The organism is Rhizobium sp. SG_E_25_P2, from assembly GCF_029892285.1.
Taxonomy (GTDB): Bacteria; Pseudomonadota; Alphaproteobacteria; order Rhizobiales; family Rhizobiaceae; genus Rhizobium_E.
The window spans coordinates 57,672-108,164 of the sequence record NZ_JARXVM010000021.1; the positions used below are offsets into that span (position 1 = coordinate 57,672).

At 61.5% G+C, this 50,493-nt stretch carries 44 protein-coding genes (1 of these 44 cut by a window edge); 27 read left to right on the forward strand and 17 right to left on the reverse strand.

The window, feature by feature from the left end; genetic code table 11:
* Positions 1–296 carry the final stretch of an aminotransferase class I/II-fold pyridoxal phosphate-dependent enzyme gene (locus M2360_RS23210; RefSeq protein ID WP_280777764.1) on the forward strand. It extends 1,081 nt beyond the left edge of the window, so 296 of the gene's 1,377 nt are visible here — the last part of the coding sequence; its start codon lies off the left edge, out of view; the stop codon is at positions 294–296.
* Between the two features lie 293 nt (positions 297–589).
* Positions 590–1,342, forward strand: a complete 753-nt coding sequence (locus M2360_RS23215) for an autoinducer binding domain-containing protein (RefSeq protein ID WP_280777765.1) — start codon at positions 590–592, stop codon at positions 1,340–1,342.
* Between the two features lie 54 nt (positions 1,343–1,396).
* Here the strand turns inward: M2360_RS23215 and M2360_RS23220 are convergent, their stop codons facing one another.
* The 7 genes from M2360_RS23220 to M2360_RS23250 form a co-directional block, all read right to left on the reverse strand.
* The gene (locus M2360_RS23220) at positions 1,397–2,542 is read right to left on the reverse strand and encodes an iron-containing alcohol dehydrogenase (protein WP_280777766.1); all 1,146 of its coding nucleotides are present in this window, start codon (positions 2,540–2,542) and stop codon (positions 1,397–1,399) included.
* Position 2,543: 1 nt separating this feature from the next.
* Positions 2,544–3,926, reverse strand: a complete 1,383-nt coding sequence (locus tag M2360_RS23225) for an aldehyde dehydrogenase family protein (protein ID WP_280777767.1) — start codon at positions 3,924–3,926, stop codon at positions 2,544–2,546.
* Positions 3,927–3,942: 16 nt separating this feature from the next.
* Entirely contained in the window at positions 3,943–4,359 is a 417-nt protein-coding gene (locus M2360_RS23230; RefSeq protein WP_280777768.1) for a type II toxin-antitoxin system VapC family toxin, read from the reverse strand.
* Positions 4,331–4,759, reverse strand: a complete 429-nt coding sequence (locus M2360_RS23235; RefSeq protein ID WP_280777769.1) for a helix-turn-helix transcriptional regulator — start codon at positions 4,757–4,759, stop codon at positions 4,331–4,333. The genes M2360_RS23230 and M2360_RS23235 overlap by 29 nt, the downstream gene beginning before the upstream one ends.
* Before the next feature lie 60 nt (positions 4,760–4,819).
* Positions 4,820–6,187, reverse strand: coding sequence for a glutamine synthetase family protein (locus tag M2360_RS23240; protein ID WP_280777770.1), 1,368 nt, complete (start codon positions 6,185–6,187; stop codon positions 4,820–4,822).
* A gap of 113 nt (positions 6,188–6,300) precedes the next feature.
* Complete coding sequence (locus M2360_RS23245) at positions 6,301–7,851, reverse strand: amino acid permease (protein ID WP_280777771.1); 1,551 nt, start codon at positions 7,849–7,851, stop codon at positions 6,301–6,303.
* Positions 7,852–7,940: 89 nt separating this feature from the next.
* Positions 7,941–8,696, reverse strand: coding sequence for an N-formylglutamate amidohydrolase (locus tag M2360_RS23250; protein ID WP_280777772.1), 756 nt, complete (start codon positions 8,694–8,696; stop codon positions 7,941–7,943).
* Positions 8,697–8,862: 166 nt separating this feature from the next.
* Here M2360_RS23250 and M2360_RS23255 point away from each other — a divergent pair, with 166 nt between their 5' ends.
* From M2360_RS23255 to M2360_RS23275, 5 genes are all read left to right on the forward strand, one after another.
* A complete protein-coding gene (locus M2360_RS23255; protein ID WP_280777773.1) occupies positions 8,863–9,744 on the forward strand; it encodes a MurR/RpiR family transcriptional regulator in 882 nt (293 codons plus the stop codon).
* 180 nt (positions 9,745–9,924) lie between these two features.
* A complete protein-coding gene (locus M2360_RS23260) occupies positions 9,925–10,980 on the forward strand; it encodes an ABC transporter substrate-binding protein (RefSeq protein WP_280777807.1) in 1,056 nt (351 codons plus the stop codon).
* A gap of 156 nt (positions 10,981–11,136) precedes the next feature.
* The gene (locus tag M2360_RS23265) at positions 11,137–12,018 is read left to right on the forward strand and encodes an ABC transporter permease subunit (protein WP_280777774.1); all 882 of its coding nucleotides are present in this window, start codon (positions 11,137–11,139) and stop codon (positions 12,016–12,018) included.
* Positions 12,015–12,797 (forward strand): ABC transporter permease, encoded by a 783-nt coding sequence (locus tag M2360_RS23270; protein ID WP_280777775.1) that lies wholly within the window; start codon positions 12,015–12,017, stop codon positions 12,795–12,797. The genes M2360_RS23265 and M2360_RS23270 overlap by 4 nt, the downstream gene beginning before the upstream one ends.
* A 12-nt stretch (positions 12,798–12,809) precedes the next feature.
* Positions 12,810–13,871 carry an ABC transporter ATP-binding protein gene (locus M2360_RS23275; RefSeq protein ID WP_280777776.1) on the forward strand — a complete coding sequence of 354 codons (1,062 nt, stop codon included), beginning with the start codon at positions 12,810–12,812 and terminating at the stop codon, positions 13,869–13,871.
* A 58-nt stretch (positions 13,872–13,929) separates the two neighbouring features.
* On the opposite strand, the gene M2360_RS23280 is transcribed toward M2360_RS23275, so the two are convergent.
* Complete coding sequence (locus M2360_RS23280) at positions 13,930–14,094, reverse strand: hypothetical protein (RefSeq protein ID WP_280777777.1); 165 nt, start codon at positions 14,092–14,094, stop codon at positions 13,930–13,932.
* Between the two features lie 58 nt (positions 14,095–14,152).
* On the reverse strand, positions 14,153–15,679 hold the full coding sequence (locus M2360_RS23285) for an MDR family MFS transporter (RefSeq protein ID WP_280777778.1): 1,527 nt from the start codon (positions 15,677–15,679) through the stop codon (positions 14,153–14,155).
* Positions 15,680–15,808: 129 nt separating this feature from the next.
* Between M2360_RS23285 and M2360_RS23290 the strand changes: the two genes are divergently transcribed.
* Positions 15,809–16,342, forward strand: coding sequence for a MarR family winged helix-turn-helix transcriptional regulator (locus M2360_RS23290; protein ID WP_280777779.1), 534 nt, complete (start codon positions 15,809–15,811; stop codon positions 16,340–16,342).
* Here the strand turns inward: M2360_RS23290 and M2360_RS23295 are convergent.
* Both M2360_RS23295 and epmA read right to left on the reverse strand, forming a co-directional pair.
* Complete coding sequence (locus M2360_RS23295; RefSeq protein WP_280777780.1) at positions 16,339–17,382, reverse strand: lysine-2,3-aminomutase-like protein; 1,044 nt, start codon at positions 17,380–17,382, stop codon at positions 16,339–16,341. The genes M2360_RS23290 and M2360_RS23295 overlap by 4 nt on opposite strands.
* A gap of 412 nt (positions 17,383–17,794) precedes the next feature.
* Entirely contained in the window at positions 17,795–18,850 is a 1,056-nt protein-coding gene (gene epmA / locus M2360_RS23300) for an EF-P lysine aminoacylase EpmA (protein ID WP_280777781.1), read from the reverse strand.
* A gap of 141 nt (positions 18,851–18,991) precedes the next feature.
* Between epmA and efp the strand changes: the two genes are divergently transcribed.
* The 4 genes from efp to M2360_RS23320 all read left to right on the forward strand — a co-directional run bounded on the left by efp (position 18,992) and on the right by M2360_RS23320 (position 21,705).
* On the forward strand, positions 18,992–19,561 hold the full coding sequence (gene efp, locus M2360_RS23305) for an elongation factor P (RefSeq protein ID WP_280777782.1): 570 nt from the start codon (positions 18,992–18,994) through the stop codon (positions 19,559–19,561).
* A gap of 142 nt (positions 19,562–19,703) precedes the next feature.
* Positions 19,704–20,375: a hypothetical protein gene (locus tag M2360_RS23310; RefSeq protein WP_280777783.1), complete on the forward strand. Its 672-nt coding sequence runs from the start codon at positions 19,704–19,706 to the stop codon at positions 20,373–20,375.
* 131 nt (positions 20,376–20,506) lie between these two features.
* Positions 20,507–21,229: a ParA family protein gene (locus M2360_RS23315; protein ID WP_280777784.1), complete on the forward strand. Its 723-nt coding sequence runs from the start codon at positions 20,507–20,509 to the stop codon at positions 21,227–21,229.
* Positions 21,226–21,705: a GNAT family N-acetyltransferase gene (locus M2360_RS23320; RefSeq protein ID WP_280777785.1), complete on the forward strand. Its 480-nt coding sequence runs from the start codon at positions 21,226–21,228 to the stop codon at positions 21,703–21,705. Before M2360_RS23315 ends, M2360_RS23320 begins: the two co-directional genes overlap by 4 nt.
* Positions 21,706–21,749: 44 nt before the next feature.
* Here the strand turns inward: M2360_RS23320 and M2360_RS23325 are convergent, their stop codons facing one another.
* Positions 21,750–23,486 carry a chemotaxis protein gene (locus M2360_RS23325; protein ID WP_280777786.1) on the reverse strand — a complete coding sequence of 579 codons (1,737 nt, stop codon included), beginning with the start codon at positions 23,484–23,486 and terminating at the stop codon, positions 21,750–21,752.
* A 365-nt stretch (positions 23,487–23,851) separates the two neighbouring features.
* Between M2360_RS23325 and M2360_RS23330 the strand changes: the two genes are divergently transcribed.
* The 12 genes from M2360_RS23330 (at position 23,852) to M2360_RS23385 (ending at position 39,183) form a co-directional block, all read left to right on the forward strand.
* Positions 23,852–24,154, forward strand: a complete 303-nt coding sequence (locus M2360_RS23330; protein WP_280777787.1) for an STAS domain-containing protein — start codon at positions 23,852–23,854, stop codon at positions 24,152–24,154.
* Positions 24,154–24,522: a response regulator gene (locus tag M2360_RS23335; RefSeq protein ID WP_280777788.1), complete on the forward strand. Its 369-nt coding sequence runs from the start codon at positions 24,154–24,156 to the stop codon at positions 24,520–24,522. Before M2360_RS23330 ends, M2360_RS23335 begins: the two co-directional genes overlap by 1 nt.
* Entirely contained in the window at positions 24,519–26,501 is a 1,983-nt protein-coding gene (locus M2360_RS23340; RefSeq protein ID WP_280777789.1) for a chemotaxis protein CheA, read from the forward strand. Before M2360_RS23335 ends, M2360_RS23340 begins: the two co-directional genes overlap by 4 nt.
* Positions 26,501–26,980: a chemotaxis protein CheW gene (locus tag M2360_RS23345; protein WP_280777790.1), complete on the forward strand. Its 480-nt coding sequence runs from the start codon at positions 26,501–26,503 to the stop codon at positions 26,978–26,980. The genes M2360_RS23340 and M2360_RS23345 overlap by 1 nt, the downstream gene beginning before the upstream one ends.
* Before the next feature lie 48 nt (positions 26,981–27,028).
* Positions 27,029–28,708: a methyl-accepting chemotaxis protein gene (locus M2360_RS23350; RefSeq protein WP_280777791.1), complete on the forward strand. Its 1,680-nt coding sequence runs from the start codon at positions 27,029–27,031 to the stop codon at positions 28,706–28,708.
* Positions 28,709–28,793: 85 nt separating this feature from the next.
* Positions 28,794–30,602, forward strand: coding sequence for a methyl-accepting chemotaxis protein (locus tag M2360_RS23355; protein WP_280777792.1), 1,809 nt, complete (start codon positions 28,794–28,796; stop codon positions 30,600–30,602).
* Between the two features lie 65 nt (positions 30,603–30,667).
* Positions 30,668–32,578 carry a methyl-accepting chemotaxis protein gene (locus M2360_RS23360; protein WP_280777793.1) on the forward strand — a complete coding sequence of 637 codons (1,911 nt, stop codon included), beginning with the start codon at positions 30,668–30,670 and terminating at the stop codon, positions 32,576–32,578.
* A 62-nt stretch (positions 32,579–32,640) separates the two neighbouring features.
* Positions 32,641–34,548: a methyl-accepting chemotaxis protein gene (locus tag M2360_RS23365; RefSeq protein WP_280777794.1), complete on the forward strand. Its 1,908-nt coding sequence runs from the start codon at positions 32,641–32,643 to the stop codon at positions 34,546–34,548.
* Positions 34,549–34,686: 138 nt separating this feature from the next.
* On the forward strand, positions 34,687–36,714 hold the full coding sequence (locus M2360_RS23370) for a methyl-accepting chemotaxis protein (protein WP_280777795.1): 2,028 nt from the start codon (positions 34,687–34,689) through the stop codon (positions 36,712–36,714).
* A gap of 2 nt (positions 36,715–36,716) precedes the next feature.
* The gene (locus M2360_RS23375; RefSeq protein ID WP_280777796.1) at positions 36,717–37,202 is read left to right on the forward strand and encodes a chemotaxis protein CheW; all 486 of its coding nucleotides are present in this window, start codon (positions 36,717–36,719) and stop codon (positions 37,200–37,202) included.
* 29 nt (positions 37,203–37,231) lie between these two features.
* Positions 37,232–38,086, forward strand: coding sequence for a protein-glutamate O-methyltransferase CheR (locus M2360_RS23380; protein WP_280777797.1), 855 nt, complete (start codon positions 37,232–37,234; stop codon positions 38,084–38,086).
* Between the two features lie 2 nt (positions 38,087–38,088).
* Complete coding sequence (locus M2360_RS23385) at positions 38,089–39,183, forward strand: chemotaxis response regulator protein-glutamate methylesterase (protein WP_280777798.1); 1,095 nt, start codon at positions 38,089–38,091, stop codon at positions 39,181–39,183.
* 16 nt (positions 39,184–39,199) lie between these two features.
* On the opposite strand, the gene M2360_RS23390 is transcribed toward M2360_RS23385, so the two are convergent.
* Positions 39,200–40,495 carry an MFS transporter gene (locus tag M2360_RS23390; RefSeq protein WP_280777799.1) on the reverse strand — a complete coding sequence of 432 codons (1,296 nt, stop codon included), beginning with the start codon at positions 40,493–40,495 and terminating at the stop codon, positions 39,200–39,202.
* Positions 40,496–40,637: 142 nt separating this feature from the next.
* Positions 40,638–41,459, reverse strand: coding sequence for a calcium-binding protein (locus tag M2360_RS23395; RefSeq protein WP_280777800.1), 822 nt, complete (start codon positions 41,457–41,459; stop codon positions 40,638–40,640).
* 545 nt (positions 41,460–42,004) lie between these two features.
* Here M2360_RS23395 and rpoD point away from each other — a divergent pair.
* On the forward strand, positions 42,005–44,065 hold the full coding sequence (rpoD, locus tag M2360_RS23400) for an RNA polymerase sigma factor RpoD (protein WP_280777801.1): 2,061 nt from the start codon (positions 42,005–42,007) through the stop codon (positions 44,063–44,065).
* Position 44,066: 1 nt separating this feature from the next.
* Positions 44,067–44,297, forward strand: coding sequence for a methionyl-tRNA formyltransferase (locus M2360_RS23405; protein ID WP_280777802.1), 231 nt, complete (start codon positions 44,067–44,069; stop codon positions 44,295–44,297).
* A 45-nt stretch (positions 44,298–44,342) separates the two neighbouring features.
* On the opposite strand, the gene M2360_RS23410 is transcribed toward M2360_RS23405, so the two are convergent.
* The 3 genes from M2360_RS23410 to M2360_RS23420 all read right to left on the reverse strand — a co-directional run bounded on the left by M2360_RS23410 (position 44,343) and on the right by M2360_RS23420 (position 49,384).
* Positions 44,343–44,588: a DUF2798 domain-containing protein gene (locus tag M2360_RS23410; RefSeq protein WP_280777808.1), complete on the reverse strand. Its 246-nt coding sequence runs from the start codon at positions 44,586–44,588 to the stop codon at positions 44,343–44,345.
* A 166-nt stretch (positions 44,589–44,754) separates the two neighbouring features.
* Entirely contained in the window at positions 44,755–47,631 is a 2,877-nt protein-coding gene (locus M2360_RS23415; protein WP_280777803.1) for a PAS domain-containing protein, read from the reverse strand.
* Between the two features lie 238 nt (positions 47,632–47,869).
* A complete protein-coding gene (locus M2360_RS23420) occupies positions 47,870–49,384 on the reverse strand; it encodes an acetyl-CoA hydrolase/transferase family protein (protein WP_280777804.1) in 1,515 nt (504 codons plus the stop codon).
* Positions 49,385–49,759: 375 nt separating this feature from the next.
* Here M2360_RS23420 and M2360_RS23425 point away from each other — a divergent pair, with 375 nt between their 5' ends.
* Positions 49,760–50,149 (forward strand): hypothetical protein, encoded by a 390-nt coding sequence (locus tag M2360_RS23425; RefSeq protein ID WP_280777805.1) that lies wholly within the window; start codon positions 49,760–49,762, stop codon positions 50,147–50,149.
* The last annotated feature ends 344 nt before the right edge of the window (positions 50,150–50,493 follow it).

Here is a 50,493-nt window from a genome sequence, read left to right on the forward strand (position 1 = left end):
TGATCGGCGACGTGCTGCTCGCCCGGCTGATGACACGTTACGCGGTGGAGATGGGCGGCATCGTCAATCTCGTCGAACATCCGGCCGTCGCGAAAAACGCCTGCCGCTGGCGCCTGCAGGTGATGGCCGACCACACCGAGGAACAGATCGACGCGATGATCGAGATCGCCGTCAAGGCCCGCGACATGGCCGAGGCGCATGTCGAATGGCTCTCCGCCAACGACAATGACGAAGGCGAACGCCGTCTGGTGGCCGCCAACGATGCGAGCGCCGCGACCGCAGCGGCGGCCGAATAACGTCCGCCCCAAGGCGAGAGGAGCACCGCCCGCTCCTCTCGCACACGGGCGCAAGCGGCGCCCCAGCGGCGCCATGCGCTTTGCCGCAACAAATCCTGTTCTGCCAGCCTGACTCGCGTTTCGCGCAGGCGCCGGCTTTGGTGCGCGTTTGTTTCCCTTTCGCCGGAACTCCTTGCCTCACGTAACGTTAAGTGGCTCACGGCGCTCTCATGAATTAACAAACGCATCTACTGTAATTTTACCCCTAAATTTTACTGGACTCCGATAGCGCCGCAAATGAATACTAGCGCCCAATGAACCAACGCGACAATAATAATAGGCCCCTGGACGTGCAAAAGACCGAGGACGCGGCACATACGATTTTTGAGATTTACAGCAGAACAGATTATTCGACTTGTGTTGAAGTATTTTTGGAATTTATCTCGGCTTTCGGCATCAAGAATTTCACAATTTTGGAAACCGATCTCGGTTGCCGTCAACGCGATGTGATGCTGGCCCATTCCTGGGACGACCGCTGGCGGAGCTTCTGTCTCCAATCGAGGCATTTGCATCACGACCCCCTGCTAGCGATGATTGAGCGCGACCACGGCGCTTTCACCTTGAGCGAAAGGATGGATGCGCCCAGGGTCTGCGCCGACACCACCCAGATCCTGCAACGATTTTCAGCCTTCGGCTGGAAGGACGCGCTGTGCGTGCCCATCCATCGGGGCGGACTGCGCTACGGCGTGGCGAGCCTGATTTCGGCGCGACGGATTTCCGCTGAAGACAAGGCGCAATTGACGGCGGCCGCCTTCGCCTTTCACCAGCGCCTGCGCTGTCTGGCGCCGAAAGAGGGCTTCAGGACGCCGCCCGCCGGGCTTGGCGCGGACGAGATCGACTGTCTGCGGCTGCTCGCCACGGGCCTGTCCGATGTCAAGGCAGGCGAGATGCTGGGGCTCGGCGGCGGCGCTGTTCACGCCCATATCGAAAGCGCCAAGCAGAAGCTAGCCGCGCAGAACCGCGCCGAACTGGTGAGCCTTGCTCATTCCCTGGCGATCATCGCCTGAACGAAGAAGCCCGGCGCGATGGCCGGGCTCCCTGTTTGATCTCAGCTGACGTTATCAGATGCACTGCGCAAACAGCGTCTTGGCCGCATCCAGCGTCAATTCCACCGGATTGCCGCCGGCGGTCGGGTCGACGATGGCCATGGCGGCCATTTCATCGATGCGATCCGTGCCGACGCCGAGCGCCGACAACTTGTCCGGCACGCCAAGTTCCTCGCGCAGCTTCAGCACATAATCATAGAAGCCATTGAAACCGCCGGAAATTCCGAGATAAGCGGCGGCCGCAGTGATCTTGTCTTCGATCGCCGGGCGGTTGAAAGCGAGCACCGGCGGCATCACCACAGCGTTCGTCATGCCGTGATGAGTGTTGTAGATCGCGCCCACAGGATGGCTAAGCGAATGGATTGCGCCCAAACCCTTCTGGAAGGCGACAGCGCCCATGGCGGCGGCGCTCATCATATGCGTGCGCGCTTCAATATCGGTCCCGTCCTTGAAGGCGCGGGGCAGATATTCCTTCACCAGACGCAGACCTTCAAGCGCAATGCCCTGGCTCATCGGGTGGTAGAAGGGCGAGGAATAGGCTTCCAGGCAATGCGCGAACGCATCCATGCCGGTGCCGACGGTGATGACCTTGGGCATGCCCACGGTGAGTTCCGGATCGCAGATGGTCACGGCCGGCAGGAACTTCGGATGGAAGATGACCTTTTTGGTGTGCGTCGCCGAATTGGTGATGACTGAGGCGCGTCCGACTTCCGAGCCGGTGCCGGCGGTGGTCGGCACGGCGACGATCGGCGCAATGCCTTCGACCGAAGCGCGGGTCCACCAGTCGCCGATATCCTCGAAATCCCAGACCGGACGGCTCTGGCCGGCCATGAAGGCCACGCATTTGCCGAGATCGAGGCCCGAGCCGCCGCCGAAGGCGACGACGCCGTCATGGCCGCCATCTTTGAAGGCTTTGACGCCGGCTTCGAGATTGATGTCGTTCGGATTGGGATCGACATCGGCAAAGATCGCGCGACCGAGGCCGGCGGCTTCCAGAATATCAAGCGCGTTCTGGGTGATCGCCATCGGCGCCAGACCGCGGTCGGTGATCAGCAGCGGCTTCTTCATGCCGACCGCCTTGCAATGATCGGCGAGTTCCTTGATCCGGCCCGCGCCCATCTTGATGGCGGTCGGATAGCTCCAGTTTGCGGTGATCGACATATTAGAACGACTTTCTGAGGTGGTAGGATTTCGGACGGGTGAGGTTCTGGAAGCCAATGACGGAGAGCGAGCCGCCGCGGCCCGTTTCCTTCACGCCGGTCCAGCACAGAGCGGGATCGAGATAATCTGCGCGGTTCATGAACACGGTGCCGGTTTCCAGCTCATCGCCGATGCGGGCGGCGCGTTCGACATCTCCAGTCCAGACCGAGGCGGTGAGACCGTATTTGCAATCGTTCATCAGCGCGATGGCTTCTTCGTCGGACTTCACCTTCATGATGCCCACGGCCGGGCCGAAGGTCTCTTCATTCATGAAGGACATGGAGTGATCGACATCGACGAGGATCTGCGGTGCGATATAGGCGCCGCCGTCATCGGCCGGGAACAGTTTGGGATCGACCAGCGCCTTGGCGCCCTTGGCGACGGCTTCCTCGATCTGGGCGCGCACGGTCGCGGCGAAACGCTTATGCGCCATCGGCCCCAGCGTGGTGTCGGGATCAAGCGGATTGCCGAGCTTGTAGTTTGACACCCAGGCGACCGACTTTTCGACAAAGGCGTCGTAGAGGTTCTCGTTCACATAGATGCGCTCGATGCCGCAGCAGCACTGGCCGGAATTATAGGTCGCGCCATCCATCAGCGTATCGACGGCGGCGTCGAGATCGGCGTCCTCCATCACATAGCCGGGGTCCTTGCCGCCAAGCTCCAGGCCGATGCCGGTGAAGGTGCCGGCGGCGGCGCGTTCGATCGAGCGTCCGCCTTCGACCGAGCCGGTGAAGTTGATGAAATTGAACGAACCGGCCGCAATGAGCTTCGAGGTCGTGTCATGGTCGAGGAAGACATTCAGGAACACGTCTTCCGGCACGCCCGCTTCGTTGAAGGCGCGCACCATGCGCTCGCCGACCAGCAGCGTCTGGCTGGCATGCTTCAGCACCACGGTATTGCCCGCCATCAGCGCCGGCGCGACCGTGTTGATTGCGGTCATATAAGGATAGTTCCACGGCGCGATCACGAAGACCACGCCATGGGCCTCGCGCTTGATATAGCGCTCGAATTTGTCGCTCTTCTCGATGAGCAGCGGCGCCAGCGCATCATGGGCGATCGAGGCGACATAGTTGGAGCGCTCGTTGAAACCCTTGAACTCGCCGCCATAGCGCACCGGCCGGCCCATCTGCCAGGCCAGTTCCTGAACGACCTCGTCGGACATTTCGTTGAGACGGGCCACGCCCTTCATCACCAGCGACACGCGCTCTTCGAGCGGACGCTTGGCCCAGGACTTCTGCGCCTTGCGCGCGCGCGCCACGGCCTGAGCCGCATCGTCAAAACTCATGGCCGGACGCTCGGCATAGACCGAGCCGTCAACCGGCGATATGCATCGGATCATCGTCATCTTTCTTCACTCCAGTTCAACAGGCCAGCACTCTCACATGGCCCGCCGCGCCATAGGCCAATATGGCCTGGTCGCGGGTAATGATGGTCAAATCGTGTTCGCGCGCGGTGGCGATGAGGATGCGGTCGGCGGGGTCATTATGCAGCGGCTGCGGCAGGAATGACGATGCGACCAGAACCTCCGGCGTCACATCAAGCACACGGGTATTGCGGTCGTCTACAAAACTCCTGAACCACTCGATCGGGGTCTGTGTGAGATGAACGCGACCGCGCGACACCAACAAACCAATCTCCCACGCGCTGATGGCCGAAACGAAATAGTCGCAGCCATCCATAACAAGGACATCACGAACAGCCGGCGCGATCCTTTCCTCAGGGCGAGCCAGAAAAAGGAGCAGACAAGTGTCAAAGATGAATCGGGTATTCATGGCCATCTTCATACACCCGACCCCATTCGGGGTCTGCCGGCTGCGTCACATCAACGCCAGGCAAAACCGTGACCGTTCCCTGCATTTTGCTGCGAATACGGTCAAGGTAGCTGGCGGACGTCGATCCTGCTCCACGCTCTCCCACCGCATGATCATCCTCATGCTTGAATACCTCTTGTCCGCGCTCGCTCATACCATGCGCTTGACCTCGACGTCGCGCCGCGATTTCACTCAGCGGCACGCCAAGATAGTCCGCTATCTCATCCTGTTCGTCGGCGCTCATCTTCCGCTCTCCCCTGAGCATTCGCGACACCGCGCTCGGATCCAGCCCCATGGCGCGGCCAAGGCTCCGAATTGACTGCCCATTGGCCTCAAGCTGGCGATAGAACCACTCGCTGTCGATCATCGTGCGCCTCCATTGATTGTGATTTTAGCAAACCAATGCCAAAATCACAACATGGGCGATTTACGCACGCTCGAAGCCGCGCGCCACCTCCCAGTCCGTCACGCGACGATCATACTCCTCCTGCTCCCAGCGCGCCGCGCGGGTGTAATGATCCACCACGTCGTCGCCGAAGGCTTCCCGCAGCAGGGTCGAATTGGTGAACATGTCGGTGGCGTCGCGCAGCGTTTTTGGCACTTCGCGCACGCCGGCTGCGCCATAGGCGTCGCCGCTGAACGGATCTTCGAGCTCCATCTTCTTCTCGATCCCGTCGATGCCGGCCGCAAGCAGCGCCGCAAAGGCGATATAGGGATTGAGGTCAGAGCCGCCGACGCGGCATTCGATGCGGATGCCTTTGCCGCCGTCGCCGCACAGGCGGTAGCCGGCGGTGCGGTTGTCCTTGGACCATACCGCCTTGGTCGGCGCGAAGGTGCCAGCCACGAAGCGCTTGTAGGAATTGATATAGGGCGCGAGCGCCAGGGTGATCTCACCGGCATGCGCCAGCAGGCCCGCCACATAATGCTCCATCAGCTTGGACATGCCGTAGCGGCCATTGGGATCAAAGAACAGCGGCTTGCCGTCGAGCGACCACAGCGACTGATGCACATGCGAGGACGAACCGGCGGCGGTGTAATTCCACTTGGCGAGGAAAGTGATCGCCTTGCCGCGGCTCCAGGCGATTTCCTTGCAGCCATTTTTGATGATGGCGTGCCGGTCGGCCATGGTCAGCGCTTCGGCATAGCGGACATTGATTTCTTCCTGGCCGGCGGAGGCCTCGCCCTTGGAATTCTCGACCGGAATGCCCGCCCCCTGCAATCCGTTGCGGATCGCCCGCATCACGTCTTCTTCCTTGGTGGTCTGGAAGATGTGGTAGTCCTCATTATAGGCAGAGACGAGTTGCAGATCGCGATAGCCGCTCTGGCGGGCGTCGTCATAGGTCTGGTCGAACAGGAAGAATTCGAGTTCGGTGGCCATGAAGGCCTTCATGCCCATGGCTTCAAGACGCTTGACCTGTTTTTTGAGGATGGCGCGCGGCGAATGCGGCACTTCCTCGTGGGTGTGATGGTCGAGCATGTCGCACAGCACCATGGCTGTGCCTTCGAGCCAGGGAATACGACGCAGCGTCGAAAGATCCGGCTTCATCGTATAGTCGCCATAACCCTTTTCCCAGGACGTCGACTTGTAGCCGGAAACGGTCTCCATCTCCATGTCGGTGGCGAGCAGATAGTTGCAGCTATGGGTTTCCTCATAAGCGCTTTCGACGAAATACTGCGCCTGGAACCGCTTGCCCATCAAGCGGCCCTGCATATCGACCTGAACGGCCAGAACCGTGTCGATACGGCCCTCGGCCACGTCCTTCTTGAGGTCGTCGAATGAATAGGCGGTGCTCATGAGGAAATCCATTCTTGTTCTGTCCGGGCCGTCCGGCCCGTTGTTCCCGTTATTTATGGAAAGAGAAAGCCGCCTCCGGCCCACCATGACCGGAGGCGGCTCACATTCTTGGATCAGCCTTCGCCCACCGCCCGTTCGGCAGCAGCGATTTCCGCCTGACGCTTGGCGACTTCGTCACCGATCGGCGGGCCCTTGAAGCGGCGTTGCTCAAAGGCGAACCAGATCACCACGGCCAGCACGATGAAGCCGAGCGTGATTTCGCCGACCGCGTCGTTCGGCGGCTGGATGGCGACGAAAATGATGATCGCCATGCCGATGACGGTGAGAACCGAGATCAGCTTGAACAGTCCCGCGCCGAGATTCCACGGGCCGGGAGCCGGCCATTTCGGCGTACCGTAAGCGAAGAAGCCGAGCACGATCGGGATCGCGAAGGACAGGAACAGGAAGATCAGCGTCGCGTTGACGACGGTGACATACAATGAGGCCTCGCCGATCTTGATTTTGAGCGCCAGGAAGACGAAGGCAACCGCGAGCGCGGCGGCGGTCCAGATGGCGGTCACAGGCGAGCGCAGCTTCGGATGGACGCTCGCGAGCGACTTCGAACCAACAGGCATGCCGCCGTCGCGCGAGAAGGCGAAGATCATGCGCGACGCCGACGTCACCGTGGCCAGACCGCACAGGAACTGGGCGATGAAGATGGCGATATAGATGATCTTGGTGAGCCAGACCGGCATGATGGCGGACATGGTTCCGAAGAACACGCCCCAACCGGAAGCGGCGCCGGCATTCATGTCCGGAATGGCGATGACGAAGGCGGAAAGCATGATCCAGCCGGCAAGCGACGACCAGAAAACCGACATCACGATGGATTTCGGCACCGAATGCGCAGCCTTGTGCGTTTCTTCCGACGTATGGGCGGACGCGTCATAACCGGTGATCGTGTAGACCGGCAGCAACAGGCCGAGCATGAACACATAGAGCATGCTGTCGGATTGCGGCCAGACCGAGCCGCCCGTTTCGCCCGAATAGTTGGTGAAGGTCCACAGACGCGAGAAATCATGCGTCGGCGCGAGCACCAGGCACAGCACCGTGATGACCGCTGCCGTGATCATGATCAGCGTGCCCGAAAAATCGGTCAGCTTGGCGGTCAGGCCGATGCCGAAATGATTGATCAGCGCCTGAATGGCGGTAATCACCAGGACGATGACCATCTGCTCGTTTTCAGAGCCGGTCAGCCCGAGCTCAGGAAATGCGCCGGCCGCAAACAGGGCGGTGCCGATATTGATGGCGCCGAGCACGGTGATCAGGCCAAGCAGATTGAGCCAGGCGGTGAACCAGCCGGTGAAGCGGTTGCCGAGGATCGACGCCCAGTGATAGAGCCCGCCCGCCGTCGGATAGGCCGAAGCGATCTGCGCCATGCCGAGCGCGAACACCGCCGACACCAGGCAGCCAACCGGCCAGCCGATGCCGATGCCGGCGCCGCCGACGCCCGAGGTCGCTTGGGCAAGCGAATTGATGCCGCCCGAAAGAATGCAGATGATGGAAAAGGAGATGGCGAAATTGGAAAATCCGCTCATCCGTCGCTCGAGTTCCTGGGCGTAACCCATGGAATGCAGGATCTTAAGATCCTGTTGTTTATCTGTATCAGTATAACCGTCAGACATTGTCGTGTTCCCCAGTGACCCTTTTGGGCCGGTTGTTCATGCCTCATGCTTGAACCCGGGTCTTGGCGCCCGGTTGTTCAGGTCATTTCCTAACCGAGCGCGGCGAGGCTTTCGCCCAGCAAGCCCGACAGATAGCCGGCGGCGCGCGCCTGGCCGACTTCATCCCGCACAAGATCATTGCGGATCTCGATCATGACATTGACGAGCCCGTTTTCAAGACCATGCCGTTTCAGCGTATGGGTCACGCCGTCGGCGGGGCCATAGGGATCGTTGCGCCGGACCACGAAACGACCATCGGCCCGCGCCAGCATTTCATCGGCGAGCCGGGAATCCTCGTCATGCAACACGCCGATTTCGACATCGCGGGCGACGCCTTTGTAGACAGGCGTGAAGCTGTGCATCGTGACGATGACGGTGCGGCGACCGGCTTTGGCGCGGCTTTCGATTTCTCGGGCCAGCGCGCCCTCGAAGGGCCGGTAGATCTCGTCGATCCGCGCCTGACGCGCCTCATCCGACACATTGCGGTTACCCGGGATCTCATAGACCTCGCTGACCTCTGGCATCGCATCAGGCGCTTCCGGCGGACGATTGCAATCATAGGCGAGCCGGGAGAAATTCTGCTGGATCAGCGCCGCGTCCATGCTTTCTGAGATCAGCCTGGACACCGCAAGCGCGCCAGGATCCCAGGCGATATGCGCAACCAGCGCGGCCTCGTCGAGCCCGAGCGTGCCGAGCTTCTCCGGCAGACGTCGGGAAGCGTGCTCGCAAACGAGCAGGATGGCGCTCGATCCGCCCTGATTGATCACGGTGACGGGTTGCCCGTCCTGATCGGTCAAAAGATGCACGGCAATTTCGCCTCTGGTTCCCCGTTCTGAAAAGAATTCTTCAAAATTAATTTTCTGTCAATCCACATCATGAACAGGCTGATACAAAAAATCTGTTGACTCTGTTTCAGCTTTGCCCTTCATATTTTGCAAAACTCCAGCAAAGACTGGAAGGGGAACATCACTGGTGACAACCACCGCCGCCACGGTCTCGGACATTATCACCGCGGGCTATGACGCCATGACCCGCGCCGAAAAGCAGCTAGCGAATAGCCTGTTGGACAACTATCCCGTGTCGGGCCTGGGATCCATCACCACGGTGGCGGAAGCCGCGCGGGTATCGACGCCCACGGTCGTCCGCATGGTGCAGAAACTGGGCTTCAAGGGTTTCACCGAGTTCCAGTCGCGGCTGCATCAGGAGTTGGAAGAGACCATTTCCAACCCGATCACCAAGCATGAGCGGATGGCGCCCAACGCGCCGGGCGCGCATATCCTAAACCGTTTCGCCGAAGCCGTGATGGCCAATATGCGCCAGTCGCTCGGCGGCCTCGATCCGCAGGATTTCGACGCAGCGGCGCGACTGATCGGCGACAGGAAGCGCTCGGTCTATCTTGCGGGCGGCCGCATCACCGGCGCGATCGCGGAATATTTCTTTACCCATCTGCAGGTCATCCGCCCTGGCGTCGCCCGTATTTCGTCGAATGCGTCGAGCTGGCCGCACTACGTGCTGAATATGAGCCGCGGCGACGTGCTGATCCTGTTCGACATCAGGCGTTACGAAAGCCAGCTCGAGGCGCTGGCGCGCACCGCGGCCGACCACGGCGCCGAGATCGTGCTGTTCACCGATCAATGGGGCTCACCCATCGTCAAGCACGCCCGCCACAGCTTCCGCCTCAATATCGAGGCGCCGTCGGCATGGGATTCCTCGGTGGTCACGCTGTTCGTGGTCGAGGCGCTGATCGAGGCGATCCAGGGCTCGCATTGGGAAAAGACCCGGGAACGCATGGCGATGCTGGAAGGCCTCTTTGAGTCCACGCCGCTGTTTCGCAAGCCGACGGCCGGTAAATAGGAGGGGAAACTGAAATGAATATTACAGAGCAGCCGAAAGGCAGCTCCGAAGCGTAACGAAACTGTCACACAGTCGTCATCAAAGAAAACTAACAGGGCGAGCAACGCTGCCCCACCACAGAGGAGAAAGCCAGTGTCCAAGAAGCTCAACACATTCATCGCGGCAAGCTGCGCCGCGCTGATGGCCACCACCGCCATCGCTCGCGCCGAAGCCCCGGCGGAACTGATCGCCGCCGCAAAGGCCGAAGGCGAACTGACCGTCATCGCCCTTCCCCACGACTGGTGCGGCTATGGCGCCGTGATCGAAGGCTTCAAGGCCAAGTACGGCCTGAAGGTCAACGAGCTCAACCCCGACGCCGGCTCGGCCGACGAAGTGGAAGCCATCAAGGCGAACAAGGACAACAAGGGCCCGCAGGCTCCTGACGTCGTCGACGTCGGCCTTGCTTTCGGCCCGCAGATGAAGGCCGAAGGCCTGGTCCAGCCTTACAAGGTGTCGACCTGGGACGAAATCCCGGCGAACGTCAAGGACGCCGACGGCTACTGGTATGGCGATTATTACGGCGTCATGTCGATGATCGTGAACAAGGATCTCGTGTCCAACACGCCGAAGGACTGGGCCGACCTGAAGAAGGCGGAATATTCCGGTCAGGTCGCTCTCGCCGGCGATCCGCGCGCGTCCAACCAGGCCATTCTCGGCGTTCTCGCCGCTGGTCTCTCCACCGGCGCCAAGGCTGGCAAGGAAGCCGGCGAAGCCGGTCTCGGCTACTTCGCCGAGCTGAACAAGGCTGGCAGCTTCGTCCCCGTCATCGGCAAGGCCGGCACGCTGGCTCAGGGCTCGACCCCGATCGTCATCGCCTGGGACTACAACGCCCTGTCCTGGCGCGACACGCTGGCCGGCAACCCGCCGGTTGACGTCATCGTTCCGGAAACCGGCGTTCTCGCCGGCGTCTATGTCCAGGCCATCTCGGCTTACGCTCCGCATCCGAACGCTGCCAAGCTCTGGATGGAATATCTCTATTCGGACGAAGGTCAGCTCGGCTGGCTGAAGGGCTATTGCCACCCGGCTCGCTTCAACGCGATGTCGGCTGCCGGCAAGATCCCGAAGGATCTGCTCGACAAGCTGCCGCCGGCTGCGTCCTATGAAAAGGCCTACTTCCCGACGCTCGAGGAGGTCGACGCCAACAAGGCCGCCGTCACTGGCGGTTGGGACAAGGTCGTCGGCGCCAACGTTCAGTAAGCGCCTGATGTCATGAAATGCCGCCCCGGCGTCCGCGCCGGGGCGTTTTATGCTTGATAATTGCTAAATTTCATGCGGCGACGCTTTGCCGCTTTCAGCCAAAGCCGTTATTCTGCATTTTTGACAAACCATCCCTCGGGGCACGGGACTGATTTGATGGACACATCCAACGCCGGGGCGAAATCCGCTCCGATGAAATGGCCGACGCATTGGTTGGGGGTCGCGCCCTTTTTCCTGTTTGCGTTTTTGTTTCTCATTCTGCCAACGTTCAAGATCGTGTTCGGCGCGTTTCAGACGCCCGAAGGCGGCTTCACGCTCGACAACATCGCCGCGCTGTTTACGCCATCGATCCTTGCGGCCTACTGGATCTCGATCAAGATCAGCATGGCGTCGGCCCTGCTCGGCTGCCTGATCGGCTTTGGCATGGCGGCGGCGGTGACCGTGGGCGGCCTGCCGCGCGGCATCCGCGATCCGCTGCTGACCTTCTCCGGCGTAGCGTCGAATTTTGCCGGCGTGCCGCTGGCTTTCGCCTTTCTGGCGACGCTCGGTCCGGCCGGCATGATCACCCTCTATCTGAAGACCGAACTGGGCATCAATCTGCGCGCGCTTGGCTTCAATCTCCTGTCTTTCTGGGGCCTGACCGTCACCTATCTGTTCTTCCAGATCCCGCTGATGGTGCTGATCATCACGCCGGCGCTCGAAGGCCTCAAGAAGGAATGGCGCGAAGCCGCTTCCATTCTCGGCGCCACACCCGGCCAATATTGGCGCATGGTTGCCTTCCCGATCCTGCTGCCGTCTCTGCTCGGCACGTTTGCGCTGCTGTTCGCCAACGCCTTCGGCGCCGTGGCCACCGCGATCGCGTTGACCGGCTCGTCGCTCAGCATCGTGCCGATCCTGCTGTTTGCGCAGATCCGCGGCGACGTGCTTGGCAATCCGCATCTCGGCTACGCCATCGCCTTCGGCATGATCGTCATCACCGCGACCGCCAACACTCTTTACATCTGGCTGCGCGCCCGCAGCGAAAGGTGGCTTAAATGAAGAAGCTCTGGGCCTGGGGCGCGCTGGCGTTCGGCATCCTGTATTTCGCCCTGCCGTTGATCGGCATGACCAACTTTTCGCTCAAGATGCGCCGCGGCGTCTATTCCTTCGACGCCTATGCAAAGGTCCTCGCCGATCCAAGCTTCCAGGCGACCTTTTCCTATTCTGTGGCGCAGGCGCTGGCGACGATCGTGTTCGGCGTGCTGCTGGTGGTGCCCACCGCCTATGTCGTGCGGCTGAAGCTGCCGCATATCAGGCCTTATATCGAGTTCATCACGCTTCTGCCGCTGGTCATTCCGGCCATCGTCATCGTCTTCGGCTATATCCGGCTCTACAATACATCGAGCTGGCTGCCGCTGACCGGCACGACATTCGGCACCAATCTGCTGCTGATGTTCGGCTATGCGACGCTGGCGCTGCCCTATATGTATCGCGCCGTCGACACCGGCCTGCGCACGATCGACGTGGGAACGCTGACCGAAGCCGCCCAGAGCCTGGGCGCTGGCTGGGTGACCATTCTCGGCCGGATCATCCTGCCCAATGTGATGATCGCGGTGCTGTCGGGCGCCTTCCTGACCTTCGCCATCGTCATCGGCGAATTCACCATGGCCGCGCTGCTAAACCGTCCGGCTTTCGGTCCTTACATGCAGCTGCTGGGCGCCAACCGCGCCTATGAACCGGCCGCGCTCGCCGTGATCGCCTTCGGGATCACCTGGGCATGCCTCGGCGTCATCCAGCTGCTGTCCCGCTTCCAGAAAACGCCCTCCCGCCAGGTCTGAGGATTTTTGTACATGAGCTTTCTCACCCTCTCCAATATTCAGAAATCCTACGGCGCGCAGAACGTCGTCATCGACTTCAACATGGCGATCGAAAAGGGCGAATTCGTCTCCTTCCTCGGCCCGTCGGGCTGCGGCAAAACCACGACATTGCGCATGGTCGCGGGCTTTGAGACGCCTTCGTCCGGTGAGATCAGAATCGGCGGCGCGTTGCAGAACAATCTCAAGCCGAACCAGCGCAATATCGGCATGGTGTTCCAGGCCTATGCGCTGTTTCCCAATATGACGGCGGCTGAAAATGTCGGCTTCGGCCTCAAGGTGCGCGGCATCAATCGCGCCGACCGCGACAAGACGGTCGCCGACATGCTGAAGCTTGTCGGCCTCGATCATCTCTCCGACCGCTTTCCCTTCCAGCTGTCGGGCGGCCAGCAGCAGCGCGTGGCGCTCGCCCGCGCGCTCGCCATCAAGCCGCAGGTGCTGCTGCTCGATGAACCGCTGTCGGCGCTCGACGCCAAGATCCGCGTGTCGCTGCGCGAAGAAATTCGCGACATCCAGCGCAAGATGGGCATCACCACCATCTTCGTGACTCATGACCAGGAAGAGGCGCTGTCGATCTCCGACCGCATCGTCGTCATGCATCAGGGCAAGGCCGACCAGATTGGCACGCCGCATGAGATCTACAACCGCCCGACCACGCGCTTTGTCGCGAGCTTTGTCGGCACGCTGTCGATGATCGAGGCTGTGGTCGCCGATCCTGCCGCCGGCACGGTGACGGTCAATGGCGCCACCGTTGCGGTGTTGCAGCCGCTGACCGGCAAGAAGGCCGGCGACAAGGTCACGCTGGCCGTACGCCCCGAAGCGCTGTCGCTCGACCAGAGCCGCGGCCGCGATCTGTCAATGACCGGCGTGGTCGATGGCGTGCATTTCCTGGGGTCTGTGGTCCGCACCAGGCTCAAGGTCGATGGTTCAACACTGTCCTTCGACGCCTTCAACGACCCCTCACAGCCGCCGCCGGCGATCGGCGACACGGTCGCGGCCTTTTACGCGCCACGCGACCTGTTGGTGATCGGCGACTGAAGCCCGGTTACCGGAGATGAAAAAAGGCCGCTGGAGCGATCCGGCGGCCTTTTGCTTGTCAGGTCTTCTTGGTGAGCATCGACCAGAGGCCGATCGGCGAGAAGGCGCAGCCGGCGGGGCTGCCCGAGCGCGCTGTCAATGCAGCGAGCGCCCAAGCGTCAATGAGCGTTTTTTCGGCAATGCTCTTGTCTTCGGCGGCAGTGGTTGCGGCATTGTTGAGCATGGCGTCTCTCCTGATGATGTCACGAGAGACGCTGCAATGCGCATGCCAAACCGCTCTGTTAGCCCTTCGTGCCGCTTGGCAGCCGATTGTTCTTGAGCAGCAGCGCGGCGATGAAGCCGATGGCGATGGTCAGCGACATGGTCAGGAACACATGGTGGAAAGCGCCGGCATAGAGATCGGCCACCAGCAGGCGGCTGCTTTCCGGCAGCGAGGCGAGCGCCGACGGCGTCAATTCGGCGATGTTTCCGACGCCTGGAATGGTCGAGACATGCCGCTCCACCCCCGCCGAAAGAACCGCGCCATAGACGGAAATGGCGATGGAGGCGCCGGCCATGCGAGTCAGCGTCACCGCCCCCGTCGCCGCCCCGACATCGCGGGGATCTGCGGCGTTCTGCACGCCGATCACCGGCACCTGCTGGCCGAAGCCAACGCTCATGCCCTGCAGCAGCATCATGAAGCCGATCAGCGGAATGGGCGTGCCGGCATGCAGGAAGGAGAACAGGAAGAAGATGATCATGCTGCCGGCGGTGCTGATCAACGAGAAGATCTTGTAGCGCCCGGTCTTCGAGATCAGCCGCCCCGCTGTCAGTGATCCCAGTGCGATGCCGCCGGTCAGCGCGATGAACAACAGGCCGGCAAGCGAGGGCGAAAGCCCGGTCGTGGTCTGCAGGAACAGCGCCACATAATTCACCGAACCAATGCCGACGGCGCCGCTGGTCAGCGAGATGATCAGCAGAAAACTGACGGTGGGATTGCGGAACAGGCCCAGCGGCACGATGGGTTCCGGCGCGCGGCGCTCCACCATGATCCAGGCGATCAGCGACACTAGCCCGAACAGCACCACGGCCAGGCTTTCCTTGGCGACCAACGACCCGAAGATCTCGCTGGAGTCGGCCCAGAGCACCACGCTCGACACTGCCCCCGCCAACAACAGCGCGCCGGCATAGTCGATCTTCGGCCGACGCGTCGGCCTGCGATAGGGCAACAGGATCGCCATGCCGATCAGCACCGCGATGCCGACGGGCAGATTGACCAGAAAGATTGAGCGCCAGCCGAACAGATCCGACAGCGCGCCGCCGAGGGTCGGCCCGATCGCGCCAGACGCCATCAGCACCAGGCTGGAATAGCTCTGATAGCGGGCCCGCACGCGCGGCTCGAACAGATCGGCGTTGATCGAAAACAGCGACACCATGATGCCGCCGCCGCCCAGCCCCTGCAGCACGCGCGCGGCGATCAGCGTGTTCATCGACACCGCCAGGCCGCAGACCAGCGAGCCCAGAGTGAAGATGAAGATCGCCGTCATGATCACATATTTGCGCCCGAACAGATCGCCCAGCTTGCCGTAAACAGGCATGACCGCGCTGGTGGCGAGAAGATAGGCGGAGCCGACCCAGCCGAACCGCTCCAGCGCGCCGAACTCGCCGACGATCGTGGGCAGCGCCGTGGAGACGATCTGATTGTCCAGCGTCGCCATGAACATGCCCATCAAGAGAATGAGGAACACCAGCATGCGGCGCTTCGGATCGGGCACCAGCGACGTGAAGGCGGAAGAGGCTTGTTCGGCGGTTTCGACGCGGGCGTCCATAGCTGCACCAGTCCTGACAATGTTCAAGTGCGCAATTCATGTGCTTTTAGCATATATATGTCAACAGCACATATGTGACAAAGACACGAAATATCTTGGCGGCGCTGATTTTTCTGATAAACAGACACTATGAGCGATACCGAACCTAAATACTCCGACACCCGCAAAGACGACGCCATCCATCGCGTCGGCGAAGCCATGGCCAAGATGCGGCTGATGACCGGTCGCCGCTATATCGGCCGTGTCGCGCTGGCGCGCCTGGGCACGGGCATGGAGCTTTCGGATCTCGACGTGATGAGCCTGGTCAGCCGCCTGGGCGTGAGGCAGGACATCACCATCGGCGCCATCGCCGACAATATGCGCATCGATCATTCCCGCGCCAGCCGCATGGTGGCCGATCTCGTCAAGCGCGATCTCCTCCGCCGCGAAGCCTCCCAACAGGACGCCCGCCGCACCATCGTGACGCTGACCGACAATGGCCGCGCCATGATCGACAGCGTCCACGACACCAAGCGCGACGTGCTGACGACAGCTCTGGCCGGCTGGCCGGAGGAGGATATCGCCGCCTTCGCCGCGCTGTTCAACCGCTTTACGGAGCGGATGGAGGAACAGGCCAATGCGTTTGAGGCTGTGCAGGCGCGCAACAGCAAGGCAGACGATTAGGCTTCGTCCCGATAGACATGCGTCTCGCCATGCCGATCAAAGATCTCGTAGGCCCCCTCGCCCACGGCCATGACAGGGCTTTCCGTCAGCGACGCTTTCCCCGATCCGCCCGGCACGTCGAGGATATAGGCGGGCATGCACAGGCCCGAAACACGGCGGCGTAGCGCCTCGACCAGCGCCCTGCCCTCGTCGATCCCCAGCCGGAAATGGCTGGTGCCGGGCGCGAGATCGGGATGGTGGAGATAATAGGGCTTCACCCGCATCTCGACGAAGCCGCGCATCAGCGCTTCCAGCGCCTCGACGCTGTCATTGACGCCCCTCAGCAGCACCGACTGGCTGACCATCGTCACGCCGCCCGCGATCAGTGTATCGACGGCGGACCGGGCCCCGGGCGTGAATTCGTGAGCGTGATTGGCGTGCAGCGCCACATAGACGGTTTTTCCGGAAGCCTTGAGCGCGTCGATGAGCGCGCCGTCGATCCTGCCGGGGTCGACCACCGGCACCCGGCTGTGGAAGCGAATGATCTTCACATGATTGATCGCGCCCAGCCGCTGCATCAGCGAAGCCAGCCTCCGGGGCGACAGCACCAGCGGATCGCCGCCGGTGATGATTACTTCCCAGATTTCGGGATGGTGGGCGATATAATCGAGCGCTCCGTCGAGCGCTTCCCCCGCCAGCATGCCGTCTCCCGAGGGACCCACCATTTCGCGGCGAAAGCAGAAGCGGCAATAGACCGGACAGACATGCACGGCCTTCAACAGCACGCGATCGGGATAACGATGCACGATGCCGGCCACCGGTGCATGGGCGTGATCGCCGATCGGATCCTCGCGCTCGCCAGGCAGGATAGTCAGTTCCTCCGGGCGCGGCAGATATTGCCGGGCGATGGGGTCATGGACGTCTGCGGGGTTGATGAGACGAGCGACGTCGTCGGTGAGCGAGATGGCGTAGCGGGCGGCCACCCTTTCGGCGGATTCCAACGCGGTTTCGTCGATCAGGCCGGCGGAGACGAGGTCTTTGGGCGTGGTGAGCGCGGTCATGAGGGACGGCTCCGCGCGGGTAGAAGATTTTGAATGAAGGCGACGCTGGAGCCAGTATTACCCCCCTCTGTCCTGCCGGACATCTCCCCCTCAGGGGGGGAGATTGGCTGGCGGCGCCCGCTCGCTTCAATCTCAACGCCCAAGGTGGGGCGAAGGGCTAGCCTCCTTCGTTCTCCCCCCTTGAGGGGGAGATGTCCGGCAGGACAGAGGGGGGTGAGCCAGGGGCGCGGCGAGAGGACAGGGGGTGCACAGCCCCTCATCCCCCTGCCGGGACCTTCTCCCCGCGCGAGCGGAGAGAAGGAGGATGTGGCACGGACGGCGCTCCATTGCCCTTCTCCCCGCAGCTGCGGGGAGAAGGTGGCGGCAGCCGGATGAGGGGCGGAGCACAGCCTTGCCTTAAAAACATTCCCCATCACGCCCCCCACGCCACGGGTGCCCACATCACCTGATCAATGCGCCGGGCGCCGCTCGCCAGCATCGCCAACCGATCGAAACCGAGGGCTGCGCCGGACGCCTCCGGCATGATCGCGAGCGCGGCGAGAAAATCCTCGTCGAGCGGATAGGTCTCGCCATAGATCCGTTGCTTCTCCGCCATTTCCATCTCGAAGCGGCGGCGCTGCTCCACTGGGTCAGTCAGTTCGCCGAAAGCGTTGGCAAGTTCGACGCCGCAGGCGTAAAGCTCGAACCGGTCCGAGACGCGGCCGTCCTCAGGCGAGCGGCGGGCGAGCGCGGCTTCGGCGGCGGGATAGTCACAGAGAATGGTTGCGCGCCCCTCGCCCAGATGCGGCTCGACCTTCTCCACCAGAATGCGCGAGAAAATGTCGGACCATGTGTCGTCTTCGGCAATGCGGATTCCCGCCCCCGAGGCTCGCGCCGCCAGTCCGTCGCGATCCGTTTCGCCGTCCATAGCGATGGTGGCGAGAAGATCGATGCCAGAATGGCGCGAGAACGCCTCGGCCACCGACAGCCGCTCGGGCGCTGCGAACGGATCGCAGGTCATGCCGCGATAGGTGAAGCTCTTGGTTCCACCCGCTTCGGCCGCGAGCGCCAGCATGCGCCCGCAATCTTCCATCAGCGCCGCGTAGCTTTCGCCCACCCGATACCATTCAAGCATGGTGAACTCAGGCTGGTGGGTCGGGGAGGTCTCGCGATTGCGATAGACATGCGCGAAGGTGAAGATGCGCTTTTCCCCTGCTGACAGCAGCTTCTTGCAGGCGAATTCCGGCGAGGTGTGGAGATAATAGTCGTTTGCGACGCCATCAGAGCCGATCAGCTCCGTCTTGAAAGCGTGCAGATGCGTCTCGTTTCCGGGCGAGATCTGCAGCGCCGGCGTGTCGACCTCAAGAAAATCATCGCCAGCGAAGAAAGCGCGCAGGGCCGCCTGCACGCGATTGCGGGCGAGAAGAAAGGGGCGCCGGTCGGCATGCACATCGGGCGTCCACCAACGGGACGGCGTCGTCGCGGCCATGTTTCTCATCTTCGTGTTCGATTCAGACTGGCAATTTGCCCGTTTTCGGGTTATTGGCGCGCCACATCCTGAAAAAGGCGGGCAGTTGGCCGGTTTCGACCGTCCTTTAATGCGCGTTCAAACAAGTTACAAGGAAGTCCTATGGCAAAGGTCATCGCTTCTCAGCTCCGCAAGGGCAATGTCCTCGACATCGACGGCAGGCTCTACGTGGTTCTGACCGCGCAGAATTTTCATCCGGGCAAGGGCACGCCGGTCACGCAGATCGATATGCGTCGCATTTCCGACGGCGTGAAAGTGTCCGAACGCTGGAAGACCACCGAACAGGTCGAACGCGCCATCGTGGAAGACATCAACTTCCAGTTCCTTTACCAGGACGGCGAAGGCTACCACTTCATGAACCCGGAAAACTACGACCAGGTCGTGGCGACCGTCGACATGATCGGCGACGACAAGGCCTATCTCGCCGAAGGCATGACCGTGATCCTGTCGATCCATGACGGCAACCCGATCGCCATGGAGCTTCCGCGCCATGTGGTGCTCGAAGTCATGGAAACCGAACCGGTGGTCAAGGGCCAGACGGCCTCGTCTTCCTACAAGCCCGCCATGCTGTCGAACGGCATTCGCTCCATGGTTCCGCCGCATATCGACGCCGGCACCAAGATCGTGGTGTTGACCGAAGACGGCTCCTATGTCGAGCGCGCCAAGGGCTGATCGCTCTGCGGTTACCGATAATCTGAAAGGCTCGCGCCCGTCGCGGGCCTTTTGTTTTTGCGGGATCATCCGAAGGATTCGCGCGTTACCTCCAGACACGGCGTCCGGACAAGGAGGCGCCGCCAAGACCGAGGTGACGCCAATGATCCGAGTTTCTCGAAATCCGTTTCACCGCTCATTCCATGGCGCTGGCGTCACAACGCTTGGGATGCTCGCGGTCGCCGTGATCATGGTCCTATTGCCAGCGGGAGCGTCGCCCGTTCTTGCCGGCAGCCCTTCCTTCGACTGCGCGAAGGCGGATGGCCGCGCGGAAAAAACCATCTGCGGCGACCGAGAATTGTCTCAGCTCGACCACGAATCCAACCGGCTCTACGCCATGGCGCTCAAGACTGTCGAGCCAAAGCGAGCCGCCGCGATGAAGGCGGACGCGGCGGGCTGGAAACGCATGCGCAACGACTGCTGGCTGGCTCAGGAGACGCGCGGCTGCATCATCGCCGCCTATGCCCGCCGCATCCATCGCCTTCTGGAACGGCATGAGCAAATTCGGCGCGTCGAAAACCCCCTCGCGCGTGGCCCCTTGGTTCTGAAATGCCGCAAGATCGACCAGCCGGTGACGGCGACCCTGATCGACAGCAATCCGCGCGTCGGCGCGATCGAATGGCGCAATGCCGTGCATATTGGCGTGGCCGAAGGCGATCGGTTTGTCGAAAAGTCGGATTATGGCGTCAATGGCGTGACGTTTTCGATCCGTGACGATGCAGCGCGCATCACGCTGCCGGACGGACGACAGATTTTCTGCCTGCGCGCGCGGTAGAAACAGCCGCAGTTGCACAAACTAGTAGGTCGGCGGAAAGACTTTCTTAACCACGATTGGCAAAGATCGTAAAAGAGCTTCAGCCGCGGGATCGGGCTGGCGCAAGCAATGTTGTTTCAGGACGTCAAGCAATGCCGGTCATCACTTTCGCAAACACCAAAGGCGGCGCGGGCAAAACCACCGCCGTACTGCTTCTCGCCACCGAACTCGCCCGCCAGGGTGAACGCGTCACCATTCTTGACGCCGATCCGCAGCGCTGGATCAGCCGCTGGCATGAGACCGGAACGCCGCTCGCCAACATCCAGGTCGTGTCCTACGTCACCGTGTCCAATCTGCAGTCGCAAATGACGCTGTATCGCGACAGGACAGACTACTTCCTGCTCGACCTGCCCGGCGCCTGCTCGCCGATGATCGCCACCGCTCTAGGCGTGTCCGACCATGTATTGATCCCTATCCAGGGCTGCGCCATGGACGCCAAGGGCGGCGCCCAGGTGCTGGAACTGCTGCAATATCTTGAAGAAAAAGCCAGCATCCGCATTCCCCATTCGGTGGTCCTGACCCGCGTTAACTCCATGGTGACCACTCGCGCTTTGCAGGTGGTCAAGCAGATGCTCGCGGAAAGAAAGGTGCGCGTGCTCGACACGCCGATCATCGAACGCGCGGCCTATCGCGACCTGTTCGACTATGGCTGCAGCCTCCACGACATGAACCCGGAACGGGTCAGCAATCTCGACAAGGCCAAGGAAAACGCCGCCGCCTTCGCCGAGGAGGTGCTGGGTTATGTGCCAAACCGCAATCGCGTGCGCCCGGCCCAGCCCGCCGTCGCCATGGCCCGTCCCCGCGCGGTCGCGTGACGAAGGACACGACATCTCTCTGCTTCGTGACCACATCGGAACGGCCGGATCTGACGGCCGTTACCGGCGCCTGGCGCTGGGACGCCTTCTTCTGTGACGGCGATGCATCTTTTGAGGAATTGATGGCGCGTGAGCGCGCAGCGGCAGCCGATGACGCTTTGCTGCCGACGGTCTTCGTATTGCTGGATGGCGGTGACCCTGTCGGCATGGTCGCGCTCTGCAACGACGATCTCGACGATCGTTGCGATCTCAATCCCTGGCTCGCAGGCCTCTATGTCGCGCCCACCCATCGCGGCAAGGGCCATGCCCGACGGCTCATTGAGAAAACAGAGACCGCAGCACATCGGGCAGGCATCCGTAGCCTGTCTCTTTATACAGCCAGCGCCGCCGATCTCTACCGGTCCTCAGGCTGGACGACCATTGAGACTTTCAATCGGGACAACACCATCTTTCATATCATGCACAAAGCTCTCTGAAAGAGCCCATGCAAACGCCCTCCCGGGCCTCCGTCTCGAGATGCTCAGAACAACGCGTCGTCGAACAGATCCTCGTCGCTGACCGGCGCCTTGGCGGCCGGCTGGTCGGCAACGTCATTCACAGCCATGAATTCCCGGTGCAGGTCGCGTTCGGAAGCCATCGTGTAGATCTTGTAGATGCGCGCGCTCAGGGCGTCGGTTGACGATCCGAGAATGGCGGCGTCCCCCGCAGCCTGCGCGCCGAGATCATAAGCCACCGCGACGCAATCGCGCAGCACGTCGCCGAGTTCGCTTTCGAAATCCAGCGTGGAGAGCGCGGCGCTGACCTTGGTGAAAACCTCCTCGCCCTCCCGCTCGAATTGGGCGATACTTTCTTCCATGCGCTTGGACATGGCGCGGATGTCCTCCAGCGCCTCGCGCAACGGCGCGCTGAGATCGGAGCCCGTGGCTTCGGCGCATTGCGAAAAGGCGTCGGCGGCGCTTTCGAAATGCTGCAGCTCGTCGACCACGTTGTTGGCCGGTTCTTCGAGCTTCTCGGCGAACACACGCAGTTCGGCGCTGACGACATTGACCGAACGTCCCTCGTCGCCCAGCTTCGAGCAGCGAAGATTGGAGTTCAGCGCCATATAGTGAATATCGGTCTTGATCCCACGGATGATGGAGATGCCGTCGACGAGGCTATGCGCCGTCTCGCCGGTGGATTGCGCCACCCTGTTGGCATTGGCGCTGGTTTCGGCGACATTGGCGACGAGGCCGCTGGCTGCGGCCACGCCGCGCTCAAGCGTCGCGAGGAAATTGTTGCCGCCCCGATCGCCGCTCTGATGCATCGTCTCGCGCAGCGACATGATCGAATGAGCGTCGTCGACGAAGCTCTGCATCAGCTGCATGATCTTGCGGCAGTCGCGCTCGAAGTCGTCGACCATGCTTTCGACCTGCGCGGCGGCCAGCCGATCGATCACACCGTCAAGCGCCTCGTTCATCTCCTCCGTCAGCGCCGCGCCGTCGGCGGACGCCCTGAACTCATCAAGGAATTCGAAGCTCGACCGCACATGCTCAAGCCGCTGGCGGGTGATGTCGCCGATCTGCAGGGCAGATAGCACCTGGGCGATCTTGGATTGAATGGCGCGCGCCAGCGACTTTACATCATTGGCGATGGCGGAAAGTTTCCGGTGGTGGTCGGCGATGACGCTGGCGTCCCGCTCAAGATCGCGGACGACGCCGGGGACGACATCGCCATATTCGCGGGAAATGCGGGCCGAGAATTTGGTTGCGGTGGCAAGTTGAGCCGCCATGGCCGACAACTGATCGCCGAACCTGTCGACTTCCTGAGCGCCGGACTGGATGCGCTCACGGATTTCGTCGGCAAAGCCGGCGAATTCGGCGATCCCGGCTCCGGTGATTTTAACTGTGATCGCGAAAGTGCGCAGATAGCGCATGGTTTCGCGCATGTCTTCGACATTCGACTGCATCGTCTGGCAGGCCGCCTTCAGCGTCTCGAAGCCGCCGAGCCGCGCCTTCTCGAACTTCGGCAGTTCGGCCAGTTCCTTCGCCGTGGACAGGATGCGCTGCATCGTGGCGTTCGAACCTTCCGCGTCGAGCACGCCGGTCAAACCGTCAAGGGATCCGATAAGCCGCTTCAAAATATCGGAGATCGCAATCAGGACCGCCCCGCCTTCGAGGAATTTTTTCTCGAGTTTTCCATGTGCAACGGCGAGCTTCGCGTCAAGGTCGCCACGACCGACGCGATATGAGACGACGTTACTCTGTTTTACTTGCAACAACGTTTTGTCCCCAAACGTATTTCATATGTGAGCGAAGCTTAAGGCAAATCGGCAAACGATGCGTAAACTCGTGCAGGAGTTGTCCCACAATTCCACGCACTGGTTACCGAATTGTCTCCATCGACTGCCTTCAATGCAATTTTAGGACTCGTTAAATTTAACCAATCGCAAGTAATTTCAACGACCTGCAAATTTAAACAAATCGTTATCGTCTATTAAAAATCCGTTTAGCATTCTCCCTTAAAACTAGCATATCATTAGATGCTATGAACTTTTGCTTCTATAAATTTACCGCTCGTTAGCCATTCCCTGTGATGCTCCCCCAATAGATGTATTCGCAAAAGCACCAGTAAAAAGGTGGGGACATGACCTATTTAGCGCCTTCAAAAGCCAATATTCGAAATATCCGCGATATTCACGCGGCGCTTTTGGACTATGCCAGCTCGTCCACGCGGATCGAACTGGATCTCAGGAATTGCGAGGACGTCGATTTGTCCTTCCTGCAACTGATTGAATCGGTTCGGAAAAGCGCCTCTGCGGGTGGCAAGCCCGTCACTCTTACACGCCCCGTCAACGACGCTGTGAAGACGGCGCTCAAGCGGGCGGGTTTTCTGGATGTCCTCACGTCCGAGGACGCAAAATTTTGGCTGCACGAGGGAATGCAATAATGGCTGCGAATATTCTGACCGTCGACGACTCCGCCAGCATTCGGCTGACCACGAATGTGGCGCTTTCCAATGCCGGATACACCGTCACAGAAGCGATCAACGGCGCCGAGGGAATCTCCAAGGCGACCTCGGGTCACTACGATCTGATTGTCACCGATCTCAACATGCCCGTCATGGACGGGTTGACGATGATTCGTGAGCTTCGGAAGATTCCGAGCCAGATGGGCGTGCCGATCATCTTCCTCACCACGGAATCGGATGGATCGATCAAGGAGCAGGCAAAGGCCGCTGGCGCGACCGGCTGGCTCACCAAACCATTCGACCCTGACAATCTCGTCAAAATCGTGCGCAAGGTGCTCGGCAAATGAGCCATCCAGATCCCATAGCCGTCTTCCGAACGGAAGCGGCGGAACTGTTAGAATTGATCGAAGCGGGTCTGCTCGATCTGCTCGACGATATGAGCAACAAGGACCAGGTCGACGCGGTATTCCGCAGTCTGCACACGCTCAAGGGCTCCGGCGCCATGTTTGGCTTCGAAGCCCTTGCTGCATTCACCCATCATTGCGAAACAGCCTTTGACAGGGTGCGCAAGGGTGAAGTGCCGGCGACCGAGGATCTGATTTCGGCCGTTCTCGACACCAAGGATCACATGCGCGTTCTCGTTGAAGAGCCGGGCGCGGATCATTCGGTCGTCAGCGAACACCTGCTCGGCCGCCTGCATCGCGCCGTCGAGGCCGCAGCGGGCGGCGAAGCGCCCGCTCCGGTCGTCGAAACGCCAAAAGGCAATTGGCGCATCCGCTTCTCCCTGCCGTCCAACGCAATGACCAATGGCACCAATCCTCTGCCGCTGATCGACGAATTGCGCGAACTCGGCACATGCGAGGTGCGCATCGACACCACCGCGACGCCTCCCCTTGATGGACTGGAGCCGACCGAACTTTACCTGGCTTGGTCCGTGACGCTCGATGGCGCGGCGACGAAGGCGTCGATCGAAGACGTGTTCATTTTCGTCATGGACGAGATGAAGCTGGAGATTTCCCGGGACGAACCGCCCGCGCAGGCCGCCGCCCCCGAGACGAAGGCTGTCGCTGCTCGCGCCGCCCCGGCGCCCAGGCCCATCCAACCGGTGGAGGCGCGTCCCGCCGCCATTGAGGTGAAGCAGGCGAACAAGTCGGCGGAAAACGTTCGCGTTCCCGCCGAACGGCTCGACGAATTGATGGACCGCGTCGGCGAACTCGTTATCGCCCAGTCGCGCCTGTCGCAGATCGCCTCCAGCGGCGCCGACCTGCAACTGCGCGCCGTCTCCGAAGACATCGAACGCCTGTCCGGCGAATTGCGCGACACGATGATGGTGCTGCGCATGGTGCCGGTGACGCAGTTGTTCGGCCGTTTCCGGCGCCTGATCCACGATCTCGCCCATGAGACGGGCAAGCAGATCGAACTCGTCACCGAAGGCGAAACCACCGAGGTCGACAAGAGCGTCATCGAGCGTCTCGCCGATCCCATGGTGCATCTGGTGCGCAATTCCTGCGATCATGGCCTTGAAACAGCCGATGAACGCGTCGCCACCGGCAAGCCGGCTGCGGGCAAGGTGCGGCTCATGGCCCGCCAGACCGGCGGCGAGGTGAAAATCATCATCAGCGACGACGGCCGCGGCATGGATCGCGACCGCATCCGCGCCAAAGCCGAGCAGAACGGACTCATCCAGCCCAATCAGCAACTTCCCGACCAGGAACTGTTGCAGATGATTTTCCAGCCGGGCTTCTCCACAGCCCAGACCGTGACCAATCTCTCGGGCCGCGGCGTGGGCATGGATGTGGTCAAGCGCACCATCGACGCGCTGCGCGGTTCGATCAACATCGTCAGCACGCCCGGCAAGGGCTCCGACATCACCCTGAACATTCCGCTGACGCTCGCCATCATCGACGGCCTGCTCGTCCGCGTCGGATCGGGTCGTTATGTCATCCCGCTGTCGGCGGTGGAAGAATGCCTCGAACTGTCGCTCGAGGACGATATGCGCTCGCGCGGCCGCAGCTTCATTTCGCTGCGCGACAGTCTGGTGCCGTTCATCCGGCTCCGCGATCTGTTCAAGACCGGCACGAAACCCGATCCGTTCCAGAAGGTGGTGGTGATTTCCACCGGCGCCGAGCGCGTCGGCCTGGTCGTCGACCAGATCATCGGCGACCACCAGACGGTGATCAAGTCGATGTCGAAGCTGCATCACGACGTGGCGACCTTCTCGGGCGCGACAATCCTCGGCGACGGCTCGGTCGCGCTGATCCTGGACGTCGCCCATCTCGTCGCCGCCGGCCAGTTAGAGGAGGCGCAGTTGCGCGCAGCAGGTTGATGGAAGCACAACGCAAGATCGAAAGCACCTTCTGGGACCGCGCAAGCGAACTCGAAGTCCTGACCTACGACATCGCCGGTGAAACTTTGGCCATAGAAGCCATCCGGGTCCGGGAAATTCTGGATCTGGTGCCGGAAACGCCGGTGCCCGGCGCAAGGCCACACGTGGCCAGCGTCATCAATTTCCGCGGCCGGGTGATCCCGCTGGCGGATATTACCCTCGCCTTCGGCATGGAGTCGAGCAAGACGACCAACGACACGCGGATCATCGTGATGGAGCTGGACCTCGATCTCGACAGCGCGCCGGTCCTGATCGGCATCCGCACCGACAAGGTCTACGAGGTCACCACTTTGACCAAGACCGCCAGCGAGCCGCCGCCTTCGGTGGGCATGCGCTGGCGTCCGGATTTCATTGACTGCCTGGTGAAGCGGGGCAACGACTTCATCATCGTGCCGAATATGAGAGCGATCTTCAAGTAACACTGCAGGGAGCGGGGGCTCCGGAATTTACCTAAAAGGGGTTGGGTTATGTCTTTGACAATTAAAACGAAACTGGGGGTAGCCTTCGGCTTCCTCATCATTCTCATGATAGCGACGGCCGGCTATGCGATCTTTACGCTGGCATCGTTCAACACCACGATCAGCGACGTGCTGAATGGACCCGCTGAGCGGCTGAAGACCGCGCAGGCCATCGACATCGAACTGTTGCAGATGATCCGCCAGCAGAAGAACCTGCTTCTGGCGACCGACGCCGAAGAACGCGCAAGCACCATCGAGAAGGGCAACGCGGCGCGCAAGCATTTTGAAGAACTGTTGATCGTCGCCGAAGGCCTGGCCACCGAGAAGGGACGTCCGCTCTGGGCCTCCATCCGTGAAAACAGCGATAAATTCATCAAGGGCGACGACTATTCGCGTCAACGTCTCGCCGCAGGCGACCTCGCCGGCGCAACCCAGGCCACGGTCGACCTGCGCGCCGTGATCGGCGACATCGACAAGGTCATCTATGATCTGATTGAAATCGAAAGCGGCCGCATGCAGGACGCCGAGACCGATGCCGAGGCGCAATATGTCTCCTCGCGCAGCGTCATGATCGGCATCAGCGCCGTGGCGCTTCTCATTTCGCTCGCAGCCGCCTTCTGGATCTCCAAGACCATTTCCTCCGGCCTCAACCGCGCCAACACCGCCGTGCGCAGCGTCGCCGAAGGTGATCTGACAAGGCTCGCCGAGATCGGCGGCAAGGACGAGATCGGCGAATTGCTGGGCCATGTCAACACAATGGTCGAACGCCTGCGCGGCGTGGTCGGCGACGCTCTGTCGGCCTCGAGCAATGTCTCCTCGGGCAGCCAGGAGCTTTCGGCGTCTTCTGAACAGGTTTCCCAGGGCGCAACAGAACAGGCCGCCGCCGCCGAGGAAGCTTCGGCGTCGATGGAGCAGATGGCCGCCAACATCAAGCAGAACGCCGACAACGCCGCCCAGACCGAAAAGATCGCCCGCCAATCGGCCAAGGACGCCGAACTCTCGGGCGACGCGGTCAACCGCGCCGTCGTCGCCATGCGCACGATCGCCGAAAAGATCGGCATCGTGCAGGAAATCGCCCGCCAGACAGATCTTCTGGCGCTGAACGCAGCGGTGGAAGCCGCCCGCGCCGGCGAACATGGCAAGGGCTTCGCCGTCGTCGCTTCGGAAGTGCGCAAGCTCGCCGAGCGCAGCCAGTCGGCCGCCGCCGAAATCAGCTCCATGTCCTCCAACACGGTGGTCGCAGCGCAGGAAGCCGGCGAAATGCTGTCGCGCCTGGTTCCCGACATCCGCAAAACCGCTGAACTGGTTTCGGAAATCTCCGCCGCCTGCCGCGAGCAGGACATCGGCGCCTCCCAGATCAACGAAGCGATCCAGCAGCTCGACAAGGTGACGCAGCAGAACGCGTCCGCCTCGGAAGAAATGGCCTCGACCTCGGAAGAGCTCGCCGCCCAGTCGGAAGAACTACAAACCTCGATCTCCTATTTCCGCGTCGAGAGCTCGCGGGAAAACAACAAGGCGTCCGCCGTCCGCAAGTCCCCTGCGGCGATCGCCCGACCAGTCGCTAAACCGGCAGCGAAACGGAATTCGCTGGGCGTGGCGGAACAGCAGGCTCGTCTGCGCGGCTTCGCGCTCGACATGAACCATGGTGGTCCCGACAGCGCCGACGAAGAATTCCGCGCCGCAGGCTGAGGCTGCGCAAGTCCGGGGCCGCCCCAGGCGGCCCCGGGCACTGGATTTTGGGACGACAACCAACGCATTCAAGGATGCAAGACCAATGCGCTTTACGATCAAAGCAAAACTAGCAACCGCCTTCTCGCTGGTGATCCTCCTGACGGGCGTCATGGCCTTCATGGCGATCGTCAATCTGTCGTCGCTCAACACAGCCATCACGGACATCATCCAGGGCCCTGCCGCCAATCTTCGCAATTCCAGCGATCTCTCGGACGCGGTTCTCTACAGCATCCGCGCCGAGAAGAATGCGATCATCAACACTGACCCCGCCAAGATCCAGGGCTATGTCGCGGATGTGAAAGAGCGCCGCGCCACGATGGAACGCTTGCTGAAAGAGCTCGACAAGGAGCAGAATCCGAACATTCGCGAGAAAATCGCGGAATTCCGCGCCCTTGCCGCTGCATGGTACCCAATCCAGGATCAGGTCATCGCGCTTGCCGTCGAAAACACCACCGAGAGCAACGCGCGCGCCGGCGATATCTCCATGGGCGAAGGCGCCGCCAACAACGCTAAGCTTCTGACGACGCTATCGGGCCTGAACGAGGAAATCGCCACCGATCTCAAGCAGACAGACGAAGCCACAAACGCCCAATACGACAATTCCCGCAACCTGCTGATCGGCATTGTCAGCTTCGTGCTGCTGTTTTCCCTCGCGGTCGCGGTCTGGATCGGCATGGGCATCAACACCGGCCTCAAGAAAATCAAATCCGTCGCTGACGCCGTCGCCATCGGCGATCTCGACCAGGACATCGACATCAAGACCAATGACGAAATCAAGGATGTCGTCGACACGATCAATGTGATGGTCGGCAATCTCCGCAACACCGCCCAGATCGCCAACCAGATCGCCAATGGCGACCTGACGGTGACGCCGAAGCCGCTGTCCGACAAGGATACGCTGGGCCTGTCGCTGGAGAGCATGGTTGAACGCCTGCGCGGCGTCGTCGCCGATGCGATCGCCGCTTCCGTCAACGTGTCATCGGGCAGCCAGGAGCTGTCTGCATCGTCCGAACAGGTGTCGCAGGGCGCGACCGAACAGGCCTCCGCCGCCGAAGAAGCCTCGGCTTCGATGGAGGAAATGGCCGCCAACATCAAGCAGAACGCCGACAACGCCTCCCAGACCGAGAAGATTGCTCGTCAATCCGCCAAGGACGCGGAGATCTCCGGTGACGCCGTCAATCGCGCCGTGGCCGCCATGCAGACCATCGCCCAGAAGATCGGCATCGTGCAGGAAATCGCCCGCCAGACCGATCTGCTGGCGCTGAACGCAGCGGTGGAAGCCGCCCGCGCCGGCGAGCACGGCAAGGGTTTCGCGGTCGTCGCTTCGGAAGTGCGCAAGCTCGCCGAGCGCAGCCAGTCCGCCGCAGCCGAAATTTCCGAAATGTCGTCAGACACGGTCAAGGCCGCCCAGCAGGCTGGCGAGATGCTCGCCCGCCTGGTGCCGGACATCCGCAAGACAGCGGAACTGGTGTCGGAAATCTCCGCCGCCTGCCGCGAGCAGGATATCGGGGCCTCCCAGATCAATGAGGCGATCCAGCAGCTCGACAAGGTCACCCAGCAGAACTCGTCGGCATCGGAAGAGATGGCGGCGACGTCGGAGGAACTGGCCGCCCAGTCCGAAGAGCTGCAGACCTCCATCGCCTTCTTCAAGGTCGAACAGAACCACCGAGGCGCGCCTGCGCCGATCAAGCGCGCTGCGGCTCACGCCCCGGCTCACAAAGCCCAGACACGGCGCCCCTCGGCGCCCGCGCATGGCGTGAAGGCGCAGCAGGAACGGGTCAAGGGCTTCGCACTCAACCTGGACCAGGGCGGGCCTGACGAAAACGACGACGACTTCCGGGCAAGCGCCTGATTTCAATCGGGCGACGCGACAGAGTTTTGCGTCGCCCGTTCAATGAACAACGGGGAATATTTTTCATGCGGTTTACAATCAAATCTAAACTGGCTGTCGCGTTTAGCGCCATCGTTGTGATGGTTGCGGCGATGGCGATTTTGAGCATCAACAATCTTTCTTCTTTGAACACAGCGATCACAGATATGGTCAAGGGTCCCGTGAGTGGGCTTTCGGAATCCAAATCGCTCGCTGACGCCATTGCCGACGGAATCCGCGCCGAGAAGAACGCGATCATGAACCTCGATCCAAAGGCGATCGAAGGATATCGCTCGCAATTGGTCGAGAGCAGAAAGCAGGCCGAAACGGCGCTTTCAGGTTTGGAAGCTCAAGCCAGCGAAGCCCTGAAAGCTCCGATCTCCGCCATCAAGAAGAATTATGCGATCATGACTCAGACACAAGATCGCATTGTGGAACTCGCCACGCTCAACACGACCGAAAGCAATGCCGAAGCGGCGAGGCTTTCGATGGCCGAAGGCGCTCAAGCCACCGATGTGGTCCTCACGGGAATCGACAAAGTCACGCAGGTGATAGAAGAGGACCTGAAGGCCACCGACGAGGCGACCAATCAACAATATGCGCAATCTTTCAACGCTCTTGCCGGGATGGCCGGCATGTTGGTGGTCCTGTCCATCGCCATCGCGCTGTGGATCGCCATGGGCATCGCCCGAGGGCTGAAGACCGCGTCTGCGGCTGTCAATGCCGTCGCGCTCGGCGACCTCAATCCTGAGATCAACATCAAGACCAACGACGAGATCAAAGATCTTGTCGACGTCCTCAATATGATGACCGCCAATCTGCGTGGCACGGCGGCGATGGCGGACGAAATTTCGAAGGGCAATCTCGCCGTTGACGTCAAAATCCTGTCGGACAAAGACACGCTCGGCCATTCCATGCGCAACATGGTCGACAACCTCAATGCCTCTGCAAAGGTGGCTGAGGAAATCGCCAACGGCAATCTGACGATCAACATCACGCCGCAATCGGACAAGGATCGCCTGGGCATATCGCTCCACAACATGGTCGGACGCCTGCGCGGCGTCGTCGCCGATGCGATCGCCGCCTCCGTCAACGTGTCGTCGGGCAGCCAGGAACTGTCGGCCTCCTCCGAGCAAGTCTCGCAGGGCGCGACCGAACAGGCCGCCGCCGCCGAGGAAGCCTCGGCTTCGATGGAGGAAATGGCCGCCAACATCAAGCAGAACGCCGACAACGCCGCCCAGACCGAAAAGATCGCCCGCCAGTCGGCCCAGGACGCGGAAAGCTCGGGTGACGCGGTCAACCGCGCCGTCGCCGCCATGCAGACCATCGCCCAGAAGATCGGCATCGTCCAGGAAATCGCCCGACAGACCGATCTGCTGGCGCTGAACGCCGCCGTCGAAGCCGCCCGCGCCGGCGAGCATGGCAAGGGGTTCGCCGTCGTCGCTTCGGAAGTGCGCAAGCTCGCCGAACGCAGCCAGTCCGCTGCCGCCGAAATTTCGGAAATGTCGTCAGATACGGTCAAGGCCGCCCAGCAGGCTGGCGAGATGCTGTCGCGCCTGGTGCCGGATATCCGCAAGACGGCGGAACTGGTCTCCGAAATCTCCGCCGCCTGCCGCGAGCAGGATATCGGCGCAAGCCAGATCAACGAGGCGATCCAGCAACTCGACAAGGTCACCCAGCAGAACTCGTCGGCGTCGGAGGAAATGGCCGCAACGTCAGAGGAACTGGCCGCCCAGTCCGAGGAACTCCAGACCTCCATCGCCTTCTTCAAGGTGGAGCAGAACCACCGAGGCGCGCCCGCGAAGAGCGGCGCGGTTCAGGCTCCAAATGCCCAACAGCGCCGCGCATCAGCGTCTCAGGGCGTCAAGGCGCAGCAACAACGCATAAAAGGCTTCACGCTCAATCTAAACCAGGGCGGACCTGACGAAACCGACGAGGACTTCAGGGCCAGCGCTTAACTTCAACATGGCGGCGACGCGCCAGGGACGCGCGTCGCCGCCCTACTATCGGGGACAAATTCATGCGATTTACGATCAAGGCAAAACTTGCCGCAGCGTTTGGCGCTATCATCGTCATGGTTTCGACGATGGCGTATCTGAGCATCAGCAATCTGTCCTCGTTGAACACCGCGATCACCCACATGGTGGCCGGTCCGGTTCAGGATCTCGAAATCTCAAAAGTCCTGGCGGACGCCGTCGCCGACGGCATACGCGCCGAAAAGAATGCGATCATGAACCTCGATCCGGCCGCCATCGCCGGCTACCGAGCGCAAATCGCCGAAAGCCGCAAGCAGATCGAGGCTTCCATCGCGAAAATGGAGCAGCTTGCGACAGAAGAACTGAAGGGCGGGGTCGAACACGTCAAGCAAAACTACGGCGACATGGCGCGGCTGCAGGACCGGATTGTCGAACTTGCCACGATGAACACCACGGAAAGCAACGCCGAAGCGGCCAGGCTCTCGATGGGAGACGGCGCACGCGCCACCGACGCGGTTCTCAAGGGCATCGACGACATCACCGAACTGGTCGACCATGATCTCAAGGCGACCGACGCGGCGACCAATGATCAATATGCGCGGGCCTTCAACACGCTCACAGCTATGACTGGACTGCTTTTGCTGATGTCCATCGCCATCGGGCTATGGATCGCCATGGGCATCGCCCGAGGCCTGAAGACCGCGTCGGCGGCTGTTAATGCCGTCGCGCTCGGCGACCTCAATCCCGAGATCAACGTCAAGACCAATGACGAGATCAAGGACCTCGTCGACGTCCTCAATATGATGACCGCCAATCTGCGCGGCACGGCGGCGATGGCGGACGAAATTTCCAAGGGCAATCTCGCTGTCGAGATCAAGATCCTGTCCGACAAGGACACGCTCGGCCATTCCATGCGCAACATGGTCCAGAACCTCAACGCCTCCGCCAAAGTGGCTGAGGAAATCGCCAACGGCAACCTCACGATCAACATCACGCCGCAGTCCGAAAAGGATCGTCTGGGCGTATCCCTGCGCAACATGGTCGATCGCCTGCGCGGCGTCGTCTCCGATGCAATCTCCGCTTCGTTCAACGTGTCGTCGGGCAGCCAGGAGCTGTCCGCATCATCAGAACAAGTGTCTCAGGGCGCGACCGAACAGGCCGCCGCCGCCGAGGAAGCCTCGGCTTCGATGGAGGAGATGGCCGCCAACATCAAGCAAAACGCCGACAACGCCGCCCAGACCGAAAAGATCGCCCGCCAGTCGGCCAAGGATGCAGAAACGTCCGGCAACGCGGTCAATCGCGCCGTAGACGCCATGCAGATCATTGCCCAGAAGATCGGCATCGTCCAGGAAATCGCCCGCCAGACCGACCTTCTCGCGCTCAACGCGGCCGTCGAGGCAGCACGGGCCGGCGAACATGGCAAGGGTTTCGCCGTCGTCGCCTCCGAAGTGCGCAAGCTCGCCGAACGCAGCCAATCCGCTGCCGCCGAAATTTCGGAAATGTCGACGGACACGGTGAAGGCCGCCCAGCAAGCTGGCGAGATGCTGTCGCGCCTGGTGCCCGACATCCGCAGAACGGCTGAGCTCGTCGCGGAAATCTCCGCCGCCTGCCGCGAGCAGGATATCGGCGCCTCCCAGATCAACGAGGCGATCCAGCAGCTCGACAAGGTGACCCAGCAGAACTCGTCGGCGTCGGAGGAAATGGCCGCAACGTCAGAGGAACTGGCCGCCCAGTCCGAAGAGCTTCAAACTTCGATCGCTTTCTTCCGCGTCGAAACCTCGCCGCGCGACGACCGCCGTCCGAAGCCGGCGCCGGCGACTGCGAACAAGAAGGCGCGCGCGAAAAGCGACAACAGCGTGTCGTCCCAGCAGGCGCGCGCGCGCGGTTTCGCGCTCGACATGCGGCAGGGCGGCGCGGATGCCGATGACGAGGATTTTCGCGAGACCGCGTGAAGACCAATAAGGAGGGCCTCGGCCGCGATCGACATTTGTTGCCGATCGCGCCCGATCCGCCCGGAATGCAGGCCCGGAAACTTCCAGAACGGAAGACCGGTGAAACAGGCAGACAGGGAAAACGGGTGGAGTAGGAACATGAGATTCACGATCAAGGCGAAACTGGCACTGGCCTTCACATTAACGATCCTCTTGAGCTGCGCGATGGCGGCCGTGGCGGTCGTCAACCTTTCAGCGCTCAATCACTCGGTGGTCGACATCGTCGAAGGACCAGCGACCAATCTCAGAATGTCCTCCCATTTGAAGGAAGACGTTTACGCCTCGATCCGGGATGAAAAGAACGCCATTCTCACCACCAATCTCGAAAAACTCCGCGACTATGTCGCCGGCATCAAGCAGAAGCGCGCGGACATCGACAAGTATCTGCGCACTCTCGATGCGGAGAACAATCCGATGATCCGCGAGGCGGTGGCGGAGTTCCGCACCGCCCTGCCGAACTGGATCGCCATGCAGGACGAGATCCTGTTGCTGGCGACCCAGAACACGCCGGTCAGCAAGGGCCGCGCGGCCGAAATGTCCATGGCCGGCGGCTATGAGGCGACGCTGAGAGTGCTTGAGGTGATGGAGTCGCTCGACGAGCATATCGCTGCGGATCTCAAGAGCACGGAAGTCGCTGCCAATGACCGCTATGATATGTCGAGACTCATCTTGATGGCCGCAGTGGCGGCTGGCGTGTTGCTGTCGGTCGGCATCGCCCTATGGATCGCGCTCGGCGTCAGCCGCGGTCTCTCCCGCGTCAAGCATGCGGCAGACGCCGTGGCGATCGGCGATCTCGACAATACGGTCGCGGTCGGCGCGAATGACGAGATCAGGGACGTGGTCGAAACGATCAACGTGATGACCGCCAATCTACGCGGCACCGCCGCCATCGCCGACCGGATCGCCGCAGGCGATCTCTCGGTCGAGCCGAAGCCGCTGTCGGACAAGGATACGCTCGGCTTCGCAATGAAGAATATGGTCGACAATCTGTCGCAAACCGCCGAAGCCGCAACCCTGATCGGCCAGGGCGATCTCTCCGTCGAGGTCAAACCGTTGTCCAACGCCGACACGCTCGGCATCGCCATGCGCAGCATGGTGCGCAATCTGCGCCAGACGGCGCGCATCGCCGACCAGATCGCCAATGGCGACCTGACGGTGAAGCCCCAGCCCTTGTCGGACCGCGACCTGCTCGGCTTGGCGCTCGAAAGCATGGTCGACAGGCTGCGGGGCGTCGTCGCCGACTCTCTCTCCGCCTCTCTCAACGTCTCCTCGGGCAGTCAGCAGCTTTCGGCGTCCTCCGAACAGGTTTCCCAGGGCGCGACCGAACAGGCCGCCGCCGCCGAAGAAGCGTCTGCTTCGATGGAGCAGATGGCCGCCAACATCAAGCAGAACGCCGACAACGCCGCCCAGACCGAGAAGATCGCCCGCCAGTCGGCGAAAGACGCCGAAATCTCGGGCGACGCCGTCAACCGCGCCGTCGCCGCCATGCAGACCATCGCCCAGAAGATTTCCATCGTCCAGGAAATCGCCCGCCAGACCGATCTTCTGGCGCTGAATGCGGCTGTCGAGGCTGCTCGCGCCGGCGAGCACGGCAAGGGTTTCGCCGTGGTGGCGTCCGAAGTGCGCAAGCTCGCCGAACGCAGCCAGTCCGCCGCCGCCGAGATCTCCAACATGTCGGTGGACACCGTCAAGGCGGCCCAGCAGGCCGGGGAAATGCTGTCGCGCCTGGTGCCAGACATCCGCAAAACCGCAGAACTCGTGACGGAAATCTCCGCCGCCTGCCGCGAGCAGGATATCGGCGCAAGCCAGATCAACGAGGCGATCCAGCAACTCGACATGGTGACGCAACAGAATTCGTCGGCCGCAGAAGAGATGGCAGCAACATCTGAAGAGCTCGCGGCCCAATCGGAAGAATTGCAGTCCTCGATCGCCTTCTTCCAGGTTGAACAAACGAAGGCGGACGACGACAAGGCTCAAAAACACCGCGCCAAGCAGCCGGTCGGCAAGTCGGCTCGACGCTCGGACAACAGCATAAAGGCGCAGCAGAGCCGCGCCAAAGGTTTCGCGCTGGATCTGAGCCACGGCGCGGCCGATCATTTTGATGACGATTTCAAGGAGAGCGCATAACCATGACGACACAACAGAGCGAATCCCAGTTCGTAACGTTCAGCCTCGGTGAGGAAGCGTTTGCGGTTCCCGTCGAGGTGGTTCGGGAAATCCTGGATCATGAGGACGCCTTCAAGATCCCCAATGGACCCGACTATCTGCTGGGGCTGCGCAATGTGCGCGGCCAGGCGGTTCCCACCATCGATCTCCGGCTGAAGCTCGGCCTCAGCCGCACGGTGGCGACGCCACACACCCGCGTTCTCGTGCTCGACGTGCCCCTGAACGACCGTATGTTGACCCTCGGTCTGGTGGCTGACCGCGTCCATGAGGTCACGCCGTTCCGCACCGCCCAGATCGAGCAGGCGCCTGATATCGGCATCCGCTGGAACTCGGATTACATCGCCGGCGTGGTGCGCAAGGAAACGGGCTTCGTGGTGGTGATAGATCTGGCCCGGCTTCTGTCATCGGACGACACCGCTTTTCTTTCCCAGAGAAATGTCGCCGCCTGACGTTAGTGTGAATGCGTGGAGTAACCGGAATGCAGACCGCCCCTCGTATTGCTGCGCCATCGGAAGACGGCATCAGCAAACGGAATTTCGAACGGCTGGCCGCCTATATCTACAATTATAGCGGCATCAAGATGCCGCCGAGCAAACAGACGATGCTGGAGGGACGCCTGCGGCGACGGCTGCGCGCCACCGGCCACACCAGTTTCGAGCATTATTGCAACTATCTCTTCAGCCAGGGGGGATTGGAGAAGGAATCGATCTTCCTGATCGATGCGGTCACGACCAACAAGACTGATTTCTTTCGTGAGCCCAATCACTTCCATTATATGACACAGCGCGCGCTGCCCGCTCTCCTGCAAGCGGGCGTCAAGCGCCTGAGAGTTTGGAGCTCAGCCTGCTCTGTAGGAGCCGAACCCTATACGATCGCCATGGTGCTCGACGACATGTTTGGCGATCGTCCCGATATCGCCTGGAACGTCCTGGCCACGGACTTGTCGACCGAAGTGCTACAAACCGCACGCCGCGGCATTTACGCCCAGGATATCGTCGATCCCGTGCCCGCGGACATGCGCAGGCGCTATGTGATGACCGCGATCGCCCGCGACCGTCGTGAGGTGCGCATCACGCCCAAGCTGCGTTCCAAGGTAGGCTTTGCCCGGTTGAACCTGATGGATGACGCCTATCCGGTCGGGGATCCCATGCATATGATCTTCTGCCGCAATGTCATGATCTATTTCGACAAGCCAACGCAGGAAAAAGTCCTGACCCGGCTTTGCGACTGCCTGGAGCCAGGCGGTTATTTGTTTATCGGCCATTCTGAAACGATCAGCGGCTTCGATCTGCCCCTGAAAACCGTCGCGAATACAGTTTTCCAGAAAGTATGATTATGAAAAAGAAGGTGCGCGTCCTCATCATCGACGATTCCGCCAGTGTCCGACAGACACTGACCAGCATCTTCGAGGAAGACCCGGATTTCGAAGTCATCGGGGCCGCGCAGGACCCGTTCGTCGCGGCGCGACGGCTGCGCGAGGATATTCCCGATGTCATCACGCTCGATGTCGAAATGCCGCAAATGGACGGCATCACTTTTCTGCGCAAACTGATGAGCCAGCATCCGCTGCCGGTGGTCATGTGCTCGTCACTCACCGAGGCCGGGTCCCAGACGCTGTTGCAAGCCATGGAGGCCGGCGCGGTCGATGTCATCCTGAAGCCCAAGATCGGCGCCGCCGACCATCTCGCGGAAACCGCAGACCATATCCGCGCCGTCGTCAAGGGCGCGGCCCGGGCGCGGATCGGCAATCACAGGCGTTTCCGCTCGGCTTCGGCCCCGGCCTCGCTCAATCCTCAGGAAAAACTGACGGCGGACGCCGTGCTCCCTCCCCCGACGGGCAAGGCGATGGCTAAGACGACCGAAATGGTGGTCTGCGTCGGCGCCTCCACCGGCGGCACCGAGGCGCTGCGCGAAATGCTGGAGAAACTGCCGGCCAATGCGCCAGGCATGGTGATCGTCCAGCATATGCCCGAAAAATTCACCGCCGCCTTCGCAAGCCGGCTGAATTCACTCTGCGAAGTCGAGGTCAAGGAAGCCGCCGATGGCGATCCGGTGCTGCGCGGCCATGTGCTGATCGCCCCCGGCGGGCTGCACACCATGCTGGAGCGCCGTGGGGCGCGTTATCAGGTGTCTGTCCGCAACGGACCGCTTGTGTCGCGCCACAGGCCCTCGGTGGACGTGCTGTTCCGCTCGGCCGCCCGCAACGCCGGCGCCAACGCCATGGGCGTAATCATGACCGGCATGGGCGACGACGGCGCGCGCGGCATGGAAGAGATGCACAATGCCGGCGCCTTTACGGTGGCTCAGGACGAGGCGACGTCGGTGGTGTTCGGCATGCCGAAGGAAGCCATCGGACGCGGCGGCGTCGACCGCATCTCGCCGCTCGAAAACATCGCCCGCGAGATCATGGCGGCGCAGGGGCGGTTCTGAAACCGCCCCGCCTGTCTCAAGCCGGTTTCGGCGTCAGGCGCGCGCCGCCCGGCCGCGCGATCAGGAAAACGCTCATGGCGGCGACGAGGCACATGCCGCCGGCGATCTGCAGCGCCGGCATATAGGATTCGTAGTCGGTGCGCAGAGCGCCGGCGCCCAAAGCGGCTGTCGCCGCGCCGAGCTGGTGACCCGCGAAAATCCAGCCGAAAACGATATTGGATTTTTCCCGGCCGAAATTCTCCGCCGACAACCTGACCGTCGGCGGGACCGTCGCCACCCAGTCCAGCCCATAGAATGCGGCAAACAACGTCAGCGAATAGATGTCGAAGCCCGACAGCGACAGATAGATCAACGACAAGCCGCGCAGGCTGTAGAACCAGAACAGCAGCCATCTGTTGTCGTAGCGGTCCGACAGCCAGCCCGATAGCAACGTCCCGCCGAAATCGAAGATGCCGATCATCGCAAGCAGGCTGGCGGCAGTCACCGCAGGCATCATGAAATCGCCGCAGATCGAAATCCAATGCGTCTGGATCAGGCCATTGGTGCTCAGCCCACAGACGAAAAACGTGAAGAACAGCACCAGAAACACCGGATTGGCGCGCACGTCCCACAAGGTCTTGACCGGCAGCGCCAACAGTTCCAGCAAACGTCTGTCTTGAGCCGGCGGCGGCGCAATCTTGTCGTCGCCATAGGGCGCCAACCCGACATCGGCGGGGTAATCGCGCAGGATCGCCAAAACCAGAACCATGGCCAAGACAAGGGCTGCCACCACCACCATCAGCGCCGGCCGCCAGCCGATCTGTTCGGTGAGATAGGCGAGCAACGGCAAAAACACCAGCTGGCCGGTCGCCGTGGAGACGGTCATCATCGCCACCACCACGCCCCTGCGGGCCGAGAACCAGCGGGTGGCCACCGTGGCGCCGAGGACCAGCGCCGTCATGCCCGTACCCACGCCGATCACCACGCCCCACAGCAACAGCAATTGCCAGAGCTCGGTCATGAAGAAAGAGCCGACCAGGCCCGAGGAAATCATCAACAGCGCCGTCACCACCACCTTGCGGATGCCGAACTGGTTCATGAAAGCGGCGGCGAAGGGACCGAACAGGCCAAACAGCGCGAGCCGCACCGCCATCGCCGTGGAAATCTCGGCATTCGTCCAGCCGAATTCCGTCTGCAGCGGACCGATCAGCACGCCCGCAGAACCCATGGCGCCGGCGGTGGAAAGCATGGTGAGAAAGGTGACCCCGGCCACCGCCCAGCCATAATGGATATTGCGGGCCTGTAACCAGGCTGCGAGCGCGCGCGACGCCAAGGGTGCCTCCGATCCAGCCCGCGGGCCGTGTCCCAACTTCTGTGACCTGGCATAGCCCCAAGCCCACAGGGCGACAATCCTGGCTCCGGTCAAATCTTCTGATATCAGCTGTCAGCGACGTGAATGGACGCGCGGACGCCCGTTACCAGAGGTCGTCGCCAGACGTCCATTTGCCGAGTTCCAACTTGGCGAGGTCGGTCAGGTCATATTCCTTGATAACGTAATCGCCGTCGCTGTCTTGCTTGCCGTTTCCGACCAATAGGGTCTCGATGCGGTATTTCGCGCCTTCAAAGAAATAGGAGAAGGATGTGTATTGGCGATTGCCATCGACACGCACCAGCAGATCAGAGCCATCCCGGAGAAATTCGAGTTCGTCCAGTTCGGCGAGCGTGCTGTCGGAAGAGCCGGTCGTCGCATGAAATTCGATTTCGTCGTCGCCGCCCGCAGTGTCGAAGATCCAGGCCCGGCTTTCCGGATTTTCGATGACATAGATGTCCGATCCGTTCTTGTCGGTGATCTCAGGGCGCGAACGCGATCCGAGAATGTGGAATTCATCAGAGCCGGAATTATCTGAAATAATGTCGTTGCCGGTTTGCGTGTTGTAGGTGTCGTTTCCCGCGCCGCCTTTCATCACGTCGGCGCCGGCGCCGCCAAACAGTGCGTCGTTTCCGATGCCGCCGATCAGCGTATCGACCCCATCGCCTCCCGACAGATAGTCGTCGCCGTCCTCGCCCCAGAGACGATCAGCGCCCTTGTCCCCAATAAGGATATCGTTGTCGTCGTCACCCCAGATCCGATCGTCTCCATTCTCTCCATACAGAAAGTCTGCGCCAGAACCGCCATCCAGACGATCCGCGCCGGCTCGACCATACAACTTGTCGGCGCCAGCCCCGCCGATGATCTCATCGGCCTGCGATCCACCTGTGAGCGTATCGTCGTCGCCCGTTCCAGTCTGTTTGGCCATGTCCACAATCCCTCAACGCTGCCCAAGGCGACATAGGCCTGCTTGCAAACGAGCCGTCGCTGATCCTTTTTTAGTTGTACGCCATGGCGGGAGCAACGAAAGCGAGCCCGCCGAACCGGAGCGAGGCTTGCCACGCAAGCTCCGGGAAAGGCTGCGCCCGCCGACCCTTGAAAAATCCCACCTGTTCCCTAAATAGACACGACAGCGTAGTCGGATGTCCCACACTGTCCTGAACACCGTGAGATTCACGTCTTTGCACGATTTTTGCGCCGAAATGCTTGACGTGACACAAAATAGCAGGAATCACCGTCTCAGGCAGACATCATGAACAAGACACCGAGCAGGACGCGGCCAGACGGGAAAATGATCGCAAACCGAGCCAACCGCCGGAAATCTAAGGCGGATCTCGATGCGGTTAATCGCCCGTTAAACCGTGATCCTGTTAGCTCGTAGCTGCTGATTCGCGTTGCGGCCTGCAATGCGGGTCGAACATTGTGCGGCAGCGCGAAGTTTAAGGCTTAATGCGTCAGAGAGAGCAATAGACTATGGCAACCAAGGTCAAAGAAAACGAAGAAGCGGAATCTGAACGCGACGCAGCGCCGGATGGTCCTCTTCTCGATCTTTCCGATGACGCCGTCAAGAAGATGATCAAAGCCGCCAAGAAGCGCGGTTATGTCACCATGGACGAGCTGAACGCCGTGTTGCCCTCCGAGGAAGTGACCTCCGAGCAGATCGAGGACACGATGGCGATGCTGTCCGACATGGGCATCAACGTCGTCGAGGACGAAGACATCGAGGAGCAGGCGCAGGAAGACGACGGCGAAGCCGAGTCCGATGGCGAATCCGAGGGCGGCGAAATCGCACCTGCCGCCGGCACCGCCGTGGCCACGGCCAAGAAGCGCGAGCCCACCGACCGCACCGATGACCCCGTCCGCATGTATCTGCGCGAAATGGGTTCCGTCGAGCTTCTGTCGCGCGAAGGCGAAATCGCCATCGCCAAGCGCATTGAGGCCGGCCGCGAGACGATGATCCAGGGGCTGTGCGAAAGCCCCCTCACCTTCCAGGCGCTGATCATCTGGCGCGACGAACTCAACGAAGGCACCACCCTGCTGCGCGAGATCATCGATCTCGAAACCACCTATTCCGGCCCAGAGGCCAAGGCGGCGCCGCAGTTCCAGAGCCCTGAGAAGATCGAAGCTGACCGCAAGGCGGCCGAGGAAAAGGAAAAGGCCCGCAAAGCGCGCGGCGGCCCCGGCTCCGGTGACGACGACGACATTACCGATGTCGGCGAAACCATGGTGTTTGAGGAAGAGGAGGAGGACGAAGACGAGTCCAGCCTTTCGCTCGCCGCCATGGAAGCGGAACTGCGTCCGCAGGTCATGGAGACGCTGGACCAGATCGCCGAAACCTACAAGAAGCTGCGCAAGCTGCAGGACCAACAGGTGGAAGCTCGCCTCGCGGCATCCGCCACGCTGTCGCCCGCCCAGGAGCGCCGCTACAAGGAACTCAAGGACGAGCTGATCACGGCGGTCAAGTCGCTGTCGCTCAACCAGAACCGCATCGACAGCCTCGTCGAGCAGCTCTACGAGATCAACAAGCGCCTCGTGCAGAACGAAGGCAAGCTCTTGCGTCTGGCCGAGAGCTTCGGCGTCAGCCGCGACGAATTCCTCAACCAGTATATGGGCGCCGAACTCGATCCGAACTGGATGAAGTCGATCGGCAATCTCTCCGCCCGCGGCTGGAAGGAATTCTCCCGCTCGGAAAACCAGACGATCAAGGACCTGCGCCAGGAAATCCAGAACCTTGCCAGCGAAACCGGCATCTCGATCACCGAATTCCGCCGCATCGTGCAGATGGTGCAGAAGGGTGAGCGCGAAGCCCGCATCGCCAAGAAGGAGATGGTGGAAGCCAATCTTCGTCTCGTGATCTCGATCGCCAAGAAGTATACGAACCGCGGTCTGCAGTTCCTCGACCTGATCCAGGAAGGCAATATCGGCCTGATGAAGGCGGTCGACAAGTTCGAATATCGTCGCGGCTACAAGTTCTCGACCTACGCCACCTGGTGGATCCGTCAGGCGATCACCCGCTCGATCGCCGACCAGGCCCGCACGATCCGCATTCCGGTGCATATGATCGAGACGATCAACAAGATCGTCCGCACATCGCGCCAGATGCTGCATGAAATCGGCCGTGAGCCGACGCCGGAAGAACTGGCCGAAAAGCTGGCCATGCCGCTCGAAAAGGTCCGCAAGGTCCTGAAAATCGCCAAGGAGCCGATCTCGCTCGAAACGCCTGTCGGCGATGAAGAAGACAGCCATCTCGGCGACTTCATCGAAGACAAGAACGCGTTGCTCCCGATCGACGCCGCCATCCAGGCGAACTTGCGCGAAACCACCACCCGCGTGCTGGCCTCGCTCACGCCGCGCGAGGAGCGCGTGCTGCGCATGCGCTTCGGCATCGGCATGAACACCGACCACACGCTCGAAGAAGTCGGCCAGCAGTTCTCGGTCACCCGCGAACGCATCCGCCAGATCGAAGCCAAGGCGCTGCGCAAGCTGAAGCACCCGAGCCGGAGCCGGAAGCTGCGGAGCTTTTTGGATAGCTGAGATGGCGTTAGTCCGAGACTTTAAAAGAAAAGAAATGGGGCGCAATTCCCTGCATAAAGAAATTGACGCAACGTTTTCTGTTTTCGGAGACGGCGACGCCAAAGTCTTGCAAATAGATACCTACGGGTCTGAGACCCGTGAAATGCCGGGAAAAAAGAGCCAATCAATACAACTCGACCGCTTGGGAGCAGAACGTCTTTTGAAAATACTTCGAACTGAGTTCTCACTCTGAAATGAAAAACCCGGTTGGAGCGATCCAGCCGGGTTTTTCATGTGATCACACCGGCTCAGTCACCGCCCTAACCACCCTTCGCGCCGCCGGCATTGCGACGAGCAGCGTGGGAAAAGCGATCAGCCAGGAAACGCCCCAGGCGGACATCCAGTGACTGAGGAGATCGGCGCTGAGGCCGATGACCTTGAGGGTGGAGACGCCGGAGACCACGAAGGTCATCAGAAGCGAGAGAACCAGCGGCAGGAGAAGGCCCGCATAGCGGGCTGGCAGACGCGTAAACTTCATGATCATGCTTTCTTGGATCAGGATCATCATGGCGCGCCTATCATTGCCGCCCGTGCGACGATCCAGGTTGATACGCGTAGCCTGACGTCAGACGCTTACGGCCCGCCAAGCGGCGGACGATTTTCCTTAGACATTCCGAAGTCCGCTGTCCAGAGCTTGCGTTCAGCGACAATCACCCCTCCCCGCACACCTCCCGGATCGCCGCTTTCAGCATCGCCTGGTCATAGGGCTTGCCGATCACCACGGCGCGGATGAGATCATGGATCACCGATTTCGGGCGCTCGCCGGTCGCGATCACCACGGCGATATCAGGCTTTCGCGTTCTCAACCGGCGCGCCAGATCCAGCCCATGTCCATCCGGCAGGTGGAGATCGACGACCAGCAGATCGACCGACGCGTCGAAGGCCGCCTCCGCCTGGACGACCGTGCCGGCCTCCACCACCTCAAGGCCGAGATCCTCCAGCATGTCGGCGGTGGCCATGCGGATCAACGCCTCGTCGTCCACCAGAAGCGCGCGTTTGGGCCATGCCGCCGCCGCAGCAGCCGGCGCGACATCATCTGCGGGAAGCAGGGCGCGGCGTTGCGGCTCATGCGCCGCATCCAGCACCTGGCGCACCTTGCGGGCGATCTGGTCGCGTCCATAGGGTTTTGAGATGAAATCGATGCCGCTATCAAGCTTGCCGTCGTGAACGATGGAATTCTGCGTATAGCCGGAGGTGAACAGCACCGCCAGTCCTGGCAGCATCGCCTGGGCGCGGCGGGCGAGTTCGGTGCTCTTCATCGGCCCCGGCATCACCACATCGGTGAACAGCAGATCGATCGTCGCCCCGCTCTCGATGACGGCAAGGCCGCTCGCCGCATCCCGCGCGGTCAGCACGCTATAGCCGAGATCGCGCAACAGCGCGACCCCTGTTTCCCGCACCGCGTCGTCATCTTCCACCAGCAGGATGGTCTCATGGCCTCCCTGAAGCGGCGCAAGCGAAAGGGCTGACATTTCCTCCGAAGCCTCGCTGCGCGGCAGATACATGCGGATCGTCGTGCCGACGCCCACCTCGCTATAGATGCGGATATGCCCGTTGGACTGGCGCACGAAGCCATAGACCATCGACAGGCCGAGCCCTGTGCCCTTGCCTTCCGGTTTCGTCGAAAAAAACGGCTCGAACACCCTGTCGAGGATCTCTGGCGGCATGCCGGCGCCGGTGTCGGTGATGGCGAGCATGACATAATCGCCGGGCGTGATGTCGGCCCCTTGCGCATAGGACGCGTCCAGCACGGCGTTGCCGATCTCGATCGTCAATTTACCGTGGCCATCCATGGCGTCGCGCGCATTGATGGCCAGATTGAGCAGCGCCGTCTCGACATTGGTCGGATCAACGATGGTGTTCCAGAGGCCTGCCGCCACCACCGTATCGACCTCGACGCCCTCGCCGATGCTGCGCCGGATGAGCCCATCCATGTCGCGCACCATGCGGTCGAGATTGACCACCTTGGGCGCCAGCGGCTGGCGGCGACCGAAGGCCAGCAATTGCGCCGCGAGCTGTGCGCCGCGATCGGTGGCGGAAAGCGCGTTGGCCACATAGCGCGCGCCCTTTTCGTCGAGCCGCGCATGCCGGCCGAGAAGCTGGAGACTGCCGGTGATCACCTGCAGCAGATTGTTGAAATCATGGGCGATACCGCCCGCGAGATTGCCGACCGCCTCCATTTTCTGGCTTTGCCGAAGAGCCACTTCGGTCCGCTCCAGTTCTGCGGTGCGCTCATTGACACGCTGCTCCAGCGTCTCGGCGAGATATTCCAGTTGCGCCTCGGTGGTCTTCTGGTCCTCGATATCGGTGTTGGTGCCGACCCAGCGCAGGATCGCGCCATTCTCGTCCTTGCTCGGGATCGCGCGGGTGATGTGCCAGCGATAGGCGCCGTCGCGCCGTCGCAGCCGGATTTCCGCCTGGAATGGTTCGCCCGCCATCCGCGCCGCCGCCCAGGCGGCTTGCGCCCGCTGCTGGTCGTCGGGATGCAATGTGGCGCCGATCGGCCGTCCCATCATCTCGGCCAGGGACAAGCCGGAATAATCGGTGACGCGCTCGTTGCACCATTCAAGCCGGCCGTCGCGATCGGTTGTCCAGGCATGGTTGGGAATGGACTGGGCCAACGATCGGAACCGCGCCTCGCTTTCCAGCGCCGCGTCCTGGGCGAGTTTCTGCTCGGTAATATCGTGGCCCTGCACGAAGATGCCGATCGTTTCGCCGTCGTTGTCCCGGATCGGGTGATAGATGAAATCGAGATAGGCCTCGCGCCGCGCTGGGCCGGTTCCCAGAACCAACCGGGCGCCATGGGCGACAAAGGGTTGACCCGATGTGTAGACCTGATCGAGCAGGGAGATAAAGCCCTGCTCCTCGACCTCCGGCAGGGCGTCAAGCACACTTCGCCCGACGATGTCGCCACGGCCGACCACATCGAGATAGGCGGCGTTGGCCATGTCGAACACATGATCCGGGCCCAGAAGCACCGCCATGAAGCTCGGCGCCTGCTCAAACAGGCTACGCAGATAGTGCCGCTCCTCGGCCAGCGCCAGATTCTGATGCGCGACGCGATCGGCGCGGGTCAGCACGTCCGTCTCGACCTTCCAGTCGCGCGCCGCCTCCTGACGCAGGCGATGCAGTTCCGTCACGTCCACCGTATGTTGAAGAATGAAACGCAGGTCCCCCGACGGCGATTTGATCGGCTTGTGGGTGGCGCTCCAGAAACGATCCTCATAGGCGCCGTCCGGTCGGGCGATGGGATAGGGAATAAGCGCGATCGCATCCTCCTCGCCGGTCCGCACGACTTTCTCGAGCGACGCGCGCAACAGACGATGCGAGGCGGATTCTGGATCGCTCGGAAAGGCCTCGAACATATTCAGGCCGAGAATGCTCTCACGGCTGCGCATGGTGACGGCAAGATAGGCGTCGTTCATCGCGCGAATGCGAAACTCACGATCGAGGATGACATAAGGATTGGGCGCCTTGTTAAAAAGCTGCGCCAGATCGGCAACGTCCAATGTCTCGATGAAATTCATAGCGCCGGAATCCAGATGATGCGAAGGACGCGAAATCCGAAAGCAACGACCACGCGCGATCCGACGGTCGTCCTTCCTCCGGAGGCCGTCGCTTCGCGCGATGTCCCCCCATCGCGAAGCTGATACAGCGCGCATGCGCGGTGTCAACGCGCATGCGGTTTATTTTACTAATTCATACGGTTCGACTGTTTCGCGACGCCGAGCGACGCAAGACTTCGCATCGCGGCCATCCCGTTGTTCAGCCGGCCATGCTTCCCGTTTCCACGAAACGCTGATGCCATCCGAGCGCCTCGCCGAGCAACGACGGCGCATGCAGCCCATAGGAGCCAGACAGCGCGCGGGCGAAATAATCCTCGAGCGCCGGGCGAAAATCCGGATGGGCGCACCGGGCGATGATCGTTCGCGCCCTTTGCTTGGGCGACAGGCCGCGCAGATCGGCGAGCCCCTGCTCCGTCACCAGCACCTGCACGTCCTGGGAGATATGGTCGACATGCGGAACCTGCGGCACGATGGCCGAGATCTTGCCGCCCTTGGCGGTCGATGGCGTCATGAAAATCGAGAGATAGGCGTTGCGGGCGAAATCGCCGGAGCCGCCGATGCCGTTCTGGATGCGCGAGCCCATCACGCAGGTGGAATTGACATTGCCATAGATGTCGGCCTCGATCAGACCGTTCATGGCGATGCAGCCGAGACGCCGAACCAGCTCCGGATGATTGGAGATTTCCTGCGGGCGCAGGATCATCCGGTCGCGATAGCGGCCCATATCGGCGTTCAGCCGCTCGGCCGCGTCCGGGCTGAGCGAAAAGGCCGTCGCCGAGGCCATGCGCAGCTTGCCCGCGTCGATCAGGTCGAGCATGCCGTCCTGGATGACTTCGGTAAAGGCGGTCATATTCTCGAACGGCGCCGTCATCAGGCCGGAGAGAACCGCATTGGCGATATTGCCGACGCCCGATTGCAGCGGCAACAGCGAGACCGGCAGCCGGCCCTGGCGCACTTCATGGGTGAGGAACTCGATCAGATGGCCGGCGATCGCCTGCGCGGTCTCATCCGGCGGCGAGAACGGCAGGTTGCGATCCGGCGTTTCGGTCTCGACGATCGCGACGATCTTGTCGGGATCGACGCGAAAGCCGGTTTCGCCAATGCGGTCATCGGGCCTGACGAGCGGAATCGGCACCCGCGCCGGCGGCAGCGCCGTGCCGTAATAGATGTCATGCATGCCGTCGAGCGCTTCGCTTTGCCAGCTGTTGACTTCGAGGATCACCTTGTCGGCGCGGTCGAGCCAGGTCTTGTTGTTGCCGACCGAGGAGGACGGAACCAGCGAGCCATCGGGCCGCACGCCCGAGACCTCCACCACCGCCACATCGAGCCGTCCGAGAAAGCCTTCCCAGACCATCGGCGCCACCTGGCTGAGATGCATGTCGAAATAGTCGATCTCGCCGCGATTGATCTTGTCGCGGGCGATCGGATCGGAATTGTAGGGCGCGCGGAATTCGATGCCGTCGGCGCGGGCCAGCGCCCCATCGAGTTCCGGTCCTGTGGAGGCGCCTGTCAGCACCCGCACCTGAAACGGCTCTCCAGCCGCATGCGCCGCGGTCATCCGCTCGGCCAGCGCCATCGGCACGGCCTTGGGATAGCCAGAGCCGGTAAATCCGCTCATGCCGATGGTCGAGCCCGGCGCGATCATCGCCGCCGCCTTTTCCGCACTGGTGATCTTGGCCTTGAACCGGGCCGGCGCAATTCGAGTGGACGTCATTCTGGTTCCTTCGTCGCTAATATATGCGGTTGCCGCAAAGATCGATGGATAGATCCGCAACAAATGCATGACTATGCGACGAAAGCCTTATTCCCAGCGGGCTTTCCTTGATATGCGTCAAGTCGCACGCTGATGATCAGCCCGCCATGGGCCGCCCGCCACATTGAAACCGGCGTCCTCGCGCCCGCGCGCTGTCATCGAAAGCCGCTGACCGGCCCGGCCAAAACATGATCAACAAACCGTAAACCTCTTCTTCATCATCCTGAACGATAACTGAACGGCAAATTCCGAAACCATTCAGAGAACCAGAGATAAGGTCGTCTCATCGCTCGGCAAGCAAGCAAGGATCCGAGTAAAGGACCAAGGAGAGCATCAATGACCAGTTTCATCACCAAGGCGGCGCTTGCCGTTACCCTCGCGCTCGGCGCACTCGGCGCCGCAGGTCAGGCCAATGCCGGCGGCGTCGACGTGGACGTCCATATCGGCGGCCCGCGCCATTATCGTCCGCCAGTCGTCATCCGTCCGGCGCCTGTGGTGGTGATCCGCCCGGCCCCCATCGTGGTTCGACCCGCCCCGGTGGTGGTGGTCCGCCCCGGAGTGGGACGCTGCTCGCAGAACCTCGCGCTGCAGAAAGCCTATAAAAACGGTCTCAACCGCGTCTATGTCTCGCATACGGGCCCCAACCGCGTGACCGTGACCGGCAAGACGCGCGGCGTCTGGGCCAAGATGGTTTTCGCCAATGTGCGCGGCTGCCCGCGCCTGTGACCTCATAACGATCAGCAACTGATAGGCCGGTCTTCGCGCTCAACCCTGTCATCGCGCGAAGGCCGCCTAAACGCCCTCCCCGGCTTGCGCCGCGGAGGGCTTTTGTTGTGGCTTTGTATGTCAAATCCGTAAAAACGCAGTCATCCGAGCGAAGCCCATGTCAGCAGGATTCGGCGCGCGCGAAAGCAAAAGCCTTTCCGGCGAGCGCCGGATCACCGGAAACCCCAGCGTCTTGATTTGACATATGGTCTAGAGCGTGTTTCAGCTTATCCGCCTCATTCTGCCGGATCAATTTCGGTCAGGATCAAGGCTTTTGGCGAGGGCGTACCCAGATGTACGGCGGA

Excerpts from the sequence above, each read along its gene's own strand:
- M2360_RS23355 (WP_280777792.1), top strand. The coding sequence starts at position 28,794 with ATGCGCTTTACGATCAAAGCAAAACTAGCAACCGCCTTCTCGCTGGTG.
- M2360_RS23340 (WP_280777789.1), top strand. The coding sequence starts at position 24,519 with ATGAGCCATCCAGATCCCATAGCCGTCTTCCGAACGGAAGCGGCGGAA.
- M2360_RS23410 (WP_280777808.1), bottom strand. The coding sequence starts at position 44,588 with ATGATCATGAAGTTTACGCGTCTGCCAGCCCGCTATGCGGGCCTTCTC.
- M2360_RS23365 (WP_280777794.1), top strand. The coding sequence starts at position 32,641 with ATGCGATTTACGATCAAGGCAAAACTTGCCGCAGCGTTTGGCGCTATC.
- efp (WP_280777782.1), top strand. The coding sequence starts at position 18,992 with ATGGCAAAGGTCATCGCTTCTCAGCTCCGCAAGGGCAATGTCCTCGAC.
- M2360_RS23235 (WP_280777769.1), bottom strand. The coding sequence starts at position 4,759 with ATGATCGACAGCGAGTGGTTCTATCGCCAGCTTGAGGCCAATGGGCAG.
- M2360_RS23275 (WP_280777776.1), top strand. The coding sequence starts at position 12,810 with ATGAGCTTTCTCACCCTCTCCAATATTCAGAAATCCTACGGCGCGCAG.
- M2360_RS23395 (WP_280777800.1), bottom strand. The coding sequence starts at position 41,459 with ATGGCCAAACAGACTGGAACGGGCGACGACGATACGCTCACAGGTGGA.
- M2360_RS23265 (WP_280777774.1), top strand. The coding sequence starts at position 11,137 with ATGGACACATCCAACGCCGGGGCGAAATCCGCTCCGATGAAATGGCCG.
- M2360_RS23315 (WP_280777784.1), top strand. The coding sequence starts at position 20,507 with ATGCCGGTCATCACTTTCGCAAACACCAAAGGCGGCGCGGGCAAAACC.
- M2360_RS23285 (WP_280777778.1), bottom strand. The coding sequence starts at position 15,679 with ATGGACGCCCGCGTCGAAACCGCCGAACAAGCCTCTTCCGCCTTCACG.
- M2360_RS23310 (WP_280777783.1), top strand. The coding sequence starts at position 19,704 with ATGATCCGAGTTTCTCGAAATCCGTTTCACCGCTCATTCCATGGCGCT.
- M2360_RS23220 (WP_280777766.1), bottom strand. The coding sequence starts at position 2,542 with ATGTCGATCACCGCAAACTGGAGCTATCCGACCGCCATCAAGATGGGC.
- M2360_RS23370 (WP_280777795.1), top strand. The coding sequence starts at position 34,687 with ATGAGATTCACGATCAAGGCGAAACTGGCACTGGCCTTCACATTAACG.
- M2360_RS23420 (WP_280777804.1), bottom strand. The coding sequence starts at position 49,384 with ATGACGTCCACTCGAATTGCGCCGGCCCGGTTCAAGGCCAAGATCACC.
- M2360_RS23415 (WP_280777803.1), bottom strand. The coding sequence starts at position 47,631 with ATGAATTTCATCGAGACATTGGACGTTGCCGATCTGGCGCAGCTTTTT.
- M2360_RS23360 (WP_280777793.1), top strand. The coding sequence starts at position 30,668 with ATGCGGTTTACAATCAAATCTAAACTGGCTGTCGCGTTTAGCGCCATC.
- M2360_RS23375 (WP_280777796.1), top strand. The coding sequence starts at position 36,717 with ATGACGACACAACAGAGCGAATCCCAGTTCGTAACGTTCAGCCTCGGT.
- M2360_RS23330 (WP_280777787.1), top strand. The coding sequence starts at position 23,852 with ATGACCTATTTAGCGCCTTCAAAAGCCAATATTCGAAATATCCGCGAT.
- M2360_RS23295 (WP_280777780.1), bottom strand. The coding sequence starts at position 17,382 with ATGACCGCGCTCACCACGCCCAAAGACCTCGTCTCCGCCGGCCTGATC.
- M2360_RS23380 (WP_280777797.1), top strand. The coding sequence starts at position 37,232 with ATGCAGACCGCCCCTCGTATTGCTGCGCCATCGGAAGACGGCATCAGC.
- epmA (WP_280777781.1), bottom strand. The coding sequence starts at position 18,850 with ATGGCCGCGACGACGCCGTCCCGTTGGTGGACGCCCGATGTGCATGCC.
- M2360_RS23260 (WP_280777807.1), top strand. The coding sequence starts at position 9,925 with ATGGCCACCACCGCCATCGCTCGCGCCGAAGCCCCGGCGGAACTGATC.
- M2360_RS23215 (WP_280777765.1), top strand. The coding sequence starts at position 590 with ATGAACCAACGCGACAATAATAATAGGCCCCTGGACGTGCAAAAGACC.
- M2360_RS23290 (WP_280777779.1), top strand. The coding sequence starts at position 15,809 with ATGAGCGATACCGAACCTAAATACTCCGACACCCGCAAAGACGACGCC.
- M2360_RS23230 (WP_280777768.1), bottom strand. The coding sequence starts at position 4,359 with ATGGCCATGAATACCCGATTCATCTTTGACACTTGTCTGCTCCTTTTT.
- rpoD (WP_280777801.1), top strand. The coding sequence starts at position 42,005 with ATGGCAACCAAGGTCAAAGAAAACGAAGAAGCGGAATCTGAACGCGAC.
- M2360_RS23270 (WP_280777775.1), top strand. The coding sequence starts at position 12,015 with ATGAAGAAGCTCTGGGCCTGGGGCGCGCTGGCGTTCGGCATCCTGTAT.
- M2360_RS23405 (WP_280777802.1), top strand. The coding sequence starts at position 44,067 with ATGGCGTTAGTCCGAGACTTTAAAAGAAAAGAAATGGGGCGCAATTCC.
- M2360_RS23240 (WP_280777770.1), bottom strand. The coding sequence starts at position 6,187 with ATGAGCACCGCCTATTCATTCGACGACCTCAAGAAGGACGTGGCCGAG.
- M2360_RS23425 (WP_280777805.1), top strand. The coding sequence starts at position 49,760 with ATGACCAGTTTCATCACCAAGGCGGCGCTTGCCGTTACCCTCGCGCTC.
- M2360_RS23245 (WP_280777771.1), bottom strand. The coding sequence starts at position 7,851 with ATGTCTGACGGTTATACTGATACAGATAAACAACAGGATCTTAAGATC.
- M2360_RS23335 (WP_280777788.1), top strand. The coding sequence starts at position 24,154 with ATGGCTGCGAATATTCTGACCGTCGACGACTCCGCCAGCATTCGGCTG.
- M2360_RS23225 (WP_280777767.1), bottom strand. The coding sequence starts at position 3,926 with ATGACGATGATCCGATGCATATCGCCGGTTGACGGCTCGGTCTATGCC.
- M2360_RS23280 (WP_280777777.1), bottom strand. The coding sequence starts at position 14,094 with ATGCTCAACAATGCCGCAACCACTGCCGCCGAAGACAAGAGCATTGCC.
- M2360_RS23345 (WP_280777790.1), top strand. The coding sequence starts at position 26,501 with ATGGAAGCACAACGCAAGATCGAAAGCACCTTCTGGGACCGCGCAAGC.
- M2360_RS23385 (WP_280777798.1), top strand. The coding sequence starts at position 38,089 with ATGAAAAAGAAGGTGCGCGTCCTCATCATCGACGATTCCGCCAGTGTC.
- M2360_RS23350 (WP_280777791.1), top strand. The coding sequence starts at position 27,029 with ATGTCTTTGACAATTAAAACGAAACTGGGGGTAGCCTTCGGCTTCCTC.